Genomic DNA, 57,671 nt, shown 5'->3' with positions numbered 1-57,671 from the left:
CTTGTGGTCTTTATAATCAATCGGCAGGGTGCTGTCTGCACAGAATCTGCAGATCTTTCTTCTGTGAAATGACATACCGCCTTTTTTACTGTCCCTGTCTTTATCCCTGTCTCTATTATTGTAGTTGTTATTCCTCTCCATTCTCTACCTCGCTTTCTTCCTGATCATAATAATCCTGCCCATCTGCGTCATCATTTACCTTTAAGGGCTGCTCCGTAGGTTTAACCTCGATCTGAGCCTTTTGGATAAGCTCCTCAGGGTCTGCCTGGTCAGCGAGTTTTACTGTCTGGAATTTCAGGATGTTGTCGTCTAACTTAAGGTTTCTTTCTAGTTCTACGATTGAGTTGGCCAAGGCACAGAACTCAACATATACATAAACGCCATTATAGAATTTTCTTATTCTGTAGGCCAGCCTCTGTTTGCCCCATTCTTCTGTCTTAATAACAACTCCCTTGTTATTAGCGATGATTTCGCTGTATTTTTTTAATACCTCGCGATATTCATCGCTGTTCAGATTGGGGTTCACAATATAAATTATTTCATAATGCCTCATAAATGCTCTCCTTTCGGGCTTTAATGTTGGTCCCGCAAAACCGGCCCTTAAAGCATGCCCCTTACACAAAAAATAGATTTATGCATGATTTAAATTGCCCTGTCCCGCGGAACAAGGAGTTAATAAAAAGGTATTTGACTATCATTGGTATTGTTTATTGTCAAGGAGTTTTTCTTGAGCAGTAAGGTGGAAAAAAAGCTGTTAAAGAAAAATACCTTTAACAGCTTTTATAAAACTTTTTTGGCCGGATTGCGTTAATCTTATGCCTGTCCACCCTGCTTATGGCTGCTTTTCACTCTTTATGGTAAAAGCTACTATAACAGAGATAATCAAAAGGATGCCTGCTGTAATAAATGAAGAGTTATAGCTGCCAGAACTGGCCTGCAACATCTGTGAAAGCCTGCCCATTACAAATCCACCTACACCCCAGGCTGTAAAAACAATACCATAATTGATACCGAAATTCTTTAAACCCCAGCTGTCCTTTGTGAGTGAAGGAAAAAGAGAGAGGTTTGTTCCATAGTTAAAACCGATCAGGGTAGCGATAAATACCAGGATAATGCTGTTTGTGTTGCCAGACCCTACTACCGGTATGGCGATAAACATAAGGATCGCCTGGAAAAGAAGCATGATGATCAGTGTGGCTTTCCTTCCTATCTTATCAGACAGGATACCGGCGATAATCCTTCCTCCTGCATTTCCAATGGCCATAATAGCGACAGCAAGAAACGCCATATCACCCATACTCTTTTTTGCCATACTGGCCACGCTTCCTATTACCATTAGGCCTGCCCCTGAACCTATAAAATAAAGCAGCCATATCCTGTAAAAAGCCCCTGTTTTCAACATTTCTGAGGGCAGGAAATTTGACTGTATTGCCTTTGAAGTGCCTGAGCCGGAAGAGGTGCTGCTTTCAGGGACATACCCTGCAGGGGGATTTATCAGCATGAGTGATAGAAGGCATACAATAATCAGAAAGGCAATTCCGTAAAAAAACATTGATCTCTGAATGCCATACGTGCCTAAAAGAAACTGTGACAGAGGCGCAATATAAACTGAAGCCAGCCCGAATCCTGAAACAACAAGCCCTGCGATCAGACCGGTCTTTTTAGGAGGAAACCATTTCAAAGCAGGCGGTGTGGCAGCGGAGTATCCAAACCCTATCCCTATACCGGACAGGACTCCGAATCCCAGGATCCAGGTGATATAACTGGTGGTGGTTGATATCCATATCAGCCCGATTCCGACCAGGATCCCACCAAGAAAAGAGGTTATTCGCGGCCCGAATTTATCCTGACATTTTCCAGCCAGTATCATTGAAAATGCGAAAACAAGACAGCAGATTGCGTAAGGGTCATTCAGGGTGGCGATATCCCAGTCAAAGGCCCCCGGGGCTGCCGATTCAATGGATACCTTGATTGCATCCTTAAAGATGCTCCATGCATACAATATTCCAAGGGCAAGGTTTATACCTGTACCACTGAATGTAACCATCCAACCCCTGTTTTTAATTTGCTGTGACATAATTAATCCTTAATATTTAAGTAATTGTAAAGAAGCCGAAAACACGCCAGAAAGGCTGATTTCAGCGCTGTAAAAAGTCAATATTAGTATTTACAAAAAGGGCTTTGGCATAAAAGTAATTATGCTCAAAGCCCTGAATTACAATATTACTGTCTGCCTGATACCAGCTTATCTACTACATCAGGTTCCGCCAGTGTTGATGTATCACCAAGGGCGCCTACCTCACCTTCAGCGATCTTTCTCAGTATCCTTCTCATGATCTTTCCACTGCGTGTCTTGGGGAGGCCATCCGCAAAATGCAGCTTGTCAGGAGAGGCAATCGGGCCGATCTCCTTCCTAATGTGGGCAACAAGCGTCTTTTTGAGCTCATCAGAGGCAGTGAAACCCTGCTTCAGTGTTACATATGCATAAATGCCCTGTCCCTTAATGTCATGCGGGTAACCAACAACAGCTGCTTCAGCAACAGACTCATGTGCTACAAGTGCGCTTTCTACTTCAGCGGTACCAAGCCTGTGACCGGAAACGTTGATTACGTCATCAACCCTGCCCAAAAGCCAGTAGAAGCCGTCTTCATCCTTTCTTGCGCCGTCACCGGTAAAGTACAGGCCTGGGCTCTGAACAAAATACTGACTCTTGAACCTGTCAGGATCGCCATAAACGGTTCTCATCATTCCAGGCCATGATTTTTTAATATAGAGATGTCCGCCTTCCTTGCTGTCTGCTTCACTGCCGTCAGCAGAAAGGATAACGGGAACAACTCCAAAGAATGGTTTGCTTGCTGAACCGGGCTTCATTGCCATTGCGCCGGGGATTCCCGCGATAAGATGGCCGCCTGTCTCTGTCTGCCACCATGTGTCTGTTACCGGGCACTTTTCCTTTCCGATAACTGTGTAATACCACATCCATGCCTCAGGATTAATTGGCTCGCCAACGCTGCCAAGGAGCCTCAGGCTGCTAAGGTCTCTCTTGTTAGGCCAGTCATCTCCATTCTTCATGATTGCCCTGATTGCAGTGGGGGCTGTATAGAATATGTTTACGCCAAATTTTTCAACAACTTCCCAGAAACGGTCAGGCTGAGGATAGTTGGGAACGCTTTCAAATACTATGGATGTTGCACCTACTGAGAGTGGGCCGTATACTATGTAGCTGTGGCCTGTTACCCAGCCTATATCTGCCGTACACCAGTAAACATCTTCGTCCTTAATGTCGAACACATACTTCATGGTCATGGTTGTATAGAGCAGGTAACCTGCTGTTGTATGAAGAACACCCTTTGGCTTTCCTGTGCTTCCGCTTGTGTAAAGGATAAACAAGGGGTCTTCTGCATCCATCGGCTCTGGTTCACATACCGGTGATGCATCTGCCATCAGCTCATGCCACCAAAGGTCACGGCCTTCCTTCATCTCTGTTTCCTTGTTTATCCTGTTTACAACAACGCACTTTTTAATGGTCGGACAAGCATTCATGGCTGCATCAGCAGATGCCTTGCTGGAGAGGACTTTGCCTGACCTGTAACCATAGTTGCATGTAATCAGGATTTCAGCCTTACAGTCCTGTATGCGGTCTTTAAGCGCATCTGCGCTGAATCCGCCGAATACTATGCTGTGGATGGCGCCGATCCTTGCACATGCAAGCATTGCAACAGGAAGTTCCATGATCATCGGGAGGAATATAGCTACCCTGTCACCCTTTTTAACGCCCAGGCCCTTAAGGACGTTTGCGAATTTACATACTTCGCGATGGAGCTGCTGATAGGTGTATGTAACTGTTTCCTCAAGGGGTTCGCCCTGGAAGATCAGAGCGGCCTTGTTCTTTCTCCAGGTCTTAAGGTGACGGTCAAGGCAGTTGTATGTGATATTGAGCTTGCCACCCTTGAAGTATTCAACATTGATGTTATCCTTGAAATCATATTTCTCGACCGGTCCGTCCCATTTTTTGAACCAGTCTATATGTTTTTCAGCCATTTCACCCCAGAAACCCTCTGGGTCATCTATTGAACGTTTGTACATTTTTTCATATTCTGCATCGCTTTTTAAAAGGGCATTATCAACAAACTCCTTTGATGGGTTAAAAACCCTCTTTTCTACGTAAACAGAGTCGACCTTTTTTTCATTGGACATCATAATCCTCCTTTAGGTTAAAAATAGATAATAAACTGGTAAACCAAAAACACTACATTAAAAAATATATCTAGCCACAATCGTGGCAGGAGCTCTATCGGGAAATGCAGGATTCATAACAATTTTACAATGTTTATGCAATAGGATTCGAAAAAAAAAGAAAATATTTAAAACGTTTGTTTGAATATTGATAACTTATTGTATTTAATATAATAAATAGTAATTATATTTTTTGATTTTTACCATTTTTAATGAAATACAAAGTTGCAAGCGATCTATTGCTTGACTAAATTAGCTAAAAAGCCTATTGTGATCATTTAAAAAATGGAGGTTGATATGCAGATAAGTGCAACAGAACTAAAAAACAGGCTTGGTCAATATCTGGATGCCGCAGAAACATCCCCTGTATTAATTGAAAAATCAGGGAGAATTAAATCTGTTTTGATTTCAAATAGTATGTATGAAAAGCTCCTTTCTTATGAGGATGCCTACTGGGCTTCAAAGGCAAAAAAGGCAGAAGAATTAGGTTATTTAGGAAAGAGGGCCTCAGAAGCGTTCTTCACCCATGGTTGATTATATGTATAAAATAGATATCTCCCGGGCAGCAGGTCAAATTATAAAAGCCTTACCCCCAAAACAATACAGGCAAATAGTCGCGACCATACTTTCCCTCAGAGAAAATCCTGCGCCCAGCGATTCCAAACAGCTTTCAGGAGATGCGGGATACCATCATGTTGATATCGGTGAGCATCGTATTATTTACCGTTTTGACAAAGATAAGGTTAATATTGCAGTAATTGGTAACAGAAATGATGACGAGGTATTTAAACGATTTGCACAGTAAAATTAATTAGTTGTATTAACCGATACACATCCAGCCATCTGATTATCAACCCAATAGCCAGCAATGTCCTGATAATTTTTAATCTTGTTGTGCTTTTTAGAAATATTGCCTCTTTATGCGCTATTCCCTCCATATGAGCAGCCCAAAACATATTGACATACCTCACACCATTTTTCATAATGCCCAGGTCTCACCGGGTATGTTTTCATCAAGTTTTATATAAGGATATGCAGCAGAGGGTTGTGGATTTTGACTATATTTCGCACAATGGAAAGGCAGAATTATGAACGAATCAGAAAAAGGATCGGCGAAATTTTTGAAATGGCTGTTAGCGGCCTATGCAGTGTTGTTTATTATACTCGCGATTAATCCGGTGGATAGGGCCACCTGGCTGGTCGAAAATCTGACAGTCTGGATCATCCTTGCAGTGATCATCACTCTCTATTTATATAAAATTATTTTTACCAAAACGGCTTATGCGCTGATGTTTGTTCTGGTCTATTTGCATACCATTGGAGGGCACTGGACCTTTGCAATGGTGCCGTTTGATTGGATTACACATCTTTTTAATTTTTCAAGAAACCATTTTGACAGGGTGGCCCATTTCTCGGTTGGCTTTTATGCCTTTGCAATAGCTGAATTACTGTGGAGAAAACGCCTGGTAAATAACAGATTTCTCCTTTTCACATACCCGGTTTTTTGTATTGGAACCCTTGCCATGACCTACGAACTGGTGGAGTGGATATACGCCGCCTTGTCCGACCCGGCTGCGGGGGCAGCCTATCTGGGGAGTCAGGGAGACATCTGGGATGCTCAAAAAGATATGCTCGCCGATACCCTGGGAGCCCTGACCGCCATGTTATTATTTATTCATATTCGAAAACCGGTTTTTAAAAAGAAAGAGGTGTAAAATTCAAAGATTAAAAATTGATCAAGATATCAAACCATTGTCTGAGGTAAGGACAGGCATAGCAAACTATATTAAGCAGGTTCGTGATACGAAAAGATCAGTTATTATTACACAGCATGGTAAAGGTGTTGCCGTTTTAATGGATGCATCTGAATATGAAAACATGCAGGAAAAGCTTGAACTTTTAACTGATGTCCAGACATCTCTTAGTCAACTTGCACAGGGACAGGGAATCGCCCATAAGGCAGCAAAAAATAAAATATTTACAGAATGGCATTGGGTACAATCAACTGGTCTATGATTCAATGGAGTTTTTATGAAAATAAATTTATTAATATTTTTTATCACTACCATTATTGCATTCAACTACAACCATTATAATGCTGAAGAAACTAAAAAGTCATTTGAAGATTATAAGGTGCAAGATATATATACTGGCCCTAAAGCTCCTATTAATGAAAATGATTTACAGGATAACATTTCCTTCGAGATTCAAATAACCGAAGGTTATAAAAAGAATATTAATTTTGCTGGCAAATACATATGGATACAATGGGGTTGTGGAACAAGTTGCCAAGTAAATCTGATAATTAATGCTCAAAATGGCAAAATATTTTATGCCCCTCAATCAAGCCTTGACGTCGAATATAAGCCAAATAGCTCTATGATAATTGTCGATCCCTATGATGAAAATGACCAAAAAAATGGTCGTCCTGAAATGTATAACCCTCCCAAATATTACTATTTTAATGGAGATACGTTTATTGAAATTAAATAAAACTCTGTTAACCCCAAATTAACTAGGAAGTAGGTTGGGTTTTAACCCAACATTCCTTTAATTGATGGTTGATAGGGGAAATGATTACCTTACTGATTTGAATACAGCATTATTTGAAATTAAAATGAATATTGTTGGGTTGCTTCGCATAATCCAACCTACATTACTAAAGAAAAAATATATGAAAAATAAATATATCGGTAAATGGAGAATTACAGAGATGGAGCTCTGGGAGAATGACTTCATTGATATGGTAATCCCTGGACATATTCTTTTCCAGGAAGACAAAGAGGGGCGTTTTCAATTTGGTGCAGTTGAAGGTGAAATTGACTATCGAGTTGAAAAGGTTGGAGAAAAAGAAAGATTGGAGTTTACATGGTCAGGAGATGATGAAGGTGATCCTATATGCGGTCATGGCTGGGCAGCAATTAAGGAAAATGAACTGCACGGAAAAATTTATTTTCACATGGGAGATGAATCCTGGTTCAAAGCCAAAAGAAAGCCAAAATAAAAAGTACCTCCTGACATTACCACCATTTGTCATAAACTTTAGCTTTACATGACCCTGCGATAGGGATAGCTTTCTGGTCTAGACAGTTGACAGTTTGGTTTTGTTACTTTGCATAAACCGTTTTCTATTTTGTAGTGAATGAATTGATAATTTTATTACATGAAAGGAACATAGATTATGATGAAAAGGATAATGCTTCTACTTGTGGTATGTTTACTGATGGTTCAAGGCTGTACCAGCATTTTGTATGACGAATTAGAAGCGAGACAGCGTGAGGATTGCTATAAAAGAATTGATCCAGCAGAAGTCCAAAAATGTTTAAAAGATATAAATATGACACATGATAAATCAAGATAGTAAAAATTTTTCGCATGTGGATACATTATGAATGAAAATACAGTTGAACAGGATTATTATGAAAGTATTCAACAGACACAATTCAAATAATACCGGAGACCTAAAGATATTAACATCATGGATGCTGATAAGCCCTTATAACTCTGCAACCCAAAACCTCTCACTTCAAATATCAGAGATCCCTGTTGGTTCAGAGCAACCAGTTCATAATCATGAGCCTGAGCAGTGTTATTACATCATCAGAGGCACAGGGCTTATGGTTATTGAAAATGAATCCCAAGAGGTAAAAGAAGGTGATGCCATTTTTATTCCATCAAATTCTAAGCATGGCATAAAGAACCTGGGAAGCGAGATTTTAGAGTACATCACGGCAAATGCGCCTGCGTTCAGCAAAGAGTATGAGGCCACCTTGTGGCCGGAAGCGCCTAAATTGAAAAGGTTGATATCCAAATGTTAAAATCTGTAATAATGGATTTTATAAATGACATTTGATATAATCGACGAAATTAAAGAGGTTGAAACCATTGCCAAGGGTTTAGGTATCCGTGATCTTACTCGTCTTAAAAGATTGTATGGCCCTGGGAATTGGAAGAAAATGAAGGGAATTGCCCATATTCGTCTTTCATCGGGAAAAGTAAAGTTAGCCGAGCTTCATTGGTATGAGGCTCATGGTATTGGCAAAAAGGAAACAAAACGTAAAAGATATTTGGAGTAAAAAAATGAAAGAAACAAAACAGAATTTGTCGGAGTTTGTTGTGTGCATAAATAACTCGGATTATCCTGTATCTTTGGAACTCCATAAAATTTACCGGGTAATAGCTGATAAAGATGTTGAAGATGAAGGCGATATCCGTATCATTGATGAGAGTGGAGATGATTATATCTATCCTTGCTCTTATTTTGTGCCTATCCAGGTTCCGCAAACAGTTGAAGAGTCTTTACTCAGGGCATCTTAATTTAAATGTGTGTTAAAATATTCCTGTTGGTTCAGAGCAACCAGTTCATAATCATGAGCCGGAGCTGTGTTATTACATCATCAAGGGCAAAGGGTTAATAATATGGACTTAACCATAAAAACAAGCTTTATGACCAAATGGGCGAAATACTTTAAACGAAGTGAACTTCCAATAGCATGTTTCTACGCAGATGATCTTTGTGGCGCTGAATTCCCTGATGCGCCCAAACCTAATAAACATGGCATTACCTGTCTATTCAGCCAACTGGCCCCTGTGCGGATTGGCAAGGCCCGCGCCTTTAACCAGGATAACCTTGGCTGCTGGGGGTCAAAGGGTTTACTGGGCTTTATGCCCGCTGGAGCTAATGAGCAGACAATCAATTTTATGGTTAATGTTGAGAGGTATAAAAAAAGCCCTGCCCATGTAAAAGCCATGTTTAAAAATAGCCCCCCATTAAAAGCAAAAAAGAGATACCTGATTTTTAAACGCTGGGATTTATTAAGCGATAAGGACGAGCCGCAGGTTGTGATTTTCTTCTGTACCCCTGATGTTTTATCCGGGCTGCATGGCCTTGCAAACTACGACACAATGACACCTCATGGGGTGATAACGCCATTCTGTTCCGGTTGTGAAATGCTTGTAGCTTTCCCAATGAAAGAGCTTGAATCCGAAGAGCCAAAAGCGGTCATCGGACTGCTTGACCCGAGTACCAGGGCATGTGTGAAACCCAATCTGCTGAGCTTTTCAATACCATGGCCCAAATTTGTTTCCATGCAGGCAAATATGGATGACTGCTTTTTAAACACCTATATCTGGGAAAACCTTAATAATCGTCTTGAGAGATAAAAAATAAAAATCAAAAGGAGAAACAATATGAGAAAATCAGGTATAGTTTTTTGCTTTATGGCTGTTTGTTTTCTTTTTCAGGTTGCTGCCTTTGCAGATGATTCCAGTGATAAGGCCATATCAGTGTTTAAGGATTATCGAAAATTAAACAGCGAGATGGGCGCAGCATTCATGTCGGGTGACATGGAGGCACAAAAGGAAAAGGGCGCCCTGCTTGATGCCAAAAAGGAGGAATTTGAAACCATCCTTAAGACCCTGGCAAGGGATTATTGCGCTGCCCCTAAAGCCGATCTCTTGAAAGAATATATCAACACATTAATCAGCATAACTGATGAGTATCCCACATATGTATTTGCCGAGCTTTTTGCCTGTGACCCTGATAATGTTACAAAAGAGATACTTGCACTCCCACCTGACGACCAGAAAAAGATATGCGAAGACCTGAGTTACGGTTTTAAAAATATTGCATATAAAATAGAGGCAAGGCCAGATCATAAAAAGCTGGTTGAGAAACTTGATAACCTTAAAAAAACAGTTCGTGCAGGTAAGTAGTAAATAATGTATTGATGTTCTATTGCGGAACTTGTCTTATGGGTTTTGTATACCCTTTTTAGGTGAATGATATGAAGGAGATCAGAGGGAAAACAGCATTCATTACAGGTGGCGGAAGCGGGATCGGCCTTGGGATGGCAAAGGCCTTTACTCAGGCAGGCGTGAAGGTGGTTATTGCCGATCTTCGGCAGGATCATCTTGATGAGGCGGTTAGATACCTTGGTAATAAGGGAGATGCGGTTCACCCGATCCTGCTTGACGTTACAGACAGGGAAGGTTTTGAAAAGGCCGCTATTGAGGCGGAAAAGGTATTCGGGCCTGTGAGCATACTATGCAACAATGCAGGTGTGAATATAATAAGGGCAATGGACCAGGCCAGCTATTCTGACTGGGACTGGCTGATGGCAGTAAACCTGGGAGGGGTGTTTAACGGCCTCATGACCTTTATCCCAAGGTTAAAAATGCTGGGGTCAGGGCATATTGTAAACACATCATCAATAGCCGGTATTGTGGCAGGGCCTGGGAATGGTATCTATTCGGCAACAAAATTTGCAATCCGCGGATTATCTGAATCCCTGCGTTATGACCTTGCACCCTTTGGGATCGGGGTCTCGGTATTATGCCCGGGTACAGTTGCAACAAACCTGCATCAAAGCGAGGAGAACAGACTTAAAAGATTTGATGGAAGCATGGATGATGTAACCGGTAAAACAAGGGCATTTACAGGGCATGTTTTCAGAGAGGTGCTGCCTACAGGCATGAATCCCTTTGAAGTAGGAACCAAGGTTTTAAAGGGAATAGAGCGAAATGATTTTTATATTTTGCCCCATCCTGAGTTTAAGGATGAGTTTCAGGAATCATTTGATGAGATCATTAATGCGCTTCCCCATGAACCCTTTGATCCCATAAGAGAGGTGCATGAAGAAAAGCGAAGGCAATCGCGCAGGGATGCACGATCAAGGGCCAATGAGCTGAAATAGAGAGCTTTACTAATGTGACGATACCACAAGGTCAATTATAGTAATTGAACCGCCCCTGCCCACAGTGAACTCACTACCCACAGGGCTTATAACCTTTAAGGCCTTCTTCTCTTTATATGCATGGATGATTGCCCTGCCCTCAGGCTTTGCGCCTCCGGGCTGGGTTACCGGGTCATGAACAGGGATATCAATAATATATTTACCGGCGCCATTAAGGCCGTCCATGTCCAGTGCCTGCGGTGAAAAATCTTTCCCATCCATTGCCGTGACCCTGAATGTAAATCCCCTGCCTGTAGCAGCATTAAGCAGCACACCATCAACAGTTACCGAGCCGCCTATTCTTGCAGGAAAGGCAGGGCCTGCTGCATATGCAAGACAGCAGCATAAAAGTATTATAAAAGTTATATATATTCTTTTCATGATAAATATTCCTTTAAAACCCTTTCATATCCCTACTGTGCCCATTCGCATGATTCTTTAGTATTTATCCAGTAGCCCAAACCCGGCTCCATGAAAACAAGATCACTGAATTCAGGATGAAGCGGGTCATAAACATACCATTTACCATTTTTATATGTCCAGATCGACTGCACCTTTCCGGCTATGGAGGATATTGCATCGGAAACAGGTTTAATCTCAAAGGATTTGTATCCGGTCAGGTTCCACCCCTTACTGAGTGATATGGCGCCCTGGGCCAACTCCCCTGATATCCTTATCCTCAAGGCATTTTCTCCTGAATTCACCCAGTAGCCGTAATTATCCTTCATGGTTAAAAAGTCACTTTCCGGGAACATCCCTGCAATATGTATTTGCCATGCATTGTAAAAATATCCCCATATGGTTTCAATGCTGTTATAGGCATCCCCCAGCACTATGGGCACAAGAGAGTCATTCGGACGCACAGGCACTGAGACGAGGTTCCACCCCTTTTTAAGAAACAAGGGGAACTTTCTGTCACCCGGAATAAAAATAACAGTGTCCACGCACGAGAGCAGGCTTTTTCTATTTAATGTTGAAAGCAGATAGTTTTTACTGTCCCCTGCGGAAATTCCTATTACAGGGGATGTTGCTGAATTACCTTCACCATAATTAAACTCTATCCTTCCATCCCTGTGAAGGGTGACCTCCACATTGATATCGCTATCAGTATAATAACTTTTTGCGCTCCATCTGAAACAGATTGAATCGTTAGAGGGCATGTGTATATAGATATCATGTTCAGGATGCTCAACAGGGTCTATTACAAGGTCATCCCAGAAGGGTGAAATCATGACCCTTCCAGAAAGCATCTCCTCTGACTTCAGGTATGACGGGGTCGTGCTCGCAAAATCAATAAATCCGTTAGATGATATGAACAACTCTTTATACTCATGCCCGAAAAATGGAAAGGCAAATGGGAGGGTGTATGACCAGGACTGATCATCACCATGCCAGTTTTGCCTTATTCCTCCATTTATAAATCTGTTTGTGGAGAGGGTTTCATCATACTGATTTATTACTGAATCAACCAAAATACCTTTTGTTGTGCCTCCCCGTGTTGTTACTGAAAGCCACCCTGTATGCTCACCCCGTGGGGCCTGACAGACGATATGCCCATTGCCCCATGATATTATGTTAAGAGGCATGTATCCTGTGATGCTTACAAACCCCTCATGCTGGTTTTCGCCAAAACCATAACCCGATATTGTTATGGCCTCCCCCTCCTGGACCCGATAAGGTGAAACAGAGAATATACAGGGGCCTGAAGCGCCGGGCATAAGAGCGGCATATGCATTTATGCGGCCTGAGGAAATATTTTTACCTTCAAGAGACCCCATCACATCAACCGAATTCATTATCCTTGCCTTTACCTCAAGGGGGCTGATCCCGGGTGTTGCCGAAATAATCAAGGCGGCAAGGCCTGATACATGTGGCGTAGCCATTGATGTGCCGCTCAGGTATCCGTATGTATTACCCGGCTTTGTGCTGTAGATATCCTTACCAGGCGCAGATACATGAATCCAGTTTCCATAATTAGAAAAGGTTGCCCTGTTGTTATGCCTGTCTGTGGCGCTCACAGCAATAATGGCTGGGTTATCCAATGCAGCAGGGTATATCCTGCTGCCTGTGCTGTCATTACCGGCAGAGGCGCTTATAATTATGCCCCTGGATGAGGCAAAAGCAATCGCATCCCTGATAATGGCTGACTCCACATAGTCGCCCCAGCTTATGTTAATGATATCTGCGCCGTTCTCCGCTGCATAGAGAATCGCCTGCGCAGCATCCGCGCTTTCAAGAATGCCCTCACCTGACTGATCCATGTATGCAGCCCTTACAGCCATTATCCTGCTGTTGTATGCAACCCCGGCAACACCCTTTCCATTGTTTGCAACAGCAGCAATTATACCGGCAACATGTGTGCCGTGGCCATGCCTGTCAAGCGGGTCATTGTCCTGCCCTTCATAATCTTCGTCAGGGTTGCCTGATAGTCTGTCAACAAAATCCCAGCCCATAACATCATCAATATATCCATTGCCATCATCATCTATATTATTGCTAGGGATCTCATAAGGGTTTTGCCAGATATTATCTGCAAGATCTTCATGGGTATAATCCACCCCTGTATCAATTACCGCTATCACAACCCCTCTGCCCCCGTCAGAAAAATCCCATGCCTCGGGTGCATCTATATCTGCACCATTAACACTGGGACCAACGCTGTTATTGAGCCCCCACTGCAATGGGAAGGAGGGGTCATCGGGTATAGCCTTTATGGGTATAATATAATTGGGCTCTGCCTGGTAGAGCATCTTTTTTGATTTAAAATATGCAAGTGCGTCATAATATGTCATCCCTTCGGGCAGTGAGAGGATATGATAGTTAAGTGCGGCTATATATTTTTTAATGCTGATGTTTGAATCAATAAGAAATTTATTAATCTCTTCCTCACTCAATTCCCTGTTAAAGCGGATCACCATTTCATTCATTACTATGCGGCCATTTTTATCTTCTGCTCCTGATATCTTTTTTTCTAATGAAGTTGTTCCTTGTTCATCCTGCGGGCTGCTCCCCTCCACCGGTTTGATAGATGCTAAGGCTATTTTGGGTTCAATCCCTTCATGATCCACCTTGCCGGGCCCTTCAGGAGATGACGGGAGAACATGCACCTCTGATAAATATATGGCACCATTTTCATCTTTTTTATATACAAGCCCTGTGCTTCCTGCCAGTTTTTTAATACCATCCTCAAGGGGGATAGCTTTCCAGTCAAGGGTCACCCGGTTTGACCGAATGGCTGGGCTCAAGATTATCTTAACCCCGCTCCTCTTGCCTATCTCTTCCAGTATGGGGCCAAGCGGGCTCTCCTTTGCAACAAGGGTTATCCGCCCCTCAATAATGTTAAGAAAAAACTTTTCTGAGGAATGCCCAATAGTTAAGGTATCATCAGATCGCCTTGGCGTAATTCCAGATGCATTAAACTGCACCCCTGAAAGGACAAAAAATATGGGGATTATAAAGGCAAATACTATCTTTTTGTTTGTGGTATTGCTGCTAAAAATTGGTTTTATCATATGGTTATTGATCAAGTTTAAAACTCTACTCCACATGGTTTTTAAGTCTATCGTACCTTATCGGTATAAGGGGATAAAACCTTGAGTTATTTATTGGTCATCGAATATTCTAAATAATGAGGGATTTCAATAGATTAATAACTGCATCCTTATGGTTTAAGAGTAAAAATAGCGCCCTTTTTTCCGGGCCATAGAGCCTTTCGCCAAGTTCATAGGAGCTTACATCAATACATAATGCGAGCACCCTCGGATAGTTGTTTTTAACCATTTTTTTTACCTGCCTGTAAAAACGATCACTTCCGTCATTTGCAATAACAGCCAGCCTGGATATTCGTTCATTTCTTGCTGCACCAGCTTTATTATCAGCCTGTACTATCCCTGCCCTCTCAGCATCCAGTTTTTTTTCTGTCTCCTCAAGCCCTTGTATCAATCTATTTGTTCTTCGGGCAGAGTGCAGGGCATTCAAAATGGCTTGGGAGAGGTTAAATGTGGGCAATTTAAAGTCACTCCCCGGCTTAACAGGGTTTAAATGGTTATTAAGAATCATAAGTACCGCGCTTCCTTCATCACCGGTTTCTAGGGCTTTGGGGAGGAGGGGGGCAGAAAGGATTTGCCTGTTTATATTCATTTCCATTATTTGGCCTGCATTCTTTTCATTCTAAAATCTACATGTTGCACAAAAGAGGAATATATTATAAAGAATCCCTCTTTTACAGAATTAATTAGCAGTTAAGTCATTTTACTTGAGAATTTAAATATTTTTTTATTATTAGACCATGTCCTCAACAAAACCTGATATAACCGGATTACTTGACCGTGTTGAGTTTCACAGTAACTCAATAGCACTGCTGCCAGCGCCATCCGATAAAAGCCCCGGGGTTGCCTTTTATATAAAAAATGAAGATGCCCCATCAGGTAAAATCTTCTGTTCCTGCATGCTTCAAAAAGAGGGGGTCTGTGCTCATATGCAGGAGCTTCACGAGATATCCCACGCCCTTACAAAAGAATCCTTTGATACCCTTTTCAGGTCAGGGGTCTGGTACAGGGTCGCATCAGTGCTTGTTGAGGGGAACAATGCCCCTGTAAGACAAATCAGCCTGAAAAAGGTTCAGCAAAATTCCGGAGATATCATCGTTGTAAATGATGCAAAAAATAATGAGCTGTTACGTTATTTTTCCAGCGAAAGCGATACCTCAAGATTTATAGAGCGCTGCATCGGGAGGCCTCAGACTATGGAAGGGGATACCTCCCCTGCCAGAAATCTTGTCTTAAGTAACCTGTATCATCAGTCAATGTCAAAAAGTGCATGGTTGATGATTGAACGAGGATTCAGGACAAGGGGACAGATGCTGGAAGAGAGTTTCTGGTTCCGTCTGGCCTATCATGCATTCAGAGAGCTGGGGAATGCATCATTCACATTCAGCCCGGCCATTAACAGGAGATCAGGCGGGTTCACTGTTACATGCAATAACAGATACGGTACGCCTGTTTTCAGGATCAACGTCCCGGCAAAGACAGTCAGGATGTTCCTTTTGACCTTTAAGGATCTTTTATTGAACCAGCATGGGTTACCTGTAAATCCTGTACCCCTGAAATCCATCTTCAATGTAACAGATGCTACAGAACTTGATCTTGATGTGCGTCCTCTCATCAAACAGATACAAAAAAGGGGCGAAGCAGGGTTTTTAAAAGGCGAGGGGATTGACCGCTTCAAATATGACGACCTCATATATCTTCCTGAGCCTGGTATTATGGCGGAGCTTGAAAGGCCCGGCAAAGAGAGACAATTCAGGGCGCCCGTGAAGATGGCCCTTAAAAAATCTGCGATCCCTTTGCTTGCTGATGAAGATGAACGCGAGACTGCTCACAGTGATACTCTCCTTACAAAGGAAGTCAAGCCAGCCAAAATACTGAAGGAATATGAAAGGATTGATTTATCGCCTGAGGCAATTGATAGAAACTTCTGCCGGGTTTCCATCAAATACCGTTTCGGTAACAGCGATCTTTCTCTTAATAACATACTCAGGGCTGTAAAAAACGGGGAGAGATATATTGTAACGGATAGCGGCTGGGTAGATACAAGGTCACCCGAAATAGGGGCGATAGCAGATTGTTTTAAGGGTACAGACCCTGACACCGGTTCAGAAGTATTAAAGCTGACAAGAACGGGCCTGCTCCGCTTTAAAACATCCAGCAGAAACCTTAATGTTGTCGGGAATAAATCAAAAGTGGGTGACCTGCTTAAAAATATACTTGCCCTGAAACCATCAAGGCCTGTGCCTGTACCTGCGGGATTAAGATCAAGTCTCAGGGAATACCAGAAGCTCGGAACTGAATGGCTTTACTACCTGTATGAAAATTTTTTTGGCGGACTTCTATGCGATGATATGGGGCTTGGTAAGACACATCAGGTAATGGCCTTTTTACTTTCACTGAGAGAAGAGCAGGGAATTACCGGGCCATTTCTAGTTGTATGCCCGATGACTGTACTCTCCCACTGGCAGGCAAAGATCAGGGAACATGCCCCCTCTCTAAAGGAAACCGTATATCATGGCGGGGCGCGTGACCTTGAAGAGGCAATAAAGACAGGCGGCCTTATCCTTACGTCATACGGGATATTAACGAGGGATATTGAAAAACTTGCAGAGAGACATTTCCCTGTTACTGTATTTGATGAGATCCAGCACATAAAAAATGCTGAAACAAAGGCACACAGGGCCGCGAGGCAGATCAATGCAGACATTAAAGTGGGGCTTACAGGAACACCCATAGAAAACCGTCTGGAAGAACTTAAAGTACTCTTTGACCTGACTGTGCCGGGATACCTGGGGTCTGACACGGATTTTTACCTGCGATATATCAGGGCAATACAGGAACAGGGGAAAAAGGAAAGGCAGGAAGAGCTGGCAAGGGTTGTCTCCCCGTTTATTCTTCGTCGCCTCAAAACGAGCGTATTAGAGGAGCTGCCTGAAAAAATAGAGGATGTGCTGAAATGCACCCTCAGCAAAGAACAGGTTATGCTCTACAGGAACGCGGTTGAATCAAGGGGCGCAGGGCTTATTGATACTTTAAAAAATGGCAGGGCATCTGTCCCCTACATACATATCTTCGCACTCCTGAATCTGCTTAAACAGATATGTAACCACCCTGCACTTATTGAAAAGGCCCCTGAAAAATATGAAAGATATGAATCAGGCAAGTGGGAGCTATTTAAGGAAATCCTAAACGAGGGGATTGAAAGCGGTCAGAAGGTAGTGGTATACAGCCAGTATCTCGACATGATTAATATTATTGAAAGATATCTTGCCAAACAGGGCACCGGATTCATCTCTCTTACCGGGAAGAGCCGCAACAGGGGTGATATCATAAAAAGGTTCAGTGATGATCCTGATTGCAGGGTCTTTATCGGGAGTCTAAAGGCAGGCGGAGTTGGCATAGACCTTATAGCCGCATCTGTGGTAATACACTATGACAGGTGGTGGAACGCCGCAAAGGAGGATCAGGCAACAGACCGGGTTCACAGGATAGGCCAGAAGCGCGGTGTACAGGTGTTCAAGCTTGTTACTGAAGGAACACTTGAAGAGAAGATCTCTGCAATAATAAGCAGGAAAAAAGACCTTATGGAGAGCATAATAAAAGAGGATGACCCCGGCCTGTTAAAGGGCTTTTCAAGGGAAGAGCTTATGGAGCTTATCAGCTTTTAGAAAATTCAATTTTATATAAGGATACTTAAATGGATATCAACAGAGGTTACAGTGCATATGTGAGAAAGATATGGATACTGCTTATATTTGCGGGCTGTTTACTGACAGACATAAGCCCTCAGGGGCTCAGGGTCATATAACCTGTATGCCTCAACAGATTCCATCTCATTTAAGCCTGACGATGCAAGTTTCATCTACTTATTATTAGATAAGCGCTGTTTGCAACGTCCTTTTCATGAAATATCTAAAATTAATAGATGACATGATGTCATCTTGCAATACGTGATAATCTAAAATCCATTAGCGAAAGACCAAGCAGGATTAGTAAAATAAAAAGACTAATAAATACCTGGGCTTGGGCCATCTTTAAAAATATAAAAATAGAAAAAATTAAGGCAAGTGCATTGCTTATTGAACATAGTAACCTGATAAACATCACGGTTGTTTGCAGCCTGAACACATTGATCAATCCGAGAAACACAAATGCCAACCCGGTCCCTGCAAACCAAAGGGCATTCAGATCAAATGTTTTATAAAATACCGGGGTAAATGATGTATGACAGACGCCTAAAATAATCAGCAAAACAGTAAAGGTGTAATCAATTTTAGTTTTTATAATGCTTCTCCATTGGTGAGTGGTGAATTAGTATCCACCCTGAAAGAGGTTATTTCTTGATGGAGCTTTGAGCCTTCAGCTTTGAGCCAAGTCTTTGTCTTATATACCCCTATTTACTAATACTCTTGCCGCTGAAAAAGGTTCCCATTATTTTTTGTTTTTGATGATTCATCAGAAAGTATCCCCATTGAATGCATATGATTTATCTGCTCCTTTGTTAATGGTCGATTCACATCATTTATGAATTTCTCAAATCTAGCCGCAACCTCTTCCTGCCTTATAAAATGCAGAGCCCATGAAGCCTTTTCAATTGCCTGATATTCTTTTGACTCTTTATTAAATTGCGAGGCGATCTTCTCTAAGATTTCAAATATTTCAATCGAATCATTTTTGTTATTCATTTTTTTTCTTCTATAAATTTGAAAGATGTCGGGTTAATGCTGTGTACGTCCCATTACTCAGGAAGCGACGGTAGCGCTAGCGCCGGTAGCGTTGAGGTATTGTAAACCCCTTCTTTTATCCTGCCATAAAGACCAAGCGGGCCGCGTTCCATCTGTATCTGCATTTTTTCACCGTTGCGGATTATTTCAAGTGTCACAGGTTCACCTAACTCGCCATGTGCAGAAATATCCGCTAGTTCCATATGATTATAAACGCGCTCACCATTATAGCTGATTATTTCATCTCCCTCTTTCAGCCCTGCCAGCTCACCGGGTGCTCCTTCCATAACACCACCTATAACAGCGCTTACATCAGACCCAATGGATTTGAGATACCGTTCATAACCCTCCTGACCCAGACGATCCCTGATTTCCTCTGTAGCGGTCTTTCTCGTTGAGCCTTGCTCAAGGTATCGCTGATGTCTGCTTTCCCATTGTGAATAAAGGGAATCCAGAAACATATTTTCTCTCTTCTCTACAATCCATTGGGCTTCATCTTCTGAAAACCCACCCTCTACAAAACGGGCTATCTCTTTTTCTCTTTCGCCCTCTTTGTCTTTACTGGTTTCATTCCCAATAACTACTCTTGTCAGGTTTTCTGTATTTGTAATCGGAGACTTTTCTGGCTTTAATTGCATGCTGGCAGCATTAACAGGGATATTCGATCCACCCAGTAAATTTTCCAGGTGAATGCGTCTGTTCTTTTCATCCTGCATCCTTTCTTCAAAAATAGATAACCTCTTTTGAATGTCTGCAAGGTTAGCTGATATGCTTGAATCAGGAATATTAACAGTCGATGTATCTTTATCTTGCATACCCTCAATGCGGACAACTATAAATGAGAGCAAACCAATTATGATCCCAACCAAAATTATTATAACTGTTTTATTATACATAATGACCTCCTATTTCTTTCCTTCTACCTGTTCAGCAGGAATTAGCACCCCTGCGCCCCAGTCTGTTAAGATTCCCAGTGGACCTCGTTCCATAGGTATTTTTAACTTTTGTCCATCGCGGATTATCTCCAGCATAACCGGTTCACCAAGTTCACCACGAACAATGGCCTCCGAAAGTTCCAGGTTGTAACAAATCCGCTCGCCATTATAGCTGATGATTTCATCACCCTTCTTTAATCCTGCGAGATCCGCCGGTGATTTATCCATAACACCCTCTACAATAACGCTCACGAAATCTCCCATCGCCTTAAAGTACTTTTCATAACCATCAGGCCCTAATCGCTCTTTAAGCTCTTCCATCCCGGACTTTCTTTTTGATTTTTCCTTTAAATAGTTCCTGCGAGCATTTTCCCACCCTTCGTACATTGAATCTATCCGGATATCATCTATCTTGTCCGCGAGCCACATGGAATCATTTTCGGAAAAGCCAGCTTCTATAAAACGGGCTATCTGTGATGCACGATCATTTTTTCCTGTTTCATTTTTCATCTGCATCTGCGCCATTTTAATCGCCTCTTCAATAGTCTTCGCAGTTTTTATTGTCTGTTCTGGTTTAGTTTTATTATCTGTATTTACTACCGGTTTTTTATGGATATCCTTTATCAAGGCTTCAAGGTCCATAAGATGACCCGCTTCAATATCAAGCTGATCTTCAAGGGCAGTCAGCCGCTTTTGTATGTCTGCAAGTGCTGAAGATATCTCCTCATCATGGCTATTTATTACTGATGCATCAGTTATTTGAGATCTGTTAAAACGGATAATAAAAAATAGAAACAAACTGATTATTATAATACCTGATAATACTCTAATGACCTTCTTGAACATTATACCTCCCTTTCTAATAAATGCCGCTGTTCCTATTCAGATGAGCTCTGACAACCACTCCATATTCCAAATTTATTTCACCTTTCTACCTACGTTATATATTGAAATATCAAAAGTATACACGACTGAACCTAGCATAGGGAAAAATTATTTAATAGCTATGCAAAAAAGAAACCTCCTGTTAAATAGGCGAAAATTTTACCTGAAGATTTTATCTGTAAGATAACTACCATATTATTAATCAATAAATTCGTCGACAACACGTTCAAATATCCCATTAAATACCTGGATGTTGCAATGTTCATCATTACTATTATAAGTGACATTAACAATATTCTCATCTTCTGAAAGCACTGCTGTTTCTTTTACGCAGATGCGGCCATTCTTCTTTGCGATCCCTTCGATAGTGTGGTTGTCCACAAGGCGGTAAGCTACTGTATCGGCAAACATAGTGCCAGTGACCGGACTGTCGCTTCCATCAAGTCTGCCATTGACTGAAATGAAAAGATGCTCACCCCTGTCATTTACCAGTTCTTCGCTTATTGAGATATCAATGCCGTCGGTATTGATTGTGAGAATCTGGTTTTTTGTGTTCGGTAGAAAGCCAGACTTATCAGGATTCAGCTTCCATATGCCAGAAAATCCATGTTTTTCCATAACGATTTACTCCATGATACTAATTATCCAAATTTATAGACCTATAGAGTTTATAATGATCAGGTGTGCCCTGGGCCACGGCGTTAATTTTTAACTTTTCTATTATGTTTATAATTGCATGTTCCAGTTGCTGCATGTTCATAATCTGAACCTGTTCTTCTACCTCATTAACATTAGGGTAATGGACATAACCTTTTGAACCAGCATCAGGATGTTTCGGATCATAAACCTTTTTGAATTCTGTATTTACATCAACCATTTTTACTATCTCAAAATCTTTATTTATTAGAACCCCCTTTCTCCTGTAGGGACTCCCGTCTGAAGTTATAGTAGTCTTTATATTTGCCATATTCATTACGCAGACATTAATTGTAACCCTGATCGTTTTCAGCATCTTCGCCATCTTCGGAGGCGATTTGCAACTCTACAGGTGTCACAACCAAAGCAAAGCCATCAGTTTTTTTAATACTCTGACAACCTGATACTGCCAGAAAAATAGTAAACACAAAAATTAATTTTGATTCCATAGTTCATCTCCTATTTAGTTTATCGATTCGGGGGCATCAGTTTAGTCTTGGTTCTGACTGCCTCGACCACTCTGCGGATCGAATCAATGACCGCGTCAGGTTTCTCGAATGCAATCGCATGCCCACTATCCGGTACTATATAGTGGTAGCTGTTGGTGGACTGGCGAGCTATAGCCGCATGTTCTTCATGAAAGATATTTAAATAAATTAACTGATCTTCAGCCGGAGCCTCGGGATTGGGAGATCTCGATGCTGAGAGAACTGCAATCGGAATATCGGGCGGGAGCCTGCATCCTTTCATTTGAGATGTACTGATATTTAAATTGAGCCATTCAGCGCATGATGTCTGAAAATTGGATGTTTTACAACTCTGCGCGAGGTATAAATCCTTTATCTCTGCAGGCAAATCCCCAAGTAATCCAGGCATTATTAGATGACCCACCCCGAAAGGAGCAAGAAAATATCCAACCTCTGCCAGTTCAATGAGATTTTTATTTGCGCGTCTTATTGATTCCGGAATATTATCATTCTGTAACAGATCAATAACTGAATCCACCAGGACCAAACCAGCAACCTGTTCAGGGTATTCATCTGTAAATAACCGCACATTATATCCGCCAAATGAGGCTCCCACAAGAACATAGGGGCCAGGAATTTCGGCTTGTTTTAACAAAGCATGTAGCTCCTTTACGATCTGTCTGCTTGTACGCTCCTTCGGGCCTCTGTCGCTCCACCAGAGACCGGCCCGATCATATGAGATGACATGGGTGAATTTTGCCACTTCAGGTTGAATATTGGCCCAATCAAAACCGCCTCCAGCCAAACCGCTATCCAGCACCACAACAGGTGAACCTGAGCCTCTGCTCTGATAATGCAGGCGGTATCCACCGATATCCACAAGCTGTCCGGGCGGTGGATATAGACTTTCAGTGCGGGAGTCGGTATAAGCCTGAAAAATATAACCACCAAGAAGAATCAGAAATATAAAAATCACACTACCTATTCCAAGGCGTTTTAACCATACTAAAATACGCCCTTTTGGGTTCTTAATATCATTCACACTACTTGTTGCCATAATTAATGCCTCCTTTTATCCTATCGTCAATCGGGCAAAATAGTCGCCACCCTTTTCCTGTTTGACAATTTCGGTACCCCATCCCGCGCTTGAAGCATTCTCATAAAGAAATTTTCACCTACCTCTGTCAGGCTCAATGATATGTCCGCTTAACCTTTCACCTTTTCCCGCAGCCCAGATCGCATAGACTTCAATCTTCATGTTATGAAACTCTCCGGTTCCATGGCCGGTGTATCGATAGGCTACGCTGGTCTGACCATTGTATTCACCTTCATATGCGCCTTCCCAGCCGCCCCGGTCAGGTACAGTCCAAAAAAAGGTTCCCCATATTTTCCCTGTGTATGAGGTGGAATCAAGATCCATATTCATGATGACAGATACGTTGCCACTTGTTCGTAGATCTGTTGAATTTAGGGTTCCTGTGAGTTCTCGATTGCGTACTATTGTTTTGGAACCAGGTTCGCACCAGGGAGGCATGAGTTTTTCCGAAGCAGGTGCACCGCCCTGACAACTGATCTCCCCGCGCTGGGGAATGGCATTATATATTGCTTCGCCTGTAAAACCTGTGATTATCATACCTTCTTCGGGTGAAAGGTCTGATCCTTTAATTTCATTGGTAGTGGTATTACACCCTGTAATCCCCATGCAAATGATTAAAATGCAAAAACGAAGTAAGTAAATACCTTTTTGATAAATGATATTATTCCCAAACATGTCATGTGCCTCCAAATTTAAAGGTATGCTAAGAGATTATTCCTTTATCCGAAATAGACTAATTCCAAACCAGATTGTGCTTATGATAAAAGGCAAAAGAGAGAATAAACCAACCATATCAAACCCAAACTGGCTGAGGATGAACCAGGGTATCCACAAGATTCCCACTATAACAGACAGCCAGCCGAGAATCGGTGAAAACGCTTTAGTCTTCAGCACCGCGCATCCTATCAAAAGATACATCCACCCCCATGAATGATCACCAAAAGAGCTCATCCCGGAAACTGCTGCATCAATCGCCCGATAAGCAGTTACATCCTTTACCGGAACGATCATACTAATGGCCTCTATGTATATCATTGAGCCGGCAATATAAAAGGCAGTTCCCACAAATGCGGTGCTAAGCATAATTCGCGAAAGATGAGGAGCATTCTCTTTCAAACGTTCATAAAGCGCATAAAAAAAGATAATGCCTGAAACATTGGCGAAGATGTATACAAGATTGAGCACATAAAAATTTACTGGCGCAGCCGCCACTGCATTTATCACCTTCGCCGGTTCGTCTAACTCACCAAAGCGCGCCTGAATAAATATATAAAGCACGCGATACAGTATGTACAGGCATGTTCCGGCAATTGCGGCGATCCCACCCAGTTTTTGAAGTTTCATAAATCCTCCTGATATAGTATTCACATTTCTTTTTCTTCACTGATACTTTTGCTGAATGCTTCTTTGAGGGCTACCACAGATTCCTCTATTGCCCGGTTTGCCTTACGAATGAACGGAACGCTGATAAAACCATGAACCACTCCGGAATATCTTATAAGACGCACTGGACCGCATTTTTAAGCTTTTCCGCATAGGCTTCTCCTTCATCACGAACAGGGTCAAACTCGGCGGTTATAACCAAGGAAGGAGGAAGTCCACGGTGATCGGGAGCAAGGAGCGGTGATGCATATGGATGTTTTCTATCTGGTTCATTTGGAATATATTGCCTCCTGAAAAATTTCAGCCATTCGAATGTAAGGTAATATCCTTTATCGTACAAGGTGTGGGAAGGAAAGTCGGAATCGCTCTGATCCGTGGATGGGAAAAAAAGGACCTGATAAATTATAGAAGGTCCTTTCCTGTCTCTTGCCATCAAAGTAGTCACTGCTGCAAGACATCCGCCTGCACTTCCACCCATGACTGCGATACGACTGCTGTTTCCGGAGATCAGTTCAGCATTCTGTGCCGTCCAGGCAAAAGCGGCATAGGCATCCTCTGCAGCAGCAGGAAAGGTATATTCCGGAGCCAGACGATAATCCACAGAAACAACTACTGCACCGGAAAGTTTTGACAGCTTCCGGCAGAAACTATCTGAACCATCCAGATCCCCCATGGTGAACCCTCCGCCATGATACCAGATAAGGATCGGGAGGCTGCGAGAGTCAATGGGCTGATAAATTCGGATCGGAATATTTCCTAATGTACCGGGGATTTCCCGATCCTCTACGTTAAATATATCAATAGGCTTGTTTCGTGAGAGACTTCCGGGTTTTCGTAAAAGCTTTACAGCCTCAGTCGGTGAAAGTGTGTTTGGATCGGGAAGCTCAGGCATCAGCCTTAAAGCAACAGCAACCTCTGGGTCCAGCCTGCCATGTTCTGTGAAGGTCCAGTTGTATACAATGATGGCGAGAATCAGAATTAAGGCGAAAATTGAACAAGCAATAACAATAAAAACGCGTTTTAATATTTTCTTCTTACCCAGTGTGGTTTCTTGAACTGTCATAAATAGCTCCTGTCGTGCTGTTGATATACTCAGTTTTAAATCACCTTATAAACGCATTCCCAGAACAACTACATATCCGGTCAGTTTATTTTGATTGAAATGATTGATTCGGATATCACTAAAACCGGCTTCCTTCATAAGTTCTGATACATCTTTTGGTGAGAACAACTGAAAAATCTCTTTTGGTAAAGATGCCCTTTTCATTTTTACCCCGAAACGAAGAGAAACAGCGACCAGGCCACCATGTTTGAGAACTCTCCTGATTTCAGAAAATCCTTTAAGAACATCCGGCCAGAAATATATTGCATTGACTGTAAACACACGATCAAAAGTTTCATCAGCAAATTGGAGATTTAAAACATCCCCAAATCGAACATCTATTTTTCCCATCTCTATTTGTTTCCAGAAATTTCGTTTGACCAATTTTACCATCTCAATGGAGTAATCAATACCTGTTACCTTGCCACTTTTTAAGAAATTCATCGTTTGTCTTAACCCTGAACCACCGCCAAATCCGACCTCCAAAACATGGTGATGATCATTCAACTGAAGATGTTTGATAGTTGAAGTTATTATTTCACGATTACCAAAATTCATCAAACGACTGAGCAGAACAGAACCAAACAATCCGGTTGGTTTTCGCAACTGAGAAGCAATAAAATGTCTTATCGTCATAATGTGCCTGTCTGCGTTAACAAATTTTATCATCGTTTAAGAAATTCAATTAACAGTGGTGTTATTTTCTCAGGTGACAGATCATGGTTTCCGCCTTCGATTGCATGGAATTCAATAGAGGAAATAGCAGCCTGTACTAGAATATGCTGATCAAATGATACCATTTGATCTTCTGTTCCCCAGATAAGGATTCCCTTTTTACCGCTTCTGCCAACCCGTTCATAATCCGGTTTCAATTGGTTGAAAGACATGTCCCTTAATGTGGCCAGAAATGATTGTTTGAAACCCTTGTACTTCATCTGCTCCTGAAGTTTTTGCAGAAACTCCTGTTTCTTTCCAGGTTCATGTATCCATCCGGCTACTGCTGAAGGTATTGTCCGATCTCCGACCGCCTTCATAGCCCATTCACCCACAAACGGCCAGCGAACGATCCTTATATTCAAGGGGGTAGGAGACCTGAATCCTGCTGGCGCCAGGAGAGCAAATCTCCGAACTCTTTCGGGATAACGATCGGCGAACCGGATTGTTAAGGCTCCGCCCATTGACCTGCCTACCAAATCAACCGGCGTTTTTATATTTTGTGAATTTAGCAGTTCAAGTAATTGCCGGTCATAGAGGTCAGATCTATAATCAGGCCGGTCTGATAAACCGCGTCCGAAGTGATCATAACGCAGAACATGAAATCCTGCATCTGCCAGGGCTTTGAATTCATAATCCCATATAAACATAGGAGTTAAAGCACCGCATACCAGTACAACCGGTTGGCCATTTTCCGGTCCGGCCCATTCGTAGTGTGTATACCCATCCGAAAGCCTTACAAACGATTTATCAGGCATTGACGCCCGTGCAACATCATCCAGGGCAAGGGTTTCCATATCGCCCACCACAAAAGGATAAACTGCGGCGATAACCAGCAGAGTAAATAAGCCTGTAAAAATCCATTTTACATATTTACGCATTGCATTTCTCCTCATTTTGGACATCCCAAGAGATAAAAAGCATATATCTGTATTTTCTAAAATTCAGAAAAGTCATATTACTGCATTCACGTACAAAGCTGTTTCACCCTAATATCAGAGACATCCATATACTATTCTGCTGCTGTCGCAATCGCAGTTGCTGCCGGTTCCTGCTGCTTTTGCCTAATCATCGCAATTCCGATCCAGAAAATGCACACGCCGAATAGCAAATGATCTAGAGCTTTTAGAATTTGTTCTGATTGTGGAGGAGGTTTTATAAAATGTCCTGATATCCACCAGAGACCGGATACAATGAACATCCATCCAAGCACCCTGGAAAATTCACGAGATCTCAGAATCGCACACCCTATGAACAGATCTGCCCATGCAATTGCAACTATTGCCGAAGAGTGGAACCCGGAAACTATTCGCTCGAAGACAGGGATGTACTCATTTGACAATCCGATAGCTCCAATTAAGATTATCCTGCAGGTAATCTGAAGAACTGCCCCGGCAGATCCCGCAATCAGCATTATGAGCATGAGGGCAGGCATACGGGTCTTCCATCGTTCATGAAGAACGAGAAAAGTGATCAGAAGAAAAATTGACCAGACGATCATCAAAATAAAAAGGAGATATTGTTTCATCGGATTGTTCATCAAGTCATTCTCAATAAAGTAAAGCCAGTTCATTCCTGTGCCGCACATTACACTGAGAATGGCGGCATATCCTCCCAATTTTTGAAGTTTCATAAATCCTCCTGTATTAAAAAATGATATATTAACCAGCAGATAAGTCTCTTAACAGTTACATGCCAAAAGATCATTTAATGAAAAACCAAAGTCAGGATCAGAAAAATAAACCCAATGCCATCTCAGTCTCTCTCAAAGCGATGCAGGTTATAGATATTGAATTGTGTAAAGTTGTGAGTGGAATTTCCGCTTGAATGGTAAATTTATATGCCGCACAATATTTTATGTCAATTGGAATTCATGCATCAGTCCATAGCCCTGGTATTCAGGCCAAGGCGCTTCATGTTAAGCAGTTCAGTAGAAGGATTGGGTTTTATCCCCCACCTAAAAATGGTCAGGAGTAAATCCTGACTCTACGAAAACCACAGAACTTGGTTTAACAAGGATATTTGTCGTTATATTTATCCCTCTGTGTACTTAAGTAGCCCATGTCAAGCTGCACATTCCTCAAAGAATGATTTGTCCAGCAATTGTTAAGGCATGATCCGGCCATTCTACATTTATGCTGCGCCAAGTTCACTGGTTGTCGATATTTGGTTTTTTCCTCAGCATCTCGATTCCCATCCAGATGATGGCTACATAAGCAATATAAAATGGATATACCAGTCCTAACTGGGGAATTATAAATTTGAGTATCGCCAGAATACTGGCTGCAATACTCAGCCAGCCAAGAATAGGCTTAAACGCTCTTGATTTCAGGATTGCCCATCCGGCGAAAAGCGTAGCCCACATAGCTGCATGACCGGCTGCGTTGTAGAAGCCATTGAATATGGCATCGAGAGCTCTGTAAGCCGAAACATCCCGGGTAGGTACAATCAATTGCATGCCTGTAATCCAGATCACTACCTCCATAAACCCCATAGCAGTGGCTGCTGAAATGGCTATCAGCATTATGCGCGTGAGATAAGGTGCTGTGGCGTGCATGCGCTCATGAAGAGCCAGGAAAAATGCCATTAATAAAATATATAAGACCTCGATGAATAACAGGGGAATATGTGGATAAACCGGGGCTACCGAATATGCCTCCATCGCCTTAACAGGATCGCTCGGAAGACCAAAGCGGTTGTATAATAAAACAGCAATAAACCATACAAATATAGAAACAATTATCGCAATCCCACCAAGTTTTTGAAGTTTCATAACGCCTCCTTTTTAAAGGTGTGGTTAATATGTATTTCGTATAGTAGCATCACAGAATACATTGTTTTTTGTTTTTCATTGGATGTTCAAAGTTGGACGTTCGATGTTGAATGTTCATATTTTTCTTAATCAACCGCATTGTTCACCATCCTATTGTAGAATCCCATTACTTTTTGTCTTCAGGATCACTTCAGGATATTCCGATGAAGGCCCATCGAGTAGCGGTGAATCAATCCCTTTAAGATGCATGTTAAAAAACGCAAGGACATAGGCATTCATGATCTTCAGCATTTTATTATGCCTTAAAGACCAGATAATCACAGCCATAGCCAAAATCAGAAAGAAGATTTCCAAAACCCGCATAGGTATCCCCCCTTCGGCATTATATGTAAAAAGGTAAAGCAGTGATAAGTTGAAAAGAGATTTGACCCGGAAGGGGAAAATATATGAAGTTCGTTTCTATATGTCAAAGTAAAATCATTCATGATTATTAGTTATATCCTTGCGAAAACAATTACAAAAATAATAATGGCAATGAAAATAACAAAAATTCGGGTATGTGACATAAGTTAGGGCCTCCTTATTCCCCTTCAATATAAAGGTTTGATTCAACATTAAAATCAGCTTTATATTTACACTTGATTTACCTGAACATAATGCGATAATTGCCATGCCTTTGCATGATGTTTTAATGATGATTCGATGAAGCTTTACTGATAACAAGAAAAATCCGGATATTTACAGGGAAGCAATCAGCCTTACTGTAGGAACTTTATGGGCGAACAATACCTCATTGGTGATCTGACAGTCGATACCGGGAACAATACTGTGAACCGCAGGAATGAAACTATTACCCTCTCACCTCGCTCATTCCAACTTCTGGTAGCACTGGCAAGGCGTGCTCCGAATGTGGTAAGTCGCCAGGAACTTCTTGAGACTGTCTGGCCTGGTGAATATGTGAATGATGAGACACTGTCGCAGCGGGTGCGGGTTTTAAGAAAATCCCTAGGAGACCTGGATGAGACCCCAAAGTATATTTCGTCAGTCCGGGGATGGGGTTACCGACTGGTTGCGCCTGTCGAACGGGTGGAAATCCCAAAAGAAAAAATCCGCTCCATTGCAGTCCTTCCTTTGACCAACATCACAGGTGATCCGCAACTGGAATATTTTGCAGATGGAATGACAGAGGCGTTGATTTCATCCCTTGCGAAGATTCAGATGCTTAAAGTGATTTCCCGAACATCGGTGATGAATTACAAACAGACCAATAAGAAGGTACCCCAGATTGCCCGTGAACTTGGAGTTGAGGCAATTATAGAGGGTACCGTGCTAATCACAAAGGAGCGGGTGCGCGTCAGTGCTCAGTTGGTTCATGGGTCGACCGATGACCATTTCTGGGCTGAAACCTATGATCGCGATCTTGGAGATGTACTTGCCATGCATTCCGAGATTGCCCAGGCTATTGCCCGGGAGGTCCGGGCTGTTGTTACTCCGGAGGAAACTGAGACGCTTGAAAGGAAGCATCGCGTAAATCCCGGTGCTCTCGAAGCCTATCTTAAGGGTCAGTATTTTCTTGCTAAATACACACCGGAGGATGTACGCCGCGGGATCAGTTTTCTGGAACAGGCTGTCGCCGGAGACCCCCTGTTTGCTGAAGCACACGCATCACTTGCCAGCGCTTACCTGACCGGCGGTTTGCCGACCGGAAACAACTTAAGCGTTATGAAACAGCGGCAATTGCTTACTATGGCGGGAAGGTCTGCTGAACAGGCTTTGAATATGGACCAGCGGCTCGCCCAGGCACATGGGGTTAAAGCAATGGTATGTCTTTTCCATGACTGGGACTGGGACCGAGCAGAGCAGGCATTGGACAGTGCACGGAATTTCGAACCTAATGATGCCCTGGCTCATATTTATCGAGCGGGCCTGGCAGCAACAAAACAGGAATCCGAAAAAACACTGGAAGAACTGCGGAGCGTCATCAGCCTTGATCCTGTTAACCTGATATTCCTCAGCGTAGCGGAGGAAATCTGCTGGTGGATCAGGGATTACCAGCAGGCAATGGCATACGCGTTCCAGGCACTTGATCTTGATCCGGGCTACCAGCGGGCTCATTTCGTTCTTGCCCGTGTTTATGAGGCGCAGTGCCGGATCGAGGAAATGATCACAGAGTATGAGAAGGCAGGGTTTTTTACTGATAGCGGAGCAGCAGAGGCGCGCCGTGCACTTAAGGAAGGTGGAAACCCCGGCTATTACCGCTGGGCTCTTGATGTGCAGTTAGGAGCTATGGGGGACAGCCCGGTTGATGGGATAAAGCGACCGCTTTGTGAAGATAAACGGGCGATCTTTCAGGCCAGAAACTATGCAAGGTCCGGTGATGCAGATAATGCGATCAAATGCCTTGAACAATCCTATAAAGAACGCGACGGACTTATGGTTCTGCTGAAGGCCTGGGAGTGGTTTGATCCTATCAGATCGGATGCCCGCTTCCAGGACCTTGTATGGCGGGTTGGCATTCCCTAACCCCGGTCTAATTAACCTTCACCCTCCAGCCAAAGGGATCATCCTTTTTACCATACTGTATAGCGACTATCTCATCATAGAGTCTTTGAGACAACTGACCCATTTTGCCACCTGCAACAATATGGTCTTCGCCCCTGTATGTGATCTGACCAACAGGCGAAATAACAGCGGCTGTTCCTGTGCCGAATGCCTCTGTAAGCCTTCCATTTCTGGCGGCAGCAATTACATCGTCTATGGAGATGGCCTTTTCAGCAACCTTCATGCCCCAGCGTTTAACAAGCTGGATGGATGAGTCCCTTGTGATGCCATGAAGCACGCTCCCGGCAAGGGGCGCGGTTATGACCTCGTTATCAATAACAAAGAACATGTTCATTGTGCCCACCTCTTCAATGTACTTCCTGTGTGATGCATCGAGCCACAGAACCTGTGTAAACCCCTTTGCTTTTGCCTCTTCAGCGGCAAGAAGGCTTGCGGCATAGTTTCCGGCTGTTTTTGCTTCGCCTATTCCACCGACAGAGGCCCTTACATATTTGTCCTCTACATATATCTTTATGGGGCTTAACCCTTCCTTGTAATAAGCCCCGACAGGGCAAACTATTATAAAGGCTATGTATTCCTTTGCGGGTCTTACGCCAAGGTGCGGTTCTGATGCAAACATTGCAGGCCGTATGTAAAGGGATGTGCCCTGATTTTTAGGTATCCAATCCTGTTCAAGGAGTATGAGCTTTTTAATGGCATCCATGAATAGGGAGCGGTCCAGCTCAGGCATGCAAATCCGTATAGCCGAACTGTTGAATCTCTTTATGTTCTCCTCCGGCCTGAAGAGATAGATGCTGCCGTCATCCGCCTTGTATGCCTTTAGCCCCTCAAATATCTCCTGACCATAATGTATTGCCATGGCAGCAGGATCAACGCTGAAATTTCCATATGGTACAATGCGGGGGTTGTACCAGCCTTTGCCTGTTTTATAATCTACAACAAACATATGGTCTGTAAAGATATCGCCAAAAGCCAGGTTTGATTGATCCTCCGGTTTCTTTTTTAGTTTATCCGGTGCCACTTTTTGTGTCGTGATTTCCATTTTAAAAACTCTCCTTATACCAGCCTTATACCAAAGGGGGATTGCCTGTAAATACTAATATCCCTGATACTGAAGGATAATTAGCACATGGAATATAGAAAGGCAATATGGATGTTTTATTCGACCAGCACGGAAAAATGTTAATTTTCATATTTTTAATAGCCTTGAGCAATGATGATGTATCAGAAAGGCGCAAGGCACAGGGTGCAAGGCGCAAGGTGCATCCGCCGTCGCCTTTCGGCTATGGCGGGACAAGAGGCGCAGGGGATAGAATCTTGATCTTACTCTTGAAAATTGATATTAAGAGAGCAAGAGCAAGAGAAAAAGTATGAGGGTTGGTACTTATGAAACACCCTTTATTGCCTTCTGTTTCATCTCATTAAAGAGGGCCTTCCATTCGGTTATCTTTGGTGACAGTGTAAAACCTCTATATCTCCCCCATGTCCTGTTTGCCCTCGCTGTCTGGGCCATAAAATCCATATCCTCTGGGTTGATAATTTTTCCTTTTTCAACAAGCTTAACAAATAATGGTATACCATCTATCTCTTCAGTTTTATCCGCAATAACAAGCTGATCCCCCTGCTCATATACCCTAACTCTGCCGGGGATTGACTCCTTACCGGGTGAATTGCTGAATTTCATATTGGGGTTTTCTCCTGTCATGGATCTCTTAAATGCGGCAGATAGGGTATCACGGTGGAACTGCCTGTAATAATAACCCCCTGCACCCGGGAAGAGTATGGTATCCGGTTCAGCTCCGGTCTCCTGTTTGAACAGGGTATATACCTCTTTTACCTTTTCGGGGGTCACCTCATCCTCAAATACTATGATCCTGTTTTCTATGCCCTCTTTAAGCATCCTTTTGTAATATCTTGCACACTGCCCTGCAATATCTCCTGAATCAACGCGTATGCCTATCCTGCTATTTTCTGGAAATCTTTTCATGATGGTAATGGCATTTTCCATGCCTACAGTCTCTGCATCCACAAGGTCAGATAAAAGCGATGCGCTGCCTGCGTCCATTACAAATCTCTCCATTGCCTCCAGTTCCGCTGTTTCAAGCGGCTTTGAGAATGACTGGAAGGCGCTTAAAAACTCATGACCAATTGTGCCTATTGATCTGAAGAGCTCAGGGAGCATAAACTCTGCTGCATCACATGATGTAAATACAGGATTTCCGCCATTACCTATAAATATTGAAAGGAGTTTTGCAATGGCCATTCTTTCATCAGGGTCAGCCCTGTAACCGAACTCAGCATGCCTTTTGCCTGCCGCCTCATACATGAGCCTGCCCTTTGTGGCATGGATTATTGAGCCATAATATCTACACATCTGGGGCTCTATGAATGAGACTATCCCGCCAGGGCCTTCAAAACTCATGCATGGGACACCGGCCAGAAAGGTCTGGCCTCCGGGAAAACCCCAGATATCTATAGGTAAAAATACCTCTTCGCCAATAACGCTATTCATCAACGCCTCAAACAGTCCATTGGGAAATGCCTTAACGCATGAATATTTTGAATACCATTCCATTGCAATTTCAATGTCTCTTTTCTTTAATGGTTTTAAAAACCATTGTCTTAAGAGCCATTCATGGCCTGCCATGATCAGGCGGCCTTCTGCGCCTGGTTCGGGTAGACCCTTTCTCATGGTAAGGTGGTAGGCCGCATCACAGGCGCTCAACCGCTCATCTACTGACCACATGGTGCGTTTATAGGTGTCTGATGAAAGAAAGCCTCTCCCTATAAACCATGATGAAAGGAATTCCGCTATAATCTCTTTCCGTTTTTCTTCCATATCCCCCATTGTATCTTCCTGTTTTCAAGGCTAACTGCCCAGAATCCTGATAAATTTATTGTATTTGCAGATTCACTGGCATAATATCAGTAAATAATAGTTTACAAAATAATTTTTTCAGGTCGTTTAATCAACCTGTCACAGGAGAGGTACTTGTGAAAAAAATCATGTTATTCGCTGCATTTATACCCCTGATCTTAGTTTTGCAGATCTTTACCGGGTGTGGCGCTGTAAATAGAAATATCTCACATCAATCCGGGATGAGCTGCGATGAGGTGGCCGATGATGCGCTCAAGAACCAGAATTATGAAAAGAGCATTATCCTTCATGAATTTTTTATCAAGGAAAACCCTGAAAACGGTCTTGCCATGTATCACCTTGGATACAGCCACGGCCAGCTTAACGATCATGAAAATGAGATGAAATATTATGAAGAGGCGATCAGGCTGGGTTATTATGGGTCTGGCATTTTCTTTAACCTGGGGATGGCCTACGGCGAGATGCAAAGATATGATGATGCTGTCAGGGTATTTAAAAAGGCCATAAAGGTGGAGCCAGAAAGGGCAGATAACCATTTTGGCATGGCACTGACATATGAGAAAATGGGTAACCTTGCCGGGGCAGAAAAGGCATTATTAAAGGCGGCAAAACTCTCTCCCAACGATATTGATGTTAACTATTTTCTTGGAAAGTTTTACCTTGCAACCGGTAAAAAGGAAGAGGCATTCAATCAGCTTGAAAAACTCATAAAGATCGCACCTGATGATGAAATGACCCTTGAACTGCAAGGGGCGCTTGAGGCAGTAAGTGTTGATAATACCGGTAATTGATCTCCTTAATGGCGAGGTTGTGCATGCAGTAAGGGGAGAGCGTGATAATTACATGCCTGTGAAAAGTACCCTTGCTTGTGGAAGCGACCCGCTGGAAATAGCAAATGCCTTAACCAAGGTCACCGGCAGTGATCAGGTTTACATTGCTGACCTTGACTCTATCCTTAACAGGGGGTGTAACAGGGGGCTCTTTCCCCATCTTAAGTCACAGGGCATATCCCTTATGGTTGATGCAGGAGTTTCAGATGCAGGCTCGGCTTTAACTATAAAAAGGGCAGGCGCAGACAAGATAATAATTGGAACTGAGACCATATCTGATATTGATCAAATATCCGAAATTACAAAGCAAATTAACCCTGATTGTCTTGTCCTGAGCATAGACATCAAAAAAGGTGTGGTACTTTCAAAGGCAGATGAACTCAAGGGGGTTGACCCTGTAGAGGCAATAAAGAGGTTATCAGGAAAGGGCATTAAGAGTTTTATCATCCTGACCCTTGACCTTGTAGGTTCGGGTGAAGGGCCCGATACAGGGCTTATAAGCCGGGCGCGAAGGGTGTTTCCTTATCACACACTTATTTCCGGGGGAGGTGTAAAATCGCCTGTGCATCTGGCCCGGCTTAACGCAGCAGGAGCAGACGGGGTTCTTGTCGCAACTGCCCTGCACAAGGGGTGGATCAACAGAAATAATATCCCAAACAATAGTATTTAATAAAAAAATCCTTGACACAGACCCCCTTCAGGTTATCTACTCCCGGTACTTTACTATGATATAAAGATGTTTAATCTGTATTACATCATTATCATTAGCATTCATGAGATGATAAAAAATACAAGGCCTGTGCACGGGTTAAAAAGGAGGCAAAAATCATGTATTCAAAGACGGTTATGGATCATTTTAAAAAACCGAGGAATGTCGGGACAATAGAAAACGCTGATGCAATCGGTGAGGTCGGCAACCCCCTTTGCGGCGATATGATGACCATATATCTCAAGATAGAGAATGAGAGGATAGCTGATATCAAATTCCAGACCTTTGGCTGCGGCGCGGCAATAGCTGTTTCAAGCATGCTTACTGAGATGGCAAAAGGCAAGACAATAGAAGAGGCAAAAAAGATCACAAACAAGGATGTTGCAGAGGCGCTTGAAGGGCTTCCTAAAAACAAGCTCCACTGTTCAAACCTTGGGGCAGATGCCCTGCTGCTTGCAATCAAGGATTATGAAGACCGGCTGGCAGGAAAGCCCAGGCCCGAAAGGAAACAGAGGGATCAACATGAACATGTGGAAAAGGATGCCTGCTATTGCCCCTATTGCGATACTGAGGTGGGTGATGGTGAGGCATTCTGCAAGGCATGCAACAATGCGCTTGTTCAGCTCAAATAGGCACTGCTTAGAGAGAACAGTATGAAGACAATAAACCTTGACCACTTATCCGCAAACCCTCTCCTGCCTGAGGTGCAGGAGGCCATGATTGATGTAATAAGGAATAACTATGGTAACCCTTCCAGCCAGCACAGTCTGGGCGATGCTGCGGCAACTGCACTTGAGGCGGCAAGGGATGCTGTATCTACACTTATTAACTGCTCCACATCAAAGGAGATGGTTTTCACTTCCGGCGGGACAGAATCAGTAAATCATGCAATAAAGGGTGTTGCCTTTGCAAAGGCAGATAAGGGAAAGCATATAATCACCTCAAATATAGAACACAATTCCGTGATCAGGTCTCTTAAGCGCTTGAAACTGTTTGATTACAATGTAACATCTGTCTCTGTTGATAAATATGGTATGGTTGACCCTGCCGAGATAGAGGCAGCCATTCAGGATGATACCATCCTCATATCAATCATGCATTCAAACAATGAGATTGGCACCGTACAGCCCATAAAGGAGATCAGTGAGATTGCAAAGGCCCGAAATGTGCTCTTCCACAGTGATGCTGTTGACTCTGTAGGCGTTATACCTGTTGATGTGCAGGATCTAGGGGTTGATCTTTTAAGTTTCGGGTCGAACCCCTTTTATGGTCCGGCAGGAGTAGGCGGCTTATATATCAAGAGAGGGACTGCCATATGGCCCATGCTTGACGGAGGAGTGCAGGAGAACAATAAAAGGGCCGGCACAGAAAACATGATAGGCATTGTCGGCATGGGCAAGGCCGCAGAGATCGCCAAAAGGGATATGGGAAAAAGGATCGCTCACTTTAAAAGGCTCAAAAAGAAATTCTTAAAAGAGCTGCCCGATTATCTTGATGAGTATGTCCTTAATGGCCACCCGGAAAAGAGCCTTCCGAATCATATCAGCATATCGCTTAAATACATAGAGGGTGAAAGTGTTGTGCTCATGCTTGATGATGAGGGTATAGCTGTATCCACCAGGTCTGCTTGTGCAGCCGGGGCCTTAAGGGCATCCCATGTGCTGCTGGCAATTGGACATGAGTTCGCCGATGCACAGGGAACAATGGTGATAACATTCGGAATTGAAAACACGGAAGAGGATGTTGAGAGATTTCTAGCAGTGCTCAGGGATACGGTGGTTTCCTTGAGGGATATCTCGCCTCTGTATAAAAAATAGACCAGGGCATTCATTCAATTCAGAGTAGATGCCGTATTTAATATAACCTCTTGAGATTTTATGGGATGGTTTATGAAGATAGTTTCAATAGCAACAAGCAAAAAAAAGGGAACAAGAAAAACCCCGCAGGATTCTGTAGTTGTAAAAAAGGATTACGGGATAGATGGTGATGGACATTCAGGGCTATGGCACAGGCAGGTGAGCTTTTTATCATCCGAGAGCATAAAAGAGGCAAAGGAGAGGGGCCTTAATGTTACATTTGGTGACTTTGCTGAAAATTTTGCCACTGAAGGAGTTGACTGGAAGAGTATACCCGTTGGCGCCAGGCTTAAACTCGGTGAGACAACACTGGTAGAGGTAACCCAGATCGGAAAAGAGTGCCACAACAAGTGCGCCATATATTACCAGGCGGGTGACTGCATTATGCCAAGAGAAGGCATCTTTGCCAAGGTGCTTGAAGGCGGCACAGTTAAAAAGGGTGATAGTATCCAGATAATCGAACATGATTGAGAGAAAACCTGAAATGAACATGGATCAGTACCCGGAAAAGATCTTTGCTGACCGCATATCCGGCACTGAGGTAAGCCGATCCTTTGAAATAACAAGGTTTGAAAATGGTGCGCCTGTATCAGACCGTCATGAACTCATAGGCGAAGAACCGCTCCTTATGAGGATTGAAGAAAATCCCTATTCTGTTGTCATGCGCACACCCGGTGATGAAGTTTTTCATGCGGCAGGCTTTTGTCTTGCAGAGGGTATAGTTGATGGCCATACGGATTTCAATTCCATAGGTTTCTGCGCAGATATGGACCCCAATGTGGTCGAGATAACCCTTGCCCCTGAGAGGCTCAAAAAGGTTGCCCCCCTCCTGCAAAGAAAAGGTTTTGTAAGCCAGACCAGTTGCGGTATATGCGGTAAAGGGTTTATTGATGAGATATCCCAGATATTAAAGCGGGGCGATATAAATAAGCGGCTCACCCCGGATGAAATCCGCATGGCGGGCGAGAGGCTCGAAGAGACCCAGAAACTGTATAATATCACCCGCGGCTCTCATGCCATTGTTGTCCTTGATAATAATCTTGAGGTCATCTCAAAGGGCGAGGATGTTGGCCGCCACAATGCCCTTGACAAGGCAATCGGGAAAGCGCTTATGGGCAAAAAATTGCTTGATGCTTTTATGGTGGTGCTTTCATCCAGGATAAGCTTTGAGATGATCCAGAAGGCAAACCGTGCAGGCATATTCTTTATACTGAGCGCCTCAAGACCAACAGCCCTTGCTGTTGAGCTTGCTAATAGCCTTAATATGACCCTTGTATGCCTGAGTGACTGGAAGGATATTATAGTTTTCAGTGGACAGGAGAGGATTATATGGTAATATCCTCACAATTTCTGCGGCAGCAGTCATGGTTCTGTAATTAGAACCAAATCCTATTCAGAGGGAGCATTTGAGTGTCAACTGAAGGTATTAATACCAGTAATTGGCCGACCATCATTAACAGATTAAAAAACTGGACACCGGTTATCCTGTCATGCATTGTAGGGCTGATTCTGCTTATATCAGGTCTACAAAAGGCATTTGGGGTGGACCTTTTTATCCGCCAGATACGGGATTATGAGATAATATCAAATCCTTTACTTATCATACTGGGCGCCTGGGCCCTTATCACCCTTGAATGCACTCTTGGGGCAGCCCTTACAGTAAATTTTCAACCAAAAATAGCAGTGCCTCTGGGAGGCATTCTTTTTCTGATATTTATAGCGGCAACCGGGTGGGCTTGGTATACCGGCGCCACTGATGACTGTGGCTGTTTCGGATCGTGGGTGGAGCGGACACCGCAGGAGGCCATGATCGAGGATATAGTGATCCTCTGTTTCATAATAATCTCCTGGAAATGGAACAGGTCCTTTAAAAAATGGCCCCATTTCTTGAAGGAGTTTCTGGTTGCTATTGCCTTTTTTACTGGTCTCTCTATGCCCATTATTGCAGGGCCGGTCATAGACCGTATAACTACCGCCCTTACCGGGCCTGTTAAAGATGGTTTTGAACCATTTGTGCTGAATTTCCCGGAAAAGGATCTGTCCAAGGGAAAACACATCATAATAATTATGGCTACCGACTGCCCCCATTGCAAGGAAGAGATGGAAAACCTCGATAAGATTGCAGAGGACAGCGAATTGCCTGATGTTATTGCCTTTGTAATGAACAATAAGGAGCAGCGTGATGATTTTATCTTTGAGTTTGAACCTGCCTTTGAGATCTACCAGATAAAGGATGATGACTACTGGCGGCTCCTTGGTGATGGTGAGATACCGAGGATAATACTTATAAATGACGGCCTGGTGCTGAAGAAATGGGATTTAGTGCCGCCTGATCTGGGTTCGTTAAAGGCTGCTGCTTCAAGGTAAGTAGTATTTGACGAAAAGGATTTAAAAAAAAATGACTGAGCATGACAGAGGACATTATTCAAAAAAACACCCTGAAGGGAAAAAGGTTGATCCGGTTATTGCAAAGGCCGTTGCCGATAAGGCAAAGGATAATAAGATAACCTGCGCTGCGGCATTTAAAATAGCAGATACCTGTGGGGCTACTCCTGCCGAGGTGGGTTTTACCATTGACAGGCTTGAAGTTCGAATTGTCCGGTGCCAGATGGGTATATTCGGTTATGAGCCCGAAAATAAGGCTGTTAAGCCTATGGATGCTGTCCCTGAGGAGCTTGAAAGGGCAATCAGGGATAGACTAAATAAGGATAAAAGGCTTGCATGCGCATCTGCATGGGAGATAGCAAAAGCCTTCAATCTACCTAAAATGCATGTCTCTTCTGCCTGTGAAAGGCTGGGCATAAAGATTAAACCCTGCCAGCTGGGGGCATTTTAAAGATAGTGTTCAGCTTTCAGCAAAAGTCAAAAGGGTTACTGCCTAAAGTACATTAAAAAGCTTAACAAAAAGCCTCAATCTTCTTTTAAGAAGCATTGAGGATTTTTGTTACTGAGACAAGTTTAACAGCTTGTGCAACTGCTGCAAGAATCGCCTTTTGGCAGGTTTGAGGTTATGGAAAAACCTGATCCCCTTGGGCCATCAACAAAATCCACATTTATGGGTTTTGCCTGTTCAAGAAGGGCCTTATCAACCAGGTATGTAACGCCATTGTCCTTGATTATCTCATCATTTTCCGCTGGCTCATCCAGAGCCATTCCGATCGACGGGCCCGATCACCCGCCCTCAGACAGAAATAACCTTATATATGAAGGGTCTTTCTGGGCCTTTAGAAAATCTGTAATCTTTTCATTTGCGGTTTCTGTTACTTTTAGCATTATTGCCTCCTTCCAGGTAATAAATCCTTAAAATTATAGGGCTAAAATATACATATTATTCGGCATGTCAAATTTTTTAATGAATAATATCACCTTCTCCTGTCCTTCCGGATAAATTGAACCGGGTCTTGTATTTCTGATCCGTTATTGATTGTAGACAATACTGGTTATTGACAACATTGTAAGAAGGTAAGTTATCACGCAAAGCCGCAAAGAACACCAATAAAAACAATTTATTTTAAGTAGTTACCTTTGCGACTTTGTGTCAGATTCAGCTTTTTTACGAAGCCATCCAAATTAATATTTTGTCAAACTCCCCTGTGAGTTTCTTAAAGGCCATGCCCCGGTGGCTGATTCTGTTTTTTTCTTCATTTGTCATCTGGGCAAATGTCTTTGAGAAGGGGGTATAATAAAAGAGCGGGTCATAACCAAAGCCCATGTTACCATCAGGGGTATCTAATATTACTCCCTCTACTTTACCGGCATATGTTTTGGCTTCACCATTGGGCAGGGCTATTGCTACAACAGTTTCAAAACGGGCATTCCTATTTTTAACCCCATTAAGTTCCTTTAAAAGTCTAAGGTTGTTTTCTGCATCTGTTGCCTTATCCCCTGCGTACCGGGCAGAATATACACCGGGGGCGCCATTTAACACATCCACAACAAGCCCTGAATCATCTGCTATTACAGGGAGCCCTAGCGCCTTTGCGGTAAAGATCGCCTTTATGCGGGCATTTTCTTCAAAGCTCTTCCCGTTCTCAATAACCTCTGGTATTGGATCAAAATCATCAAGGGTTTTAACTTCAACATCATAGCCATGTAAAAGTTCCCTGATCTCCTCCACCTTCCCTTTGTTCCTGGTTGCGATTACTATAGATATCATCTTCATTTAATGATTATTCGCTCCTGTCCGGCCATCTCTTTCTCCATCTTTTTGGCCTCATCCTCATACCCCGGTTTACCAGCCATTGCAAACATGGCCTTTTTATATGCCTCAACGCCGGGCTGTATAAAGGGGTTGTGACCGAAAAGATACCCGCTTATGGCAACCGACTTTTCCATAAGGTAATAGAGCTGGCCTATATTAAATGCATTTCTTTCTGGTATATTTATGGTCATGTTTGGAACACTGCCTTTATAGTGCGCCCATGCAGGCCCCTCTATCACCTTTCTGTTTATGAAATTCATATCAAGGCCCCTGTCAGATAAATAATTGAGGCCGTCAATATTATCCGCATCCCCCGGGATATCTATGCTATTATCATGTCTCTCAAGCAGAAGGAATGTCTCAAGGATGTTTCTCTCACCATCCTGCACCATCTGGCCGTTCGCATGGAGCTTTTCAGAGTAGAGTGATGTGGATAGCCACATGCCGTGGCCCCTGTGCCCCTCACTTTCAGGGAAGAGCTGCTCCATCCACCTTGCAACAGGCATGAGGGAGTTTGAGTTGGTTGCTATTACCTCTATCTTTTTACCCTTAAGCCATGCAGCATGGCGAACCGCCGCATGCACAAGCGCCGGGTTTTTCCAGAAATCGTCAGTATGGGTAATCTCACGCATGGATTTAAACCCGGCTATAAACTCCTCTATATCTATATTCGCCATTGCCAGCCCAATAAGTCCAACATCAGACAAAACAGAAAACCTGCCGCCTATATCATCAGGCACAACAAAGGTCTCATAACCCTTTTTATCTGCTAGGTTTTTGAGCGCACCCTTTAGCTTATCGGTTGTAGCTATTATGAAGCTGTCTGCCTCTTTGCCTTTGTTTTTCTCCATGAGTCTGCGGATGATCCTGAATGCGATAGCTGTTTCAGTGGTTGTCCCTGATTTAGAGATCACGTTTACTGCAATGCGTTTTCCATCAAGCATATCAAGGGTGTCCCTGAAATAGTCTGGGTCCATGTTCTGGCCTAAAAAATAGATCTCAGGTGCGTTTCCCCTTGCTTCTCTAGTTAGCTGATTGAAATGGTTGTGGGTGAGTGCCTTGATGGTGGCCTCAACACCGAGGTATGAGCCCCCGATCCCCAGCGATACAAAGGCATCTATCTTTGGGGATATTTTTTTTACGAGGGCCTTGATCCTTTCTATATGATCTGCTGAGATATTTACCGGGAGATCAACCCAGCCTGTCATGGGGATATTGTTATCCATGATGTCTCCCTTGTTAGCCAGGAGCATCCTGTGGGCTGTTGCCACATCTGAGATAATGGACTCAATATCATCCTTTTTTATGTCATTATCACCAGGCGCATTAAAGATATTAGTGATATCAATGGATATCCGGTTACCCTCCCTGAATTTATCAGAGTCAATGGAGAGACCTTTACCCCGGTCAATCTGTTTTTTTATGGTATTATTTTCATTGTATTCTGAAATATTTATACTGGTCATGAGATAAAGCGCCTCCCTTTCAAAGAAAGAGATATGGTGCATGAGTATAAAAGAATATGCAAGCTTTTAATATGGTGAAACCTTTTTGAACCTGACCGTTTTATGTTCATAGAGTCTTGCATCAGATAGCCCGATGAGTGCATCCTGATCATTGTGGTTTATCAACTCATCGTTGTTAGATATCCCATAACTGATATTTATTTTGAATCTCGTTAAGCCCCATTCAAAGGTATGCTTATCCAGTGCCTCTATCACCCTCTGCATGATGGCATGGGCCTCTTTGAGCCCTGTTTCAGGTAGAAGGATAGCAAATTCATCACCCCCGAAGCGGGTTACTATATCTGGCAGACGAAATGATTTTTTAAGTATGGAGGCATATTCTTTTAGGACATAATCGCCTGCCTGATGGCCCATCGTATCATTTATGCCTTTAAAATCGTCCATATCTGTGAGAATCAGAGAGACTGGCTTTTTATACCGGTCTGCCCTTGGGAGCTCCTTTTCAAGAAAATCAAATAGACCTTTGCGGTTATAGACTCCTGTAAGGCTGTCTGTTACAGATGCCTCTTTCAAATTGTAATACTCCTGAGCATTTTTGAGCGAAAGGGAGAGCATATTTCTTAGCGTTTGTTTCATGACAGGCTCTTCACTTTTGTTTGCTGCTTGTCCCCCGCTAAACATCATAAAACCAAGGGTTTCGTCTGAAAGACGAAGAGGGGTGATATCAATCTGTTCACATGAGGTAACCCCAGGTCTATTAATGGGGATATAGTCCAAGTCCATGCCGGTTTCAGGTATCTCCTGACTGTAGTCGGAATTTACTCTGTGAATGATATCAGAAATAAGCCTGCTATTCTCAGGACTGATTCCTGTGCCCGCATGCATGGCAAGTTTCCAGTGTGAACCCATCCTGTATAAAAGGCCAAAGAGGGTGTATTCCACTGCCCGCGGGAGCCCTGCATCTATCATTCTCTGTAAGATATTTGCCCAGCCCGCCTCATAGGATATCTCACTGCTTAAGATATTTATAAAGCTCAACTCCCGGTTTCTCTTCTTGAGTGATGCTGTTTCCTCTTCAAGCCTTATATTTAGTTCCTTAAGGCTGCCCATCATCCCAAGTATCTCTATGAAGGCGCGCCTGTTTTCAAGCCCCCCGATAATTGTTTCCTTCAGGCGATCAGCAAAAAACCTCTTCGGGATATAGGCATAGATACCCTGTTGCAGCATCATGTTAAGCTCCTCTGATGCAATATCCTGCCCATAAAAAATGATGCATGCCCTGGATTTTTTTTGCTGGAACCTGTAGAAAATATGGGCCTTTTCCCCTATCAGGTCATAATCCACAATGATCAGGGCAGGGCCATCTTCACTTAATGCCTTTTCTATCCCCATGTTAAGGGGGGCGCTGGTAATCTTATATTGATCTGTGCTGAGGAGCTCTTTAAGCGCCTCCTCATCCTTGCCTGTGTTACTTATCAATAAAATCTTTTCGCACATAATGTCCATATTTTATAAAAATAATGTATAATTATATGCAAATTATATGCCCTTAAGGTGAATATATTTTATGCTGCAAAAAAATTAATTGATGGGTAATCTTTTGACCCTATCGATTTACTGATGATCAGGGTATTTTTGGGAGATATTTTTCAATATGTCGTAGCATCTGAAGAAGGCAGCCACTATATCCGGGTCAAAGTGCCTGCCAGAGCATTTTTTGATTTCGTTAATTATTTCATACTCATCCCATGGTTTTTTATACACCCTTTGCGAGCAGAGTGCGTCATAAACGTCGGCAATTGCGACAATTCTGCCGAAGAGTGGGATATCCTTTCCCTTTTTTGCAGTGTGCCTTATATCCTCATTGGGAAATAGTTTATTATGTATCTCATTTATTTCATCACTTAAGCCAGGATACCCTGTGCCGTCCCATTTTTCATGGTGGTTCAGGGCCACCTCCATAGCGACTGAGTCAAAGTCCGACTGCCCGTCCTTAAAAAGCCCTGCGCCGAGCCATGTATGGGACTTAATTATTTCAAATTCATCAATGGTTAGCCTTGCAGGTTTTTTAAGAATTATATCGCTTATGGCAACCTTTCCCACATCATGGAGCATGGCGGCCATCCTTAACAGATCCCGGTTATGCTCTATCTCCTCCTCTGATACACCCGCTGCCCTTGCCCATGCCTCATATATTTCAACCGAATATGCGCCAACACGGTTGACATGCGCCCCTGTCTCTTTCGGGTCCCTCAGTTCTGCCATGCTTATCATCCTGAGCAGGGTATTCCTTGTGGCCTGTGCCCTCTCTATTGCAAGCCCTGCGTTTGATGCAAAATGAATCACAAGCGGCTGGTCTGAGTCTGGGAATGGTATTATATTCCCGCCAGAATCCATGCAATTGATCAGCTGCATAACACCAAGGGTATCGTTTCTCTGGTTGGTGATGGGCACGGTCAGTATGGACCTGCTCCTGTACCCGGAAAGCCTGTCAAACTCCGAATCAAAGTAATATGGCGCTGACTTGGGCAGGTTGTAAACGTCGGGGATTGAAATGGTTTTCCTGTTTTTTGCGACATAACCTGCAATCGATCCTGTATCCACAGGTATGGTGTATGTGTTGTAAATAAGCTTATCGCCAGGGGGGAGCTGTTTCTGTAGGGTATTGTTCTGTGAATGGCTGAACCTGAGCCTGTCACCCTCCTTCAGGTAAATGGAACCTGCATCTGCATCAAGAAAGAGCCTTACATTTGCAAGTATCCGCTCAAGTAGAATATCGAGGTCCTTTACCTGGTTAAGGTCAAGGCTTATGCGGTTTAAAAGCTCTAATTTTTGTTGTAAATCCATATTATGCAGGCCATATAAATACCGGGTGATATCTGCCCGGCCCGGTTAAAAGTCGCGGAATATTTTCCCCTTTTTCTTGAAGATGCCCCTGAAAAACCCGAAACTATTATCACATTATAATTTGGATTAAAACAATATATTAACCTTGACCTGTTCGATCCTCCTCTGGTAAAGATTTCCTATGAATATTCTGGACTATATCATACTTGTTCCCCTTTTATACTTTACCGTCAAGGGCATTGTAAGAGGGTTAATCAGGGAGGTGGCATCCCTTGCCGGTATCATCCTGGGCATATGGCTCGGCATGGTGTATCAGCAGGAACTATCAATGGTCTTAAGGGATTATCTGCCTGATAACAGGTTTATCCCGCTCATAAGTATTGCCCTGATATTCGTACTGTTTGTAATTCTCTGCAATCTGGCGGGATGGGGTATAAGGCTAATTTTCAAAAAGGCATCGCTCGGATGGTTTGACAGGCTCACGGGCGGGCTTTTTGCTGTGATAAAGACCATATTCCTTGCCTATGTGTTTATAATTATACTTACCTTTTATACACCTAAAAACGGCCCCATGATATCCGAATCCTTCCTTGCGCCATGGATTATCAGGTCATACCAGTCTATCACGGGCCTTGTATCACCGGATCATTATGATAAATGGAAAAAGAAGATAGTGGGGCAGGCTGACCGACTAAACAGCATCATAAAAGAAAAAGACAAAAATGACCGACCTGAAAAGTAGAGAAGAGCTGGCTGCATCGATTATTGAGCTGGTTGAGCTTACCGAAAAACTGAGGAGCCCTGAGGGCTGCCCCTGGGACAGGGAACAGACTTACGCAAGCGTGAAGATGTATCTGCTTGAGGAGTGTTATGAGGCCCTTGATGCAATCGAGAAAGAGGATTACAAAGAGATGTGCATCGAGCTTGGCGACCTCCTCTTTATGATCGTGTTTCTGGCCCAGCTGAGCCATGAAAAGGCCCTGTTCAGCATGACTGATATCATCAAAAACATTGTTAAAAAGATGAAATTCCGGCACCCCCATGTGTTTGGTGACATGGTTGTAGAGAATAGCGAAGAGGTTAAGCAGAACTGGCAGAAACTAAAGATGCAGGAAAAGGGAAATATAAATAAAACAGCATCCTCCATAGTTGAGGAGGTGCCCCTCTGTCTTCCTGCACTTTTAAGGGCACACAGGCTGAGTAAAAAGGCCTCAAAGAGCGGGTTTGACTGGAAAACAAAAGAGGATGTGTGGGAGAAGGTCAAAGAGGAGTTTAAAGAACTTTCAGATGCAATAAAAGATGGGGAGAGGAGCCGCGTCAGGGAAGAGACAGGTGATCTCTTTTTCAGCCTTGTTAATCTTGCACGGCACTGGGATTTCAACAGTGAAGAGCTGTTAAGGGATGCAAACAGCAAGTTTGTTGACCGGTTTAAAAGGATGGATCATGAACTTAATTCTTCCGGCATAAAGCTTGGCGAGGCATCCTTTGAAGATATGAACAGTGCCTGGGATAAGATAAAGAAAAAGACAGAGAGTGATTGATCCGCAATGGTAAAGACAGGAAAAAAGGGATTGCTCTTCCGGATCGTAAGGCTTTTTACACAGTTATTGTTCCTGCTCATTATGTTATCGCTCCTTGAGGTATATGCAATAAGGTTTATAAATCCTCCTGTTACTATACCGGTTATAACGATCCGGATACATAATATTTTTTCATCCAGAGATTTAGTTATACCAAAGGGCGAATGGAGATCAATGAAGGATATATCTCCAAACCTGGTCAGGGCAGTGATGGCAGGAGAGGATCAGAGGTTTATCTCCCACAGCGGTTTTGATTACCAGGAATTGAACAAGACTGTAAAGGATATTGTAAAGAGGAAAAGGGTGAGGGGGGCATCCACTATAACAATGCAGATGGCCCGCTCTGTTTTTTTATGGAAGGGCATGAATATCGTTAGAAAGCTACTTGAGGCATACTATACTGTGCTGATAGAGGCAGTAATGCCAAAGGTGAGGATCATGGAGCTGTACCTGAATTCCGTGGACTGGGGTACCGGGGTTATAGGCGCTGAGGCGGCCTCAAGGAAATATTTTCATAAGAGTGCATCCGAACTTACTGCTGAAGAGGCAGCACTTATGGCGGCCATATTGCCAAATCCCCATAGATGGTCGCCTGTAAGGCCAAGCAGTTATGTGCTGGCCCGTCAGAGGAGTATACTTAAAAGTATGAACAAGATGCATCTGTAACAGGCATGGGTTTAATGCTGATATTTTTTTAAAAAAAACAAGAATGGGAGTTGCATAATACAAATGACACATAAGTCTTTTCTCAAAAGGATAAAGTTTTATATCTATCTGGCCGTGCCGCTCATTTTATTAAAGGGCGCCTTTGTAGCAGGTTATGTGATGCCGTCAGACCAGCTGCTTGATTTCATGTGCAATAATTTCAAGCAGGTTCGTACCGTTTCAATAATACGTTCCACCCTTCAGACATCAGGCACAAATGAAAGGGTGTTCACGGAACAGATATGGCTTGAGTCTCCGGACAGGTTTTCTGTAAAGGCCCTTGACCGTATGGGTAACAGGGATCATGTTTTACCCGATCTTTTATATAGCCAGCTCTTTGTCACGAACAGCCGTGAAAGGATAGAGAGGCTGCTGCTTTCCATCGGGGTGGATATATCACAGACCACTTATACCAGGCTTAACGGGGTGATTTCGTTCATGATCGGAGGCATGGAAACTGACAGCCCCAGGCTTATTGTCGAAAAAGAGAGGTTCCTGCCGCTACTGATATCATACCTCATACCGGGTGAGGATGCACTTGTGACTGTAACATTCAGGGATTACCAGAAAACAGGATACGGATGGCACCCCTTTGAAATAATATACAAAAAGGGTGACTCACTCACAGAAAAATACACGGTACAGAGTATTGAGGCTAATATCCCGGTGAATACCCTGCCCATGAACAAGAACCCTGAATATCAGCTCCCTCAAAAGGCTGAACCTGAGAAGATTACTCCTGCGCCCTCTCCAAATAACTCTGAGACAGACACAGAACACCTTCAGGATGTCCTTAAGACCTATAAAGAGCAGTACCGGTAAGAGCCTGTTATGGCAGAAGCAAAGAAGCATACTGTAGGGGTGGCAATATGCGCCCCCCTTGAAGGTATCTTTACCTATTCGGTGCCTGATGGTTTTTTACCAGATATCGCTATCGGTAAAAGGGTGCTTGTGCCTGTGCGGAACAGGGAGGTCACAGGTTATATCGTTGAAACATTCAGGGGAAATACCCCAACCGATTATGAGCTGAAAGATATAAAGGATATCCTTGATCGCGCACCTCTGTTTGGCCCCAATCTTATCCCATTTTTCAGGTGGATATCAGAATATTACATGCACCCTTTAGGCATGGTTATACAATCAGCGCTGCCCGGTGGTCTTAATGCGCACCAGTTCAAGTCAGGGGTCATTACAGAAAAGGGTATTGAGGCGATTGATTCATATGACATTACCCCGGATCAGAGGAATCTGCTTGTCTGGGTCAGGGAGAACCCGGGGAAGCGCCTTCCCTCTCCCCTTTACAGGTTTTACCAGCTTGAAAACCGTGGGCTGATCACCATTGAACTACATCAGCAAAAGGAGAGGACAGGCCCGCTTAAGTGGACATATGTGAGGTGCAGGGATGATAAAAATATCAGGGATATCCTGAATGCAAGGGGTATCAGCTTAAAGGCGGATAATGAGGTCGCCTTTCTTGAGTGTATTACAGCAGAGGATGGCCTGCCTTTAAGGATACTTTGTGAAAAGTTTTCCAATGGTGGTTACCTTGTGGACAAGTGGGTAAAAAGGGGTGTGCTTGAAAAATATCAGAAAGAGGTAGCAAGGATAAACCATTCGGTTGAGGAGATAATCCGGAGCCCTCAGCCACTCCTGTCGGAGCAGCAGGGGAACTGTCTTTCCGCCATGAAAAGAGTTATGGATAAAGGGAAGTTTTCCACATTTCTTTTATATGGGGTAACAGGGAGCGGTAAGACAGAGGTCTATTATAATGCCATCTCTCATGCCATATCATTAAACAGGCAGGCGATCCTGCTTGTGCCGGAGATAGCGCTTACCATATTTACCGAGGGGCTGTTCCGTTCAAGGCTTGGCAACAGGGTCGCTATTTTTCACAGCGGGCTCTCTGATGGTGAGAGGTATGAACAGTGGATCATGATGGCAAAGGGTAAAATAGACCTTGTTATAGGTGCAAGGTCTGCCCTCTTTGCCCCGCTTAACAGGCTTGGCCTTATTATCGTTGATGAGGAGTATGACTCATCATACAAGCAGGAGGAGTCGCCAAGGTACCAGGCAAGGGATGCGGCTGTTGCAAGGGGAAAGATGGAGAATGCGGTTGTAGTGCTGGGTGCAGGCACGCCATCTGTACAGTCATATCACAACACGGAAAAAGGGCAGTATCACCTCCTTCAAATGCCTGAGAGGGTGGAACAGCGGCCTTTGCCCGATATACGAATAGTGGATATGAAGACCGTGCTTGAGACAGGGCATGCGGATAAAAAGACACTATTAAGCAAGGTATTAAAAAATGCCCTTAAAGAGAATTATGAGAGGGGAAAGCAGGCCATCCTCTTTTTAAATAGGAGGGGGTTCAGCAAGATATACCTCTGCCCCGCATGCGGTGAATCAGTTAAGTGCCCCAACTGTGACCTCACACTCACTTACCACCTGCATGCAAGGGAGCTCGTCTGCCACTACTGTGAATACAGGATAGCGCCTGATAACAGATGCCCTTTATGCAGGCATGAGGGGATGATCCCCTATGGGTTTGGCACGGAAAAGCTTGAACATGAACTTGCAGATGGCATCCCATATGCCAGGATAGCAAGGTTTGACCGTGACACCACCCGGAAAAAGGGGCAGATAGATAAGATTCTTAAGAGCTTCAGCAATAATGAACTGGATATACTCGTGGGCACCCAGATGGTGACAAAGGGGTATGATTTTCCGAATGTCACGCTGGTTGGTGTGGTCTCTGCTGATCTCTCCCTGGGCTTTCCTGACTTCAGGGCAGGGGAGCGCACCTTCCAGATAATCTCTCAGGTTGCTGGACGCGCTGGCCGTGGTGTTGACAGGGGTCAGGTTATTATACAGACCTTTAACCCCGGTCATTATGCGATAGAGGCAGCAAAGAATCATGACTACGCAACCTTTTACACCCGTGAAAAACAGATGAGGGAGATGCTGAAATATCCGCCATTCGGTTATCTTGCATGTATCAGGTTTTCAGGTAATGTAAATAATGACACAAAGGCCGGTGCGGAAAAGATCGCTCATGAGATGAAACATATCCTTGCTAACTGGCCAAGGGAGGGGAAAACCATTCAGGTCTTAGGCCCTGCGGAGGCGCCTCTCTCCAAGCTCAGGGGTAAGTACAGGTGGCAGATACTTTTAAAAAGCAAAAACAGTAATGTGCTCCACTACTTTCTTGAGCGGGTAAGGGATGCATCAACCCCCATGCTTAAAGGGAGCGGTGTAAGCATGATGATTGATATAGACCCCTACCAGATGCTTTAATTTTTATATCTTGATGTATCTATTCAGATGCTATTGCTTTTTGATAGGTGTCAATAAATTCGTTTGGGGACAGCACTTTGATCTCTTTACAATATTTTGCTGGGTAATGTTTTTTATTCCCTGTAATCAGATATTCAGAGTCTCCTTCAATAGCAACCTCAAGAAAAGGTGCATCATCAGGATCTGGCAGTTGTATTTTTAATGGTGAAGCTGAAACTACCTGACCGGTACTCTTTATAAATTCAACAAAAGCCGCAATCATTTCTTTATTAAACTGGAATTTGGGTCTGTTAAGGATTTCTCTGTATTCTGATAAGATTCTTGAATCATATTCTAAAACCAGTTTTCCGGTAGAAACCATACGAATGATTTCGCCACTGTTTCCAAAGGGTGAAAGAAGCCCTGAGACCAGAACATTTGTATCAAGGACGATTATCATTTTTTCCGCTTTGAACGTACTGCTTTTATCTCTTCATTGATTTGTTCCAGGGATATCTTGTCTGTCCCCCTGCGTACCGATTCATACTGCATTGAGTTAACAGCCTGAACTGCTCTCGTCTTCCTGAATGCAGACAAGACCTGTTCAAGGTTGTTTTCATTTACCGACGATAGAATGGCAATCGGTTTTCCATTATTTGTGATAATCATCTCTTTTTGTTCAGAGAGATCAATCCATACCTGAGAAGATTTGGATTTTAGTTCTCTTACACTCAATAACTTCATAATCATTACACCTCCAATTGAGACTCAATTGTATACCATTTCATGTCTCAATTCAACCTGCTTTTTCTGCTTTTACATCAATAGGGGTTTGATATTTTAAGAGGTTGGAAAATCAAGGAAAAAGATCGAGATTCAACATTCAAGATTTGAAATTCAGGGTATAAAATTAAATACCCAGAAGACATGAGTGTCGCTAGTTTATGATCGCCCCTCTCTATGCCCTTGTTCAGCCATCTTTTTTCTTTTGATAATTGCAGTTAAACCTCTGAGAGCCTCGTTAACTGATTCATTGTCGGGAAAATATTCTGCTACATCAGGGTCAATAACCACAACATTGGTACCCTCCGCATATTGTTTCGCATATTTCCCTCTGATTCCACCGGTAAAGTCATATTCTTCCAGCATATCTGGGTCATTCTTCATTTTCTTCATATCTTAACCTTTCTTTTTTTGTTGCCAGCCTGGCACTGATAATACGTACTCTCGCCCATCTTATAGTATGAACGATAACTAAAAGCCTCCCTTGAATGGATTGCCCAATGAGCACAAAACGCTCTTCATATTCGGAATGCAAGGGATCTTCAATTGTCTGTGACAACGGGTCACTAAACGCCGTACTCGCCTCGTCAAAAGAAACACCATGAGTTTTTATGTTCCTCCATGCCTTTTTCGGATCCCATTCAAACAGTAATCCCATAATGCGTCAAGTTTCTCCTTTAGTAAAGCAGGACGAAGGTAATAAGTAAATTACTGCTTAAAAGTAAACAAAATCTTAATGTTTGCGTTAAACATTATATAATTGGGAAAGATAATGTTTCAACTTAAATAACTGATTCAACATTCAAGGCTTAAAAATTATTTTTCACCCATTAGACTGTTTGTCTTCTGCGCCTGAATAACAAACTCCTTTTATATTATTAGCTACCACACCGGTGATAAATCACCATAGGGGTGGATGGTCTGGATTGTCCCGTCCTCATTGTAGCGCAGTTCACTTACCTTGATGGAGCGCAGGTGAGTTTTACCACCTGACACTGTGCAGTCATGATAGAAGAGATACCATTTTTTATTAAACTCTATGATGGAATGATGGGTTGTCCAGCCGATAACCGGGGTGAGTATTTTCCCTTCATAGGTAAACGGTCCATAGGGGTTATCACCTGTGGCATAACAGAGAAAGTGGGTGTTGCCCGTTGAATATGAGTAATAGTAGATACCATTATGTTTATGCATCCATGATGCCTCAAAGAACCTGCGGTCTTCGTCACTCGCAAGCAGCGGGTTACCGGCTTTGTCAACTATCCTGACCGGCCTTGGTGTTTCATTAAACCCCAGCATGTTGTCACTTAGCTTTGCAACAAACGATGGTATGGCAGGCTCATCAGCATTTGGAAACGGCCCTGTTGGGTCATACTTACCTTTGTACCAGCGCTGGAGCTGGCCGCCCCAGATGCCGCCGAAATACATGTAATGCGTACCATCACTGTCCTTAAACACGCACGGGTCAATACTGAAACTCCCTTTTATCGGTTCTGCTTCAGGTATGAACGGGCCTACGGGGTTATCACTCACAGCAACGCCAATTCGGAAGATATCCTCCTTATCCTTTAGAGGAAAATATAAAAAATATCTGCCGTTCTTATACGCAGCATCAGAGTCCCAGAGCTGGCGACCGGCCCAGGGGATATCCTTAACAGCCAGGGCAACCCCGTGATCAGTAACCTTGCCATCTATGCTATCCATAGAGAGTACATGGTAATCCCGCATGTCAAAATGGTCACCATTATCATTCTCAGGTATCCCGGCATCAATATCGTGCGATGGGTATATGTATATCCTCCCGTTCCACACATGCGCAGCCGGATCAGCGGTATAAATATGCTCTACGAGTGGCCTTGATATAGCGTTACTTACCAGGGCTTCGAATGGGGTGATTGAGAGATGGGATTGAGATTCCATATTTTTCCAATTAAAAAATGTTATAGGCTGAGGCCTATCTTTAGGGCCTCAGCTATAAAAAGGCAAGAAATAAATTTAGAACAGATTATTTTGCTTCTTTGAAATTGTCACATACCCCGTCCCCATCTTTATCCACATAATTGGGACCATGTGCGGATGCGGTGCCAGGGCCGTTTTTTGCCCTCATCCGGTGACCTTTATGATATCCTTTTCCGGTTCCCTGCTGGCCGATTTTGTCACATTTACCATCTCCGTCCTTGTCCACATAATTCATTCCCCTGCCTGCCTGTCCACCATTTCCCCTGCCATATCCTCTTCCCCCTCCCTGGGCATAGGAATATGTGCCAATGGCCAGAAGAGATAGGGAAAGCAGTGCTATTGTCAGTATACGTTTCATAATATATCTCCTTTGTAAAAGGTTAACTGTTATATCTTTACGATAATAGCCTGAATTAATACATGCATGTCATAATCAGCGTTTAACAGGTAATACGAAACGTACTTCAATTTTCTTTCATTTTTTTATTAATAAAATTAATTGTGCCTGTCTTTTGCACCCCGGTTTTTCCTGCCATGCCACGGGCGCACTTCATCTGCCCTGAAGCTGTTCGGGCCGATCCTGGTGCCGATCAATTTTATCTCAAGACCTGTGGATGGGGTTAATCTGCCACGCCATACGGCTCCTTCAGCATTGATATGCCATTCGTTGCCATCCAGATCATTCAGGAGGAATGATCCACTTTTTGTGATATCTGAAATCCTCCCGGCCAAAAGACCTTTATCCGGTGACATCCAGACCATCCGGCTATGGAAGGAAACACCATGATAAAAAGGCAGCTTCTCTTCAAAAACCGTTTCCATACGTTCAGTTATACCTGCCGAGTATGTTCCCATACCCCCTGCAACAGAAATCAAAAGGCTTAAAATAATAATTGTTATGGCCCGAAAGCGATAACCGCCTTGTGTCTGCCTGAAATAATAATAGGCAATAAAAGAAAAAAATATCATAAAGATGCCCCAGAAATATGGGGTGTATATCAGCAAAAATTCCAGCAAATTACCTTTGAAATGGTGGAACAGATCCCACTCCGCATTTTTAACCCGGAAAATAACTGTGCTACACGCAATGCTCCCTAGGATAATTGAGAAGCAGAAGAGTATCCAGACTGTAGAGCGCCTTAAAATAAAATACCTTTTTGGGCGGGGTACAATGCCCTCCTCCTTTATTTTATCAAGTACTTCCCTGCTGATATCCCTCATAATTCTGTTATTTCCTCTCTAATTGGTATTGTTCGGCAAGCTTTTTAAACTTTTCTTTGGCCCGGTTTAACAGGGTCGCCACACTGCCTGAAGGTTTTTGAATGATATCGCTTATCTCTTCATAGCTTAACTCCTCCAGATAACGCAGCACCAAAACATCACGATATTTCGGGGCCAGTTTCTCAAGGACTTTTTTTACTTCTACACCCATTTCTCTCACCAGGTAATCAGATTCCATATTAAAGGTATCGGTCAGGAAATTAACAAGTAAACGTGAATCGTTAACTGCGTCATCAATGTTGAGTGAAGAACGGTATCTCCTGTTTTTACGGTATTGGCTGATGACCTCATTATGGGCAATCCGGTACAACCATGTTGAAAATTTAAGGTTGATGTCAAACCCGTTGATGTTGCGATATACCTTTATAAAGATTTCCTGAAGTAAATCCTCTGCCTCTTCCCTGCTGGCCTGCATGATCCTGTTGATATAGCGGAGCAATGCAGGCTCATACCGTTTCATCAAGATATAAAATGCATTTTCATCATGAAGCGAGTATCTGACCAACTCTTCGTCTGTCATCTGGTTGTACAGGGTATGGAGTGGCATCTGAGACATAGTCAGTTATTTAAGGTCTCCTTCCTTTATTGCTATTAAATCAGGCAAAAATGGTCATCCTGTATATTAAAAAGGTGATGAAGTTTACCTCTTAATGAACAGCACTGACGAATACCCGACCACCCTGGTTTTATCACCCCCGGTCACATCACCTGAGTTGGCATGTTTTAACACCAGCGCCGTATCCGCCCCCATCTTCTTTGCAAACAGTATGGCAGTGCCCACACCCCCGCTCGCGCATATGGCGGTCTGTAGACCAGGCACACCTGGCTCTTTAATCTGTTTGTAAACATGCTTGAAAAAATTATCAATGTCCATTGATTGGATCGTGTCCAACGTATTATTATCTATTTTATTTGAACCCTCATATGTGGGGTAGTGTGACATGTCACTGCTTGCGAGCACAAATACCTTTTTATCCCCTGCGGCCTTTTTTATGGCATCGGCAAGTATTTTACAGTTTTGAGGTGAAGGGAACCCGAACATGATGGGTAATATTTTGCAATTTTTATTCATGGCCTGCAAAAAGGGGAGTTGTACCTCTATGGTGTGGTCATCTATGTGGATTGAGGTATCAGGCCTTATGCCTTTATTAAAACCCTCTAGCCTTTCCATCATCTCTCTATCAATCGGAATTTTTCCCAAAGGTGTTTCAAAATAATCCACAGGGCATGTGTAGGCCACAGCATCGCGATATGAGTCATGGCCTATTATAACAATCGTATCGAATTCAATATCTGAGATGTTCTTGAATGTAAGGGCGGCGATTTGCCCTGAGTAGACATACCCTGCATGGGGCGCCATTGCAGCATATATTGTTTCTGTGGAATCTGCTTTTGCGGCATTTTTAAGCAACCCCTCAACGGTTCTTTTCAGCTCTTCTCTATCCCCC

The 57,671-nt window shown here is 43.2% G+C and carries 66 protein-coding genes (2 of these 66 cut by a window edge); 28 read left to right on the top strand and 38 right to left on the bottom strand.

Features of this window, described 5'->3' with window-relative positions; translation table 11 throughout:
- From GX654_21135 to acs, 4 genes are all read right to left on the bottom strand, one after another.
- A protein-coding gene (locus GX654_21135; protein NLD39369.1) for a 30S ribosomal protein S18 crosses the window boundary here: on the bottom strand, nt 1–141 show its start. Its footprint begins 150 nt before the window's first position; the window shows 141 of its 291 coding nt (coding positions 1–141); the start codon lies at nt 139–141; its stop codon lies beyond the left edge, outside the window.
- The gene (rpsF, locus tag GX654_21130; GenBank protein NLD39368.1) at nt 128–553 is read right to left on the bottom strand and encodes a 30S ribosomal protein S6; all 426 of its coding nucleotides are present in this window, start codon (nt 551–553) and stop codon (nt 128–130) included. Before rpsF ends, GX654_21135 begins: the two co-directional genes overlap by 14 nt.
- Before the next feature lie 279 nt (nt 554–832).
- Complete coding sequence (locus GX654_21125; protein NLD39367.1) at nt 833–2,077, bottom strand: OFA family MFS transporter; 1,245 nt, start codon at nt 2,075–2,077, stop codon at nt 833–835.
- Nucleotides 2,078–2,223: 146 nt separating this feature from the next.
- Nucleotides 2,224–4,197: an acetate--CoA ligase gene (gene acs, locus GX654_21120; GenBank protein NLD39366.1), complete on the bottom strand. Its 1,974-nt coding sequence runs from the start codon at nt 4,195–4,197 to the stop codon at nt 2,224–2,226.
- A 324-nt stretch (nt 4,198–4,521) separates the two neighbouring features.
- Here acs and GX654_21115 point away from each other — a divergent pair, with 324 nt between their 5' ends.
- The 12 genes from GX654_21115 (at nt 4,522) to GX654_21060 (ending at nt 10,931) form a co-directional block, all read left to right on the top strand.
- Nucleotides 4,522–4,770, top strand: coding sequence for a type II toxin-antitoxin system prevent-host-death family antitoxin (locus GX654_21115; GenBank protein NLD39365.1), 249 nt, complete (start codon nt 4,522–4,524; stop codon nt 4,768–4,770).
- Nucleotides 4,771–4,774: 4 nt separating this feature from the next.
- A complete protein-coding gene (locus GX654_21110) occupies nt 4,775–5,041 on the top strand; it encodes a type II toxin-antitoxin system RelE/ParE family toxin (protein ID NLD39364.1) in 267 nt (88 codons plus the stop codon).
- 283 nt (nt 5,042–5,324) lie between these two features.
- Nucleotides 5,325–5,951: a DUF2238 domain-containing protein gene (locus tag GX654_21105; GenBank protein ID NLD39363.1), complete on the top strand. Its 627-nt coding sequence runs from the start codon at nt 5,325–5,327 to the stop codon at nt 5,949–5,951.
- A gap of 1 nt (nt 5,952) precedes the next feature.
- Nucleotides 5,953–6,252, top strand: coding sequence for a type II toxin-antitoxin system Phd/YefM family antitoxin (locus GX654_21100; protein NLD39362.1), 300 nt, complete (start codon nt 5,953–5,955; stop codon nt 6,250–6,252).
- A 15-nt stretch (nt 6,253–6,267) separates the two neighbouring features.
- A complete protein-coding gene (locus GX654_21095) occupies nt 6,268–6,729 on the top strand; it encodes a hypothetical protein (GenBank protein ID NLD39361.1) in 462 nt (153 codons plus the stop codon).
- A 181-nt stretch (nt 6,730–6,910) separates the two neighbouring features.
- On the top strand, nt 6,911–7,240 hold the full coding sequence (locus tag GX654_21090; GenBank protein ID NLD39360.1) for a hypothetical protein: 330 nt from the start codon (nt 6,911–6,913) through the stop codon (nt 7,238–7,240).
- A gap of 400 nt (nt 7,241–7,640) precedes the next feature.
- A complete protein-coding gene (locus GX654_21085; protein NLD39359.1) occupies nt 7,641–8,054 on the top strand; it encodes a cupin domain-containing protein in 414 nt (137 codons plus the stop codon).
- Nucleotides 8,055–8,078: 24 nt separating this feature from the next.
- On the top strand, nt 8,079–8,312 hold the full coding sequence (locus GX654_21080; protein NLD39358.1) for a hypothetical protein: 234 nt from the start codon (nt 8,079–8,081) through the stop codon (nt 8,310–8,312).
- Nucleotides 8,313–8,316: 4 nt separating this feature from the next.
- Nucleotides 8,317–8,553, top strand: coding sequence for a hypothetical protein (locus tag GX654_21075; protein ID NLD39357.1), 237 nt, complete (start codon nt 8,317–8,319; stop codon nt 8,551–8,553).
- Between the two features lie 102 nt (nt 8,554–8,655).
- Nucleotides 8,656–9,399 carry a DUF169 domain-containing protein gene (locus GX654_21070; protein ID NLD39356.1) on the top strand — a complete coding sequence of 248 codons (744 nt, stop codon included), beginning with the start codon at nt 8,656–8,658 and terminating at the stop codon, nt 9,397–9,399.
- Nucleotides 9,400–9,426: 27 nt separating this feature from the next.
- Entirely contained in the window at nt 9,427–9,951 is a 525-nt protein-coding gene (locus tag GX654_21065; GenBank protein ID NLD39355.1) for a hypothetical protein, read from the top strand.
- Between the two features lie 71 nt (nt 9,952–10,022).
- Entirely contained in the window at nt 10,023–10,931 is a 909-nt protein-coding gene (locus GX654_21060) for an SDR family NAD(P)-dependent oxidoreductase (GenBank protein ID NLD39354.1), read from the top strand.
- A 9-nt stretch (nt 10,932–10,940) separates the two neighbouring features.
- On the opposite strand, the gene GX654_21055 is transcribed toward GX654_21060, so the two are convergent.
- The 3 genes from GX654_21055 to GX654_21045 form a co-directional block, all read right to left on the bottom strand.
- Complete coding sequence (locus GX654_21055; protein NLD39353.1) at nt 10,941–11,351, bottom strand: hypothetical protein; 411 nt, start codon at nt 11,349–11,351, stop codon at nt 10,941–10,943.
- 32 nt (nt 11,352–11,383) lie between these two features.
- Complete coding sequence (locus tag GX654_21050) at nt 11,384–14,482, bottom strand: S8 family serine peptidase (GenBank protein ID NLD39352.1); 3,099 nt, start codon at nt 14,480–14,482, stop codon at nt 11,384–11,386.
- Between the two features lie 109 nt (nt 14,483–14,591).
- Complete coding sequence (locus tag GX654_21045; protein ID NLD39351.1) at nt 14,592–15,116, bottom strand: hypothetical protein; 525 nt, start codon at nt 15,114–15,116, stop codon at nt 14,592–14,594.
- Nucleotides 15,117–15,258: 142 nt separating this feature from the next.
- Between GX654_21045 and GX654_21040 the strand changes: the two genes are divergently transcribed.
- Entirely contained in the window at nt 15,259–18,186 is a 2,928-nt protein-coding gene (locus tag GX654_21040) for a DEAD/DEAH box helicase (protein ID NLD39350.1), read from the top strand.
- Nucleotides 18,187–18,918: 732 nt separating this feature from the next.
- Here the strand turns inward: GX654_21040 and GX654_21035 are convergent.
- From GX654_21035 to GX654_20965, 15 genes are all read right to left on the bottom strand, one after another.
- Nucleotides 18,919–19,203: a hypothetical protein gene (locus GX654_21035; protein ID NLD39349.1), complete on the bottom strand. Its 285-nt coding sequence runs from the start codon at nt 19,201–19,203 to the stop codon at nt 18,919–18,921.
- Nucleotides 19,204–19,256: 53 nt separating this feature from the next.
- Nucleotides 19,257–20,138 carry a PDZ domain-containing protein gene (locus tag GX654_21030; protein NLD39348.1) on the bottom strand — a complete coding sequence of 294 codons (882 nt, stop codon included), beginning with the start codon at nt 20,136–20,138 and terminating at the stop codon, nt 19,257–19,259.
- Between the two features lie 9 nt (nt 20,139–20,147).
- Nucleotides 20,148–21,023: a PDZ domain-containing protein gene (locus GX654_21025; protein ID NLD39347.1), complete on the bottom strand. Its 876-nt coding sequence runs from the start codon at nt 21,021–21,023 to the stop codon at nt 20,148–20,150.
- Nucleotides 21,024–21,260: 237 nt separating this feature from the next.
- Entirely contained in the window at nt 21,261–21,680 is a 420-nt protein-coding gene (locus GX654_21020) for a hypothetical protein (GenBank protein ID NLD39346.1), read from the bottom strand.
- Between the two features lie 19 nt (nt 21,681–21,699).
- Nucleotides 21,700–22,029 (bottom strand): hypothetical protein, encoded by a 330-nt coding sequence (locus GX654_21015; protein ID NLD39345.1) that lies wholly within the window; start codon nt 22,027–22,029, stop codon nt 21,700–21,702.
- A 16-nt stretch (nt 22,030–22,045) separates the two neighbouring features.
- On the bottom strand, nt 22,046–22,207 hold the full coding sequence (locus GX654_21010) for a hypothetical protein (GenBank protein NLD39344.1): 162 nt from the start codon (nt 22,205–22,207) through the stop codon (nt 22,046–22,048).
- Between the two features lie 19 nt (nt 22,208–22,226).
- Entirely contained in the window at nt 22,227–23,282 is a 1,056-nt protein-coding gene (locus GX654_21005; protein NLD39343.1) for an alpha/beta hydrolase, read from the bottom strand.
- Nucleotides 23,283–23,396: 114 nt separating this feature from the next.
- On the bottom strand, nt 23,397–23,858 hold the full coding sequence (locus tag GX654_21000) for a hypothetical protein (GenBank protein NLD39342.1): 462 nt from the start codon (nt 23,856–23,858) through the stop codon (nt 23,397–23,399).
- A 174-nt stretch (nt 23,859–24,032) separates the two neighbouring features.
- Nucleotides 24,033–24,665: a DUF4386 family protein gene (locus tag GX654_20995; protein ID NLD39341.1), complete on the bottom strand. Its 633-nt coding sequence runs from the start codon at nt 24,663–24,665 to the stop codon at nt 24,033–24,035.
- A gap of 151 nt (nt 24,666–24,816) precedes the next feature.
- On the bottom strand, nt 24,817–25,767 hold the full coding sequence (locus GX654_20990) for an alpha/beta hydrolase (protein NLD39340.1): 951 nt from the start codon (nt 25,765–25,767) through the stop codon (nt 24,817–24,819).
- 45 nt (nt 25,768–25,812) lie between these two features.
- A complete protein-coding gene (locus GX654_20985) occupies nt 25,813–26,442 on the bottom strand; it encodes a class I SAM-dependent methyltransferase (protein NLD39339.1) in 630 nt (209 codons plus the stop codon).
- Nucleotides 26,443–26,471: 29 nt separating this feature from the next.
- Nucleotides 26,472–27,401 (bottom strand): alpha/beta hydrolase, encoded by a 930-nt coding sequence (locus GX654_20980; GenBank protein NLD39338.1) that lies wholly within the window; start codon nt 27,399–27,401, stop codon nt 26,472–26,474.
- Nucleotides 27,402–27,532: 131 nt separating this feature from the next.
- Nucleotides 27,533–28,153: a hypothetical protein gene (locus GX654_20975; GenBank protein ID NLD39337.1), complete on the bottom strand. Its 621-nt coding sequence runs from the start codon at nt 28,151–28,153 to the stop codon at nt 27,533–27,535.
- Between the two features lie 516 nt (nt 28,154–28,669).
- Complete coding sequence (locus tag GX654_20970) at nt 28,670–29,293, bottom strand: hypothetical protein (GenBank protein NLD39336.1); 624 nt, start codon at nt 29,291–29,293, stop codon at nt 28,670–28,672.
- A gap of 150 nt (nt 29,294–29,443) precedes the next feature.
- Nucleotides 29,444–29,656 (bottom strand): hypothetical protein, encoded by a 213-nt coding sequence (locus tag GX654_20965; GenBank protein ID NLD39335.1) that lies wholly within the window; start codon nt 29,654–29,656, stop codon nt 29,444–29,446.
- 411 nt (nt 29,657–30,067) lie between these two features.
- Here GX654_20965 and GX654_20960 point away from each other — a divergent pair, with 411 nt between their 5' ends.
- Entirely contained in the window at nt 30,068–31,816 is a 1,749-nt protein-coding gene (locus tag GX654_20960; GenBank protein ID NLD39334.1) for a hypothetical protein, read from the top strand.
- Nucleotides 31,817–31,823: 7 nt separating this feature from the next.
- Here the strand turns inward: GX654_20960 and GX654_20955 are convergent, their stop codons facing one another.
- A complete protein-coding gene (locus tag GX654_20955) occupies nt 31,824–32,897 on the bottom strand; it encodes a branched-chain amino acid aminotransferase (GenBank protein NLD39333.1) in 1,074 nt (357 codons plus the stop codon).
- 137 nt (nt 32,898–33,034) lie between these two features.
- Between GX654_20955 and GX654_20950 the strand changes: the two genes are divergently transcribed.
- Entirely contained in the window at nt 33,035–33,229 is a 195-nt protein-coding gene (locus GX654_20950) for a hypothetical protein (protein NLD39332.1), read from the top strand.
- Nucleotides 33,230–33,239: 10 nt separating this feature from the next.
- Here the strand turns inward: GX654_20950 and GX654_20945 are convergent, their stop codons facing one another.
- Nucleotides 33,240–34,694 (bottom strand): hypothetical protein, encoded by a 1,455-nt coding sequence (locus tag GX654_20945; GenBank protein ID NLD39331.1) that lies wholly within the window; start codon nt 34,692–34,694, stop codon nt 33,240–33,242.
- 155 nt (nt 34,695–34,849) lie between these two features.
- Here GX654_20945 and GX654_20940 point away from each other — a divergent pair, with 155 nt between their 5' ends.
- From GX654_20940 to GX654_20905, 8 genes are all read left to right on the top strand, one after another.
- Nucleotides 34,850–35,524: a tetratricopeptide repeat protein gene (locus tag GX654_20940; GenBank protein ID NLD39330.1), complete on the top strand. Its 675-nt coding sequence runs from the start codon at nt 34,850–34,852 to the stop codon at nt 35,522–35,524.
- Complete coding sequence (locus tag GX654_20935; protein ID NLD39329.1) at nt 35,502–36,233, top strand: hypothetical protein; 732 nt, start codon at nt 35,502–35,504, stop codon at nt 36,231–36,233. Before GX654_20940 ends, GX654_20935 begins: the two co-directional genes overlap by 23 nt.
- A 158-nt stretch (nt 36,234–36,391) precedes the next feature.
- Nucleotides 36,392–36,904 carry a Fe-S cluster assembly scaffold protein NifU gene (gene nifU / locus GX654_20930; protein NLD39328.1) on the top strand — a complete coding sequence of 171 codons (513 nt, stop codon included), beginning with the start codon at nt 36,392–36,394 and terminating at the stop codon, nt 36,902–36,904.
- A 21-nt stretch (nt 36,905–36,925) separates the two neighbouring features.
- On the top strand, nt 36,926–38,089 hold the full coding sequence (locus GX654_20925) for a cysteine desulfurase (GenBank protein NLD39327.1): 1,164 nt from the start codon (nt 36,926–36,928) through the stop codon (nt 38,087–38,089).
- A 60-nt stretch (nt 38,090–38,149) separates the two neighbouring features.
- Complete coding sequence (locus tag GX654_20920; GenBank protein NLD39326.1) at nt 38,150–38,599, top strand: MOSC domain-containing protein; 450 nt, start codon at nt 38,150–38,152, stop codon at nt 38,597–38,599.
- On the top strand, nt 38,592–39,464 hold the full coding sequence (locus GX654_20915) for a formate dehydrogenase accessory sulfurtransferase FdhD (GenBank protein ID NLD39325.1): 873 nt from the start codon (nt 38,592–38,594) through the stop codon (nt 39,462–39,464). The genes GX654_20920 and GX654_20915 overlap by 8 nt, the downstream gene beginning before the upstream one ends.
- A gap of 74 nt (nt 39,465–39,538) precedes the next feature.
- A complete protein-coding gene (locus GX654_20910) occupies nt 39,539–40,495 on the top strand; it encodes a hypothetical protein (GenBank protein ID NLD39324.1) in 957 nt (318 codons plus the stop codon).
- A 31-nt stretch (nt 40,496–40,526) separates the two neighbouring features.
- Entirely contained in the window at nt 40,527–40,964 is a 438-nt protein-coding gene (locus GX654_20905; GenBank protein NLD39323.1) for a hypothetical protein, read from the top strand.
- Between the two features lie 122 nt (nt 40,965–41,086).
- On the opposite strand, the gene GX654_20900 is transcribed toward GX654_20905, so the two are convergent.
- From GX654_20900 to GX654_20880, 5 genes are all read right to left on the bottom strand, one after another.
- A complete protein-coding gene (locus GX654_20900; GenBank protein ID NLD39322.1) occupies nt 41,087–41,281 on the bottom strand; it encodes a hypothetical protein in 195 nt (64 codons plus the stop codon).
- Between the two features lie 400 nt (nt 41,282–41,681).
- Entirely contained in the window at nt 41,682–42,290 is a 609-nt protein-coding gene (locus GX654_20895; GenBank protein NLD39321.1) for an XTP/dITP diphosphatase, read from the bottom strand.
- Nucleotides 42,287–43,795 carry a glucose-6-phosphate isomerase gene (locus GX654_20890; GenBank protein ID NLD39320.1) on the bottom strand — a complete coding sequence of 503 codons (1,509 nt, stop codon included), beginning with the start codon at nt 43,793–43,795 and terminating at the stop codon, nt 42,287–42,289. The genes GX654_20895 and GX654_20890 overlap by 4 nt, the downstream gene beginning before the upstream one ends.
- Nucleotides 43,796–43,861: 66 nt before the next feature.
- Nucleotides 43,862–45,274, bottom strand: coding sequence for a diguanylate cyclase (locus GX654_20885; protein ID NLD39319.1), 1,413 nt, complete (start codon nt 45,272–45,274; stop codon nt 43,862–43,864).
- A gap of 135 nt (nt 45,275–45,409) precedes the next feature.
- Nucleotides 45,410–46,642: an HD domain-containing protein gene (locus GX654_20880; GenBank protein ID NLD39318.1), complete on the bottom strand. Its 1,233-nt coding sequence runs from the start codon at nt 46,640–46,642 to the stop codon at nt 45,410–45,412.
- Nucleotides 46,643–46,823: 181 nt separating this feature from the next.
- Here GX654_20880 and GX654_20875 point away from each other — a divergent pair, with 181 nt between their 5' ends.
- From GX654_20875 to priA, 5 genes are all read left to right on the top strand, one after another.
- Nucleotides 46,824–47,384 (top strand): CvpA family protein, encoded by a 561-nt coding sequence (locus GX654_20875; GenBank protein ID NLD39317.1) that lies wholly within the window; start codon nt 46,824–46,826, stop codon nt 47,382–47,384.
- Entirely contained in the window at nt 47,365–48,183 is an 819-nt protein-coding gene (mazG, locus tag GX654_20870; GenBank protein NLD39316.1) for a nucleoside triphosphate pyrophosphohydrolase, read from the top strand. The genes GX654_20875 and mazG overlap by 20 nt, the downstream gene beginning before the upstream one ends.
- A 6-nt stretch (nt 48,184–48,189) precedes the next feature.
- The gene (mtgA, locus tag GX654_20865; protein ID NLD39315.1) at nt 48,190–48,888 is read left to right on the top strand and encodes a monofunctional biosynthetic peptidoglycan transglycosylase; all 699 of its coding nucleotides are present in this window, start codon (nt 48,190–48,192) and stop codon (nt 48,886–48,888) included.
- 63 nt (nt 48,889–48,951) lie between these two features.
- Nucleotides 48,952–49,749 (top strand): hypothetical protein, encoded by a 798-nt coding sequence (locus tag GX654_20860; GenBank protein ID NLD39314.1) that lies wholly within the window; start codon nt 48,952–48,954, stop codon nt 49,747–49,749.
- Between the two features lie 9 nt (nt 49,750–49,758).
- Nucleotides 49,759–52,221 carry a primosomal protein N' gene (priA, locus tag GX654_20855; GenBank protein ID NLD39313.1) on the top strand — a complete coding sequence of 821 codons (2,463 nt, stop codon included), beginning with the start codon at nt 49,759–49,761 and terminating at the stop codon, nt 52,219–52,221.
- Nucleotides 52,222–52,240: 19 nt separating this feature from the next.
- Here priA and GX654_20850 read toward each other — a convergent pair whose 3' ends face one another.
- From GX654_20850 to amrB, 9 genes are all read right to left on the bottom strand, one after another.
- Nucleotides 52,241–52,660 (bottom strand): putative toxin-antitoxin system toxin component, PIN family, encoded by a 420-nt coding sequence (locus tag GX654_20850; protein NLD39312.1) that lies wholly within the window; start codon nt 52,658–52,660, stop codon nt 52,241–52,243.
- Nucleotides 52,657–52,944: a type II toxin-antitoxin system Phd/YefM family antitoxin gene (locus tag GX654_20845; protein ID NLD39311.1), complete on the bottom strand. Its 288-nt coding sequence runs from the start codon at nt 52,942–52,944 to the stop codon at nt 52,657–52,659. Before GX654_20845 ends, GX654_20850 begins: the two co-directional genes overlap by 4 nt.
- Nucleotides 52,945–53,142: 198 nt before the next feature.
- Nucleotides 53,143–53,376 carry a hypothetical protein gene (locus tag GX654_20840; GenBank protein ID NLD39310.1) on the bottom strand — a complete coding sequence of 78 codons (234 nt, stop codon included), beginning with the start codon at nt 53,374–53,376 and terminating at the stop codon, nt 53,143–53,145.
- Nucleotides 53,357–53,641, bottom strand: a complete 285-nt coding sequence (locus tag GX654_20835) for a BrnT family toxin (protein NLD39309.1) — start codon at nt 53,639–53,641, stop codon at nt 53,357–53,359. Before GX654_20835 ends, GX654_20840 begins: the two co-directional genes overlap by 20 nt.
- A 224-nt stretch (nt 53,642–53,865) precedes the next feature.
- Nucleotides 53,866–54,903 carry a family 43 glycosylhydrolase gene (locus GX654_20830; protein ID NLD39308.1) on the bottom strand — a complete coding sequence of 346 codons (1,038 nt, stop codon included), beginning with the start codon at nt 54,901–54,903 and terminating at the stop codon, nt 53,866–53,868.
- Nucleotides 54,904–54,988: 85 nt separating this feature from the next.
- Nucleotides 54,989–55,300: a hypothetical protein gene (locus tag GX654_20825; GenBank protein NLD39307.1), complete on the bottom strand. Its 312-nt coding sequence runs from the start codon at nt 55,298–55,300 to the stop codon at nt 54,989–54,991.
- A 137-nt stretch (nt 55,301–55,437) separates the two neighbouring features.
- Complete coding sequence (locus GX654_20820; GenBank protein NLD39306.1) at nt 55,438–56,163, bottom strand: hypothetical protein; 726 nt, start codon at nt 56,161–56,163, stop codon at nt 55,438–55,440.
- Nucleotides 56,164–56,170: 7 nt separating this feature from the next.
- The gene (locus GX654_20815) at nt 56,171–56,779 is read right to left on the bottom strand and encodes a sigma-70 family RNA polymerase sigma factor (protein NLD39305.1); all 609 of its coding nucleotides are present in this window, start codon (nt 56,777–56,779) and stop codon (nt 56,171–56,173) included.
- A gap of 84 nt (nt 56,780–56,863) precedes the next feature.
- A protein-coding gene (amrB, locus tag GX654_20810) for an AmmeMemoRadiSam system protein B (GenBank protein ID NLD39304.1) crosses the window boundary here: on the bottom strand, nt 56,864–57,671 show its 3' portion. 140 nt of this gene lie beyond the right edge of the window; 808 of the gene's 948 nt are visible here — the last part of the coding sequence; its start codon lies beyond the right edge, outside the window; the stop codon is at nt 56,864–56,866.

It is taken from the genome of Desulfatiglans sp. (assembly GCA_012513605.1).
Classification (GTDB): Bacteria; Desulfobacterota; DSM-4660; order Desulfatiglandales; family HGW-15; genus JAAZBV01.
The sequence above is the reverse complement of the archived record's forward strand: the minus strand, read 5'-3'. Positions and strand labels throughout refer to the sequence as shown.

Bases quoted from the DNA above. Each gene is read 5' to 3' on its own strand.
- rpsF (NLD39368.1), bottom strand. From the start codon at position 553: ATGAGGCATTATGAAATAATTTATATTGTGAACCCCAATCTGAACAGC.
- GX654_21125 (NLD39367.1), bottom strand. From the start codon at position 2,077: ATGTCACAGCAAATTAAAAACAGGGGTTGGATGGTTACATTCAGTGGT.
- acs (NLD39366.1), bottom strand. From the start codon at position 4,197: ATGTCCAATGAAAAAAAGGTCGACTCTGTTTACGTAGAAAAGAGGGTT.
- GX654_21115 (NLD39365.1), top strand. From the start codon at position 4,522: ATGGAGGTTGATATGCAGATAAGTGCAACAGAACTAAAAAACAGGCTT.
- GX654_21110 (NLD39364.1), top strand. From the start codon at position 4,775: ATGTATAAAATAGATATCTCCCGGGCAGCAGGTCAAATTATAAAAGCC.
- GX654_21105 (NLD39363.1), top strand. From the start codon at position 5,325: ATGAACGAATCAGAAAAAGGATCGGCGAAATTTTTGAAATGGCTGTTA.
- GX654_21095 (NLD39361.1), top strand. From the start codon at position 6,268: ATGAAAATAAATTTATTAATATTTTTTATCACTACCATTATTGCATTC.
- GX654_21090 (NLD39360.1), top strand. From the start codon at position 6,911: ATGAAAAATAAATATATCGGTAAATGGAGAATTACAGAGATGGAGCTC.
- GX654_21080 (NLD39358.1), top strand. From the start codon at position 8,079: ATGACATTTGATATAATCGACGAAATTAAAGAGGTTGAAACCATTGCC.
- GX654_21075 (NLD39357.1), top strand. From the start codon at position 8,317: ATGAAAGAAACAAAACAGAATTTGTCGGAGTTTGTTGTGTGCATAAAT.
- GX654_21070 (NLD39356.1), top strand. From the start codon at position 8,656: ATGGACTTAACCATAAAAACAAGCTTTATGACCAAATGGGCGAAATAC.
- GX654_21065 (NLD39355.1), top strand. From the start codon at position 9,427: ATGAGAAAATCAGGTATAGTTTTTTGCTTTATGGCTGTTTGTTTTCTT.
- GX654_21060 (NLD39354.1), top strand. From the start codon at position 10,023: ATGAAGGAGATCAGAGGGAAAACAGCATTCATTACAGGTGGCGGAAGC.
- GX654_21055 (NLD39353.1), bottom strand. From the start codon at position 11,351: ATGAAAAGAATATATATAACTTTTATAATACTTTTATGCTGCTGTCTT.
- GX654_21050 (NLD39352.1), bottom strand. From the start codon at position 14,482: ATGATAAAACCAATTTTTAGCAGCAATACCACAAACAAAAAGATAGTA.
- GX654_21045 (NLD39351.1), bottom strand. From the start codon at position 15,116: ATGGAAATGAATATAAACAGGCAAATCCTTTCTGCCCCCCTCCTCCCC.
- GX654_21040 (NLD39350.1), top strand. From the start codon at position 15,259: ATGTCCTCAACAAAACCTGATATAACCGGATTACTTGACCGTGTTGAG.
- GX654_21035 (NLD39349.1), bottom strand. From the start codon at position 19,203: ATGAATAACAAAAATGATTCGATTGAAATATTTGAAATCTTAGAGAAG.
- GX654_21030 (NLD39348.1), bottom strand. From the start codon at position 20,138: ATGTATAATAAAACAGTTATAATAATTTTGGTTGGGATCATAATTGGT.
- GX654_21025 (NLD39347.1), bottom strand. From the start codon at position 21,023: ATGTTCAAGAAGGTCATTAGAGTATTATCAGGTATTATAATAATCAGT.
- GX654_21020 (NLD39346.1), bottom strand. From the start codon at position 21,680: ATGGAAAAACATGGATTTTCTGGCATATGGAAGCTGAATCCTGATAAG.
- GX654_21015 (NLD39345.1), bottom strand. From the start codon at position 22,029: ATGGCAAATATAAAGACTACTATAACTTCAGACGGGAGTCCCTACAGG.
- GX654_21010 (NLD39344.1), bottom strand. From the start codon at position 22,207: ATGGAATCAAAATTAATTTTTGTGTTTACTATTTTTCTGGCAGTATCA.
- GX654_21005 (NLD39343.1), bottom strand. From the start codon at position 23,282: ATGGCAACAAGTAGTGTGAATGATATTAAGAACCCAAAAGGGCGTATT.
- GX654_21000 (NLD39342.1), bottom strand. From the start codon at position 23,858: ATGATAATCACAGGTTTTACAGGCGAAGCAATATATAATGCCATTCCC.
- GX654_20995 (NLD39341.1), bottom strand. From the start codon at position 24,665: ATGAAACTTCAAAAACTGGGTGGGATCGCCGCAATTGCCGGAACATGC.
- GX654_20990 (NLD39340.1), bottom strand. From the start codon at position 25,767: ATGACAGTTCAAGAAACCACACTGGGTAAGAAGAAAATATTAAAACGC.
- GX654_20985 (NLD39339.1), bottom strand. From the start codon at position 26,442: ATGACGATAAGACATTTTATTGCTTCTCAGTTGCGAAAACCAACCGGA.
- GX654_20980 (NLD39338.1), bottom strand. From the start codon at position 27,401: ATGCGTAAATATGTAAAATGGATTTTTACAGGCTTATTTACTCTGCTG.
- GX654_20975 (NLD39337.1), bottom strand. From the start codon at position 28,153: ATGAAACTTCAAAAATTGGGAGGATATGCCGCCATTCTCAGTGTAATG.
- GX654_20970 (NLD39336.1), bottom strand. From the start codon at position 29,293: ATGAAACTTCAAAAACTTGGTGGGATTGCGATAATTGTTTCTATATTT.
- GX654_20965 (NLD39335.1), bottom strand. From the start codon at position 29,656: ATGCGGGTTTTGGAAATCTTCTTTCTGATTTTGGCTATGGCTGTGATT.
- GX654_20960 (NLD39334.1), top strand. From the start codon at position 30,068: ATGGGCGAACAATACCTCATTGGTGATCTGACAGTCGATACCGGGAAC.
- GX654_20955 (NLD39333.1), bottom strand. From the start codon at position 32,897: ATGGAAATCACGACACAAAAAGTGGCACCGGATAAACTAAAAAAGAAA.
- GX654_20950 (NLD39332.1), top strand. From the start codon at position 33,035: ATGTTAATTTTCATATTTTTAATAGCCTTGAGCAATGATGATGTATCA.
- GX654_20945 (NLD39331.1), bottom strand. From the start codon at position 34,694: ATGGAAGAAAAACGGAAAGAGATTATAGCGGAATTCCTTTCATCATGG.
- nifU (NLD39328.1), top strand. From the start codon at position 36,392: ATGTATTCAAAGACGGTTATGGATCATTTTAAAAAACCGAGGAATGTC.
- GX654_20925 (NLD39327.1), top strand. From the start codon at position 36,926: ATGAAGACAATAAACCTTGACCACTTATCCGCAAACCCTCTCCTGCCT.
- GX654_20920 (NLD39326.1), top strand. From the start codon at position 38,150: ATGGGATGGTTTATGAAGATAGTTTCAATAGCAACAAGCAAAAAAAAG.
- GX654_20915 (NLD39325.1), top strand. From the start codon at position 38,592: ATGATTGAGAGAAAACCTGAAATGAACATGGATCAGTACCCGGAAAAG.
- GX654_20905 (NLD39323.1), top strand. From the start codon at position 40,527: ATGACTGAGCATGACAGAGGACATTATTCAAAAAAACACCCTGAAGGG.
- GX654_20900 (NLD39322.1), bottom strand. From the start codon at position 41,281: ATGGCTCTGGATGAGCCAGCGGAAAATGATGAGATAATCAAGGACAAT.
- GX654_20895 (NLD39321.1), bottom strand. From the start codon at position 42,290: ATGAAGATGATATCTATAGTAATCGCAACCAGGAACAAAGGGAAGGTG.
- GX654_20890 (NLD39320.1), bottom strand. From the start codon at position 43,795: ATGACCAGTATAAATATTTCAGAATACAATGAAAATAATACCATAAAA.
- GX654_20880 (NLD39318.1), bottom strand. From the start codon at position 46,642: ATGGATTTACAACAAAAATTAGAGCTTTTAAACCGCATAAGCCTTGAC.
- GX654_20875 (NLD39317.1), top strand. From the start codon at position 46,824: ATGAATATTCTGGACTATATCATACTTGTTCCCCTTTTATACTTTACC.
- mazG (NLD39316.1), top strand. From the start codon at position 47,365: ATGACCGACCTGAAAAGTAGAGAAGAGCTGGCTGCATCGATTATTGAG.
- mtgA (NLD39315.1), top strand. From the start codon at position 48,190: ATGGTAAAGACAGGAAAAAAGGGATTGCTCTTCCGGATCGTAAGGCTT.
- GX654_20860 (NLD39314.1), top strand. From the start codon at position 48,952: ATGACACATAAGTCTTTTCTCAAAAGGATAAAGTTTTATATCTATCTG.
- priA (NLD39313.1), top strand. From the start codon at position 49,759: ATGGCAGAAGCAAAGAAGCATACTGTAGGGGTGGCAATATGCGCCCCC.
- GX654_20850 (NLD39312.1), bottom strand. From the start codon at position 52,660: ATGATAATCGTCCTTGATACAAATGTTCTGGTCTCAGGGCTTCTTTCA.
- GX654_20845 (NLD39311.1), bottom strand. From the start codon at position 52,944: ATGAAGTTATTGAGTGTAAGAGAACTAAAATCCAAATCTTCTCAGGTA.
- GX654_20840 (NLD39310.1), bottom strand. From the start codon at position 53,376: ATGAAGAAAATGAAGAATGACCCAGATATGCTGGAAGAATATGACTTT.
- GX654_20835 (NLD39309.1), bottom strand. From the start codon at position 53,641: ATGGGATTACTGTTTGAATGGGATCCGAAAAAGGCATGGAGGAACATA.
- GX654_20830 (NLD39308.1), bottom strand. From the start codon at position 54,903: ATGGAATCTCAATCCCATCTCTCAATCACCCCATTCGAAGCCCTGGTA.
- GX654_20825 (NLD39307.1), bottom strand. From the start codon at position 55,300: ATGAAACGTATACTGACAATAGCACTGCTTTCCCTATCTCTTCTGGCC.
- GX654_20820 (NLD39306.1), bottom strand. From the start codon at position 56,163: ATGAGGGATATCAGCAGGGAAGTACTTGATAAAATAAAGGAGGAGGGC.
- GX654_20815 (NLD39305.1), bottom strand. From the start codon at position 56,779: ATGTCTCAGATGCCACTCCATACCCTGTACAACCAGATGACAGACGAA.